This window comes from Ruegeria sp. HKCCSP351, from assembly GCF_017872535.1.
Lineage (GTDB): Bacteria > Pseudomonadota > Alphaproteobacteria > Rhodobacterales > Rhodobacteraceae > Ruegeria.
Window position 1 is genome coordinate 56418 of the sequence record NZ_JAEDOV010000011.1, and the last position, 57440, is coordinate 113857.

At 57.0% G+C, this 57440-nt stretch carries 58 protein-coding genes and 2 pseudogenes (2 of these 60 cut by a window edge); 24 read left to right on the forward strand and 36 right to left on the reverse strand.

What is annotated here, in order from left to right; translation table 11 throughout:
* Positions 1-211 carry the final stretch of a ferrochelatase gene (gene hemH / locus I9182_RS18405; protein WP_209507202.1) on the forward strand. The gene continues 839 nt to the left of window position 1, outside the view, so 211 of the gene's 1050 nt are visible here — the last part of the coding sequence; its start codon lies beyond the left edge, outside the window; its stop codon occupies positions 209-211.
* 159 nt (positions 212-370) lie between these two features.
* On the opposite strand, the gene I9182_RS18410 is transcribed toward hemH, so the two are convergent.
* Together I9182_RS18410 and I9182_RS18415 are read right to left on the reverse strand one after the other, a co-directional pair.
* Entirely contained in the window at positions 371-553 is a 183-nt protein-coding gene (locus I9182_RS18410; RefSeq protein ID WP_117870963.1) for a hypothetical protein, read from the reverse strand.
* A gap of 139 nt (positions 554-692) precedes the next feature.
* Entirely contained in the window at positions 693-1292 is a 600-nt protein-coding gene (locus I9182_RS18415) for a L,D-transpeptidase (protein ID WP_209507203.1), read from the reverse strand.
* A 169-nt stretch (positions 1293-1461) separates the two neighbouring features.
* On the opposite strand from I9182_RS18415, the gene I9182_RS18420 reads away from it, so the two are divergent.
* Positions 1462-1977, forward strand: a complete 516-nt coding sequence (locus I9182_RS18420; protein WP_209507204.1) for a CAP domain-containing protein — start codon at positions 1462-1464, stop codon at positions 1975-1977.
* A 54-nt stretch (positions 1978-2031) separates the two neighbouring features.
* Here the strand turns inward: I9182_RS18420 and I9182_RS18425 are convergent, their stop codons facing one another.
* The 7 genes from I9182_RS18425 to I9182_RS18455 all read right to left on the reverse strand — a co-directional run bounded on the left by I9182_RS18425 (position 2032) and on the right by I9182_RS18455 (position 6813).
* Positions 2032-2496, reverse strand: coding sequence for a PTS sugar transporter subunit IIA (locus tag I9182_RS18425; protein WP_209507205.1), 465 nt, complete (start codon positions 2494-2496; stop codon positions 2032-2034).
* A gap of 57 nt (positions 2497-2553) precedes the next feature.
* Positions 2554-3117 (reverse strand): ribosome-associated translation inhibitor RaiA, encoded by a 564-nt coding sequence (gene raiA / locus I9182_RS18430; protein ID WP_209507274.1) that lies wholly within the window; start codon positions 3115-3117, stop codon positions 2554-2556.
* A 252-nt stretch (positions 3118-3369) separates the two neighbouring features.
* A complete protein-coding gene (lptB, locus tag I9182_RS18435; protein ID WP_209507206.1) occupies positions 3370-4128 on the reverse strand; it encodes an LPS export ABC transporter ATP-binding protein in 759 nt (252 codons plus the stop codon).
* Complete coding sequence (locus tag I9182_RS18440) at positions 4128-4619, reverse strand: LptA/OstA family protein (protein ID WP_209507207.1); 492 nt, start codon at positions 4617-4619, stop codon at positions 4128-4130. The genes lptB and I9182_RS18440 overlap by 1 nt, the downstream gene beginning before the upstream one ends.
* Before the next feature lie 3 nt (positions 4620-4622).
* Positions 4623-5222, reverse strand: a complete 600-nt coding sequence (gene lptC / locus I9182_RS18445) for an LPS export ABC transporter periplasmic protein LptC (RefSeq protein ID WP_209599207.1) — start codon at positions 5220-5222, stop codon at positions 4623-4625.
* 11 nt (positions 5223-5233) lie between these two features.
* Complete coding sequence (locus I9182_RS18450; RefSeq protein ID WP_209507209.1) at positions 5234-6202, reverse strand: KpsF/GutQ family sugar-phosphate isomerase; 969 nt, start codon at positions 6200-6202, stop codon at positions 5234-5236.
* The gene (locus I9182_RS18455) at positions 6199-6813 is read right to left on the reverse strand and encodes a ribonuclease D (RefSeq protein ID WP_209599208.1); all 615 of its coding nucleotides are present in this window, start codon (positions 6811-6813) and stop codon (positions 6199-6201) included. Before I9182_RS18455 ends, I9182_RS18450 begins: the two co-directional genes overlap by 4 nt.
* 133 nt (positions 6814-6946) lie before the next feature.
* Here I9182_RS18455 and I9182_RS18460 point away from each other — a divergent pair, with 133 nt between their 5' ends.
* The 6 genes and pseudogenes from I9182_RS18460 to I9182_RS18485 form a co-directional block, all read left to right on the forward strand.
* The gene (locus I9182_RS18460; RefSeq protein WP_209599209.1) at positions 6947-7204 is read left to right on the forward strand and encodes a metal-sensing transcriptional repressor; all 258 of its coding nucleotides are present in this window, start codon (positions 6947-6949) and stop codon (positions 7202-7204) included.
* A 3-nt stretch (positions 7205-7207) separates the two neighbouring features.
* Positions 7208-8527, forward strand: coding sequence for an MFS transporter (locus tag I9182_RS18465; RefSeq protein WP_209599210.1), 1320 nt, complete (start codon positions 7208-7210; stop codon positions 8525-8527).
* A gap of 51 nt (positions 8528-8578) precedes the next feature.
* Positions 8579-9007, forward strand: a complete 429-nt coding sequence (locus I9182_RS18470; protein WP_209599211.1) for an Lrp/AsnC family transcriptional regulator — start codon at positions 8579-8581, stop codon at positions 9005-9007.
* Between the two features lie 141 nt (positions 9008-9148).
* Complete coding sequence (locus I9182_RS18475; protein ID WP_245222724.1) at positions 9149-9778, forward strand: transglycosylase SLT domain-containing protein; 630 nt, start codon at positions 9149-9151, stop codon at positions 9776-9778.
* 9 nt (positions 9779-9787) lie between these two features.
* Positions 9788-11206 (forward strand): annotated as a pseudogene (locus I9182_RS18480) (FHIPEP family type III secretion protein); the annotation flags it as partial.
* A 1-nt stretch (position 11207) separates the two neighbouring features.
* Positions 11208-11999, forward strand: a pseudogene (locus I9182_RS18485) (flagellar basal body P-ring protein FlgI); the annotation flags it as partial.
* Positions 12000-12052: 53 nt separating this feature from the next.
* Here I9182_RS18485 and I9182_RS18490 read toward each other — a convergent pair.
* From I9182_RS18490 to I9182_RS18520, 7 genes are all read right to left on the reverse strand, one after another.
* Positions 12053-12697: a DUF1523 family protein gene (locus tag I9182_RS18490; RefSeq protein ID WP_209599213.1), complete on the reverse strand. Its 645-nt coding sequence runs from the start codon at positions 12695-12697 to the stop codon at positions 12053-12055.
* 10 nt (positions 12698-12707) lie between these two features.
* Positions 12708-12974 carry a hypothetical protein gene (locus I9182_RS18495; RefSeq protein WP_209599214.1) on the reverse strand — a complete coding sequence of 89 codons (267 nt, stop codon included), beginning with the start codon at positions 12972-12974 and terminating at the stop codon, positions 12708-12710.
* Position 12975: 1 nt separating this feature from the next.
* Positions 12976-14313 (reverse strand): DUF6638 family protein, encoded by a 1338-nt coding sequence (locus I9182_RS18500; RefSeq protein WP_209599215.1) that lies wholly within the window; start codon positions 14311-14313, stop codon positions 12976-12978.
* Between the two features lie 393 nt (positions 14314-14706).
* Entirely contained in the window at positions 14707-15042 is a 336-nt protein-coding gene (locus tag I9182_RS18505) for a hypothetical protein (RefSeq protein ID WP_209599216.1), read from the reverse strand.
* Positions 15039-16970 carry an ATP-binding protein gene (locus I9182_RS18510; protein ID WP_209599217.1) on the reverse strand — a complete coding sequence of 644 codons (1932 nt, stop codon included), beginning with the start codon at positions 16968-16970 and terminating at the stop codon, positions 15039-15041. The genes I9182_RS18505 and I9182_RS18510 overlap by 4 nt, the downstream gene beginning before the upstream one ends.
* Positions 16971-17025: 55 nt before the next feature.
* Complete coding sequence (locus I9182_RS18515; RefSeq protein WP_209507224.1) at positions 17026-18144, reverse strand: hypothetical protein; 1119 nt, start codon at positions 18142-18144, stop codon at positions 17026-17028.
* Between the two features lie 413 nt (positions 18145-18557).
* The gene (locus I9182_RS18520) at positions 18558-19637 is read right to left on the reverse strand and encodes a hypothetical protein (RefSeq protein WP_209599218.1); all 1080 of its coding nucleotides are present in this window, start codon (positions 19635-19637) and stop codon (positions 18558-18560) included.
* Positions 19638-19923: 286 nt separating this feature from the next.
* Between I9182_RS18520 and I9182_RS18525 the strand changes: the two genes are divergently transcribed.
* Positions 19924-21399: an NAD-dependent succinate-semialdehyde dehydrogenase gene (locus tag I9182_RS18525; RefSeq protein WP_209599219.1), complete on the forward strand. Its 1476-nt coding sequence runs from the start codon at positions 19924-19926 to the stop codon at positions 21397-21399.
* 168 nt (positions 21400-21567) lie between these two features.
* Here I9182_RS18525 and I9182_RS18530 read toward each other — a convergent pair whose 3' ends face one another.
* The 7 genes from I9182_RS18530 to I9182_RS18560 all read right to left on the reverse strand — a co-directional run bounded on the left by I9182_RS18530 (position 21568) and on the right by I9182_RS18560 (position 28885).
* Positions 21568-22494, reverse strand: a complete 927-nt coding sequence (locus I9182_RS18530) for a DMT family transporter (RefSeq protein ID WP_209599220.1) — start codon at positions 22492-22494, stop codon at positions 21568-21570.
* A 170-nt stretch (positions 22495-22664) separates the two neighbouring features.
* Positions 22665-23132 (reverse strand): Hsp20 family protein, encoded by a 468-nt coding sequence (locus tag I9182_RS18535; protein WP_209599221.1) that lies wholly within the window; start codon positions 23130-23132, stop codon positions 22665-22667.
* A gap of 122 nt (positions 23133-23254) precedes the next feature.
* On the reverse strand, positions 23255-24070 hold the full coding sequence (locus I9182_RS18540; RefSeq protein ID WP_209507230.1) for a trypsin-like serine protease: 816 nt from the start codon (positions 24068-24070) through the stop codon (positions 23255-23257).
* Positions 24067-24858: a trypsin-like peptidase domain-containing protein gene (locus I9182_RS18545; protein ID WP_348540348.1), complete on the reverse strand. Its 792-nt coding sequence runs from the start codon at positions 24856-24858 to the stop codon at positions 24067-24069. The genes I9182_RS18540 and I9182_RS18545 overlap by 4 nt, the downstream gene beginning before the upstream one ends.
* A 120-nt stretch (positions 24859-24978) precedes the next feature.
* Positions 24979-26292: a glycolate oxidase subunit GlcF gene (gene glcF, locus I9182_RS18550; RefSeq protein ID WP_209507231.1), complete on the reverse strand. Its 1314-nt coding sequence runs from the start codon at positions 26290-26292 to the stop codon at positions 24979-24981.
* A gap of 4 nt (positions 26293-26296) precedes the next feature.
* Positions 26297-27397 (reverse strand): FAD-binding protein, encoded by a 1101-nt coding sequence (locus I9182_RS18555; RefSeq protein WP_209599222.1) that lies wholly within the window; start codon positions 27395-27397, stop codon positions 26297-26299.
* A gap of 48 nt (positions 27398-27445) precedes the next feature.
* A complete protein-coding gene (locus tag I9182_RS18560; protein ID WP_209599223.1) occupies positions 27446-28885 on the reverse strand; it encodes an FAD-linked oxidase C-terminal domain-containing protein in 1440 nt (479 codons plus the stop codon).
* A gap of 80 nt (positions 28886-28965) precedes the next feature.
* Between I9182_RS18560 and I9182_RS18565 the strand changes: the two genes are divergently transcribed.
* Entirely contained in the window at positions 28966-29676 is a 711-nt protein-coding gene (locus I9182_RS18565) for a DUF599 domain-containing protein (protein ID WP_209507276.1), read from the forward strand.
* A gap of 35 nt (positions 29677-29711) precedes the next feature.
* A complete protein-coding gene (locus tag I9182_RS18570; protein ID WP_209507234.1) occupies positions 29712-30059 on the forward strand; it encodes a hypothetical protein in 348 nt (115 codons plus the stop codon).
* 3 nt (positions 30060-30062) lie between these two features.
* Here the strand turns inward: I9182_RS18570 and I9182_RS18575 are convergent, their stop codons facing one another.
* The 4 genes from I9182_RS18575 to I9182_RS18590 all read right to left on the reverse strand — a co-directional run bounded on the left by I9182_RS18575 (position 30063) and on the right by I9182_RS18590 (position 32893).
* The gene (locus tag I9182_RS18575; RefSeq protein WP_209507235.1) at positions 30063-30548 is read right to left on the reverse strand and encodes an NAD(P)H-dependent oxidoreductase; all 486 of its coding nucleotides are present in this window, start codon (positions 30546-30548) and stop codon (positions 30063-30065) included.
* 1 nt (position 30549) lies between these two features.
* Positions 30550-31020 (reverse strand): 23S rRNA (pseudouridine(1915)-N(3))-methyltransferase RlmH, encoded by a 471-nt coding sequence (gene rlmH, locus I9182_RS18580; protein WP_209599224.1) that lies wholly within the window; start codon positions 31018-31020, stop codon positions 30550-30552.
* 44 nt (positions 31021-31064) lie between these two features.
* Complete coding sequence (gene rsfS, locus I9182_RS18585; protein WP_209599225.1) at positions 31065-31424, reverse strand: ribosome silencing factor; 360 nt, start codon at positions 31422-31424, stop codon at positions 31065-31067.
* Positions 31425-31588: 164 nt separating this feature from the next.
* Positions 31589-32893, reverse strand: coding sequence for a mechanosensitive ion channel domain-containing protein (locus tag I9182_RS18590; protein WP_245222728.1), 1305 nt, complete (start codon positions 32891-32893; stop codon positions 31589-31591).
* Positions 32894-33056: 163 nt separating this feature from the next.
* Between I9182_RS18590 and I9182_RS18595 the strand changes: the two genes are divergently transcribed.
* The 6 genes from I9182_RS18595 to I9182_RS18620 all read left to right on the forward strand — a co-directional run bounded on the left by I9182_RS18595 (position 33057) and on the right by I9182_RS18620 (position 38015).
* Complete coding sequence (locus tag I9182_RS18595; RefSeq protein ID WP_245220657.1) at positions 33057-33152, forward strand: isopropylmalate isomerase; 96 nt, start codon at positions 33057-33059, stop codon at positions 33150-33152.
* A gap of 43 nt (positions 33153-33195) precedes the next feature.
* On the forward strand, positions 33196-34599 hold the full coding sequence (gene leuC / locus I9182_RS18600) for a 3-isopropylmalate dehydratase large subunit (RefSeq protein WP_209599227.1): 1404 nt from the start codon (positions 33196-33198) through the stop codon (positions 34597-34599).
* Between the two features lie 37 nt (positions 34600-34636).
* Entirely contained in the window at positions 34637-35179 is a 543-nt protein-coding gene (locus I9182_RS18605) for a DUF308 domain-containing protein (RefSeq protein ID WP_209507240.1), read from the forward strand.
* A 41-nt stretch (positions 35180-35220) separates the two neighbouring features.
* The gene (gene leuD, locus I9182_RS18610; protein ID WP_209507241.1) at positions 35221-35826 is read left to right on the forward strand and encodes a 3-isopropylmalate dehydratase small subunit; all 606 of its coding nucleotides are present in this window, start codon (positions 35221-35223) and stop codon (positions 35824-35826) included.
* A 333-nt stretch (positions 35827-36159) separates the two neighbouring features.
* Positions 36160-36990 carry a hypothetical protein gene (locus tag I9182_RS18615; protein ID WP_209599228.1) on the forward strand — a complete coding sequence of 277 codons (831 nt, stop codon included), beginning with the start codon at positions 36160-36162 and terminating at the stop codon, positions 36988-36990.
* A complete protein-coding gene (locus tag I9182_RS18620; protein ID WP_209599229.1) occupies positions 36987-38015 on the forward strand; it encodes an endonuclease/exonuclease/phosphatase family protein in 1029 nt (342 codons plus the stop codon). Before I9182_RS18615 ends, I9182_RS18620 begins: the two co-directional genes overlap by 4 nt.
* Here the strand turns inward: I9182_RS18620 and I9182_RS18625 are convergent.
* Positions 38012-38914 (reverse strand): epimerase, encoded by a 903-nt coding sequence (locus tag I9182_RS18625; protein ID WP_209599230.1) that lies wholly within the window; start codon positions 38912-38914, stop codon positions 38012-38014. The genes I9182_RS18620 and I9182_RS18625 overlap by 4 nt on opposite strands.
* Positions 38915-38998: 84 nt before the next feature.
* Here I9182_RS18625 and I9182_RS18630 point away from each other — a divergent pair, with 84 nt between their 5' ends.
* Positions 38999-39892 carry a LysR family transcriptional regulator gene (locus I9182_RS18630; protein ID WP_209599231.1) on the forward strand — a complete coding sequence of 298 codons (894 nt, stop codon included), beginning with the start codon at positions 38999-39001 and terminating at the stop codon, positions 39890-39892.
* 198 nt (positions 39893-40090) lie between these two features.
* Here the strand turns inward: I9182_RS18630 and I9182_RS20500 are convergent, their stop codons facing one another.
* Entirely contained in the window at positions 40091-40423 is a 333-nt protein-coding gene (locus tag I9182_RS20500) for a redoxin domain-containing protein (RefSeq protein WP_245222725.1), read from the reverse strand.
* Positions 40424-40514: 91 nt separating this feature from the next.
* On the opposite strand from I9182_RS20500, the gene leuB reads away from it, so the two are divergent.
* Positions 40515-41618 (forward strand): 3-isopropylmalate dehydrogenase, encoded by a 1104-nt coding sequence (leuB, locus tag I9182_RS18640; protein ID WP_209507247.1) that lies wholly within the window; start codon positions 40515-40517, stop codon positions 41616-41618.
* A gap of 74 nt (positions 41619-41692) precedes the next feature.
* Here leuB and I9182_RS18645 read toward each other — a convergent pair whose 3' ends face one another.
* Positions 41693-43867, reverse strand: a complete 2175-nt coding sequence (locus I9182_RS18645; RefSeq protein ID WP_209507248.1) for a PBP1A family penicillin-binding protein — start codon at positions 43865-43867, stop codon at positions 41693-41695.
* 260 nt (positions 43868-44127) lie between these two features.
* Here I9182_RS18645 and I9182_RS18650 point away from each other — a divergent pair, with 260 nt between their 5' ends.
* Together I9182_RS18650 and I9182_RS18655 are read left to right on the forward strand one after the other, a co-directional pair.
* The gene (locus I9182_RS18650) at positions 44128-44466 is read left to right on the forward strand and encodes a P-II family nitrogen regulator (RefSeq protein ID WP_209507249.1); all 339 of its coding nucleotides are present in this window, start codon (positions 44128-44130) and stop codon (positions 44464-44466) included.
* Between the two features lie 33 nt (positions 44467-44499).
* Positions 44500-45825: an ammonium transporter gene (locus tag I9182_RS18655; RefSeq protein ID WP_209599232.1), complete on the forward strand. Its 1326-nt coding sequence runs from the start codon at positions 44500-44502 to the stop codon at positions 45823-45825.
* 71 nt (positions 45826-45896) lie between these two features.
* Here I9182_RS18655 and I9182_RS18660 read toward each other — a convergent pair whose 3' ends face one another.
* The 4 genes from I9182_RS18660 to I9182_RS18675 all read right to left on the reverse strand — a co-directional run bounded on the left by I9182_RS18660 (position 45897) and on the right by I9182_RS18675 (position 48858).
* Complete coding sequence (locus tag I9182_RS18660; protein ID WP_209599233.1) at positions 45897-47081, reverse strand: amino acid aminotransferase; 1185 nt, start codon at positions 47079-47081, stop codon at positions 45897-45899.
* On the reverse strand, positions 47081-47935 hold the full coding sequence (gene sseA / locus I9182_RS18665) for a 3-mercaptopyruvate sulfurtransferase (RefSeq protein ID WP_209507252.1): 855 nt from the start codon (positions 47933-47935) through the stop codon (positions 47081-47083). The genes I9182_RS18660 and sseA overlap by 1 nt, the downstream gene beginning before the upstream one ends.
* 93 nt (positions 47936-48028) lie before the next feature.
* Positions 48029-48298 (reverse strand): hypothetical protein, encoded by a 270-nt coding sequence (locus I9182_RS18670; RefSeq protein WP_209507253.1) that lies wholly within the window; start codon positions 48296-48298, stop codon positions 48029-48031.
* Positions 48298-48858 (reverse strand): XRE family transcriptional regulator, encoded by a 561-nt coding sequence (locus I9182_RS18675; protein ID WP_209507254.1) that lies wholly within the window; start codon positions 48856-48858, stop codon positions 48298-48300. Before I9182_RS18675 ends, I9182_RS18670 begins: the two co-directional genes overlap by 1 nt.
* Positions 48859-48966: 108 nt before the next feature.
* Between I9182_RS18675 and ilvD the strand changes: the two genes are divergently transcribed.
* Complete coding sequence (gene ilvD, locus I9182_RS18680) at positions 48967-50799, forward strand: dihydroxy-acid dehydratase (RefSeq protein ID WP_209599234.1); 1833 nt, start codon at positions 48967-48969, stop codon at positions 50797-50799.
* Between the two features lie 128 nt (positions 50800-50927).
* Here ilvD and I9182_RS18685 read toward each other — a convergent pair whose 3' ends face one another.
* On the reverse strand, positions 50928-51746 hold the full coding sequence (locus tag I9182_RS18685) for a sulfotransferase family protein (protein ID WP_209599235.1): 819 nt from the start codon (positions 51744-51746) through the stop codon (positions 50928-50930).
* Between the two features lie 143 nt (positions 51747-51889).
* Here I9182_RS18685 and I9182_RS18690 point away from each other — a divergent pair, with 143 nt between their 5' ends.
* Both I9182_RS18690 and I9182_RS18695 read left to right on the forward strand, forming a co-directional pair.
* Positions 51890-53467, forward strand: coding sequence for a DUF5928 domain-containing protein (locus tag I9182_RS18690; RefSeq protein ID WP_209599236.1), 1578 nt, complete (start codon positions 51890-51892; stop codon positions 53465-53467).
* 312 nt (positions 53468-53779) lie between these two features.
* Positions 53780-57379, forward strand: a complete 3600-nt coding sequence (locus tag I9182_RS18695; protein ID WP_209599237.1) for a flavoprotein — start codon at positions 53780-53782, stop codon at positions 57377-57379.
* Here I9182_RS18695 and I9182_RS18700 read toward each other — a convergent pair.
* A protein-coding gene (locus I9182_RS18700; RefSeq protein ID WP_209599238.1) for a hypothetical protein crosses the window boundary here: on the reverse strand, positions 57376-57440 show its 3' portion. It continues 1099 nt past the right edge of the window; 65 of the gene's 1164 nt are visible here — the last part of the coding sequence; its start codon lies beyond the right edge, outside the window — the gene reads right to left on this strand; its stop codon occupies positions 57376-57378. The two genes, I9182_RS18695 and I9182_RS18700, sit on opposite strands and share 4 nt — an antisense overlap.

Below are 57440 nucleotides of genomic sequence, written 5' to 3' on the forward strand. Positions count from 1 at the left end.
ACAAGGCAAAAAGAACATTGCTGTAATTGCCCCGGCATTTTCGGCGGACTGCATCGAAACGCTGGAAGAGATAAACGAAGAAATCAAAGAGAGCTTCGAAGAAGCAGGCGGCGAGACGTTTACTTATATTCCATGCCTTAACGATGACGATGCCCATATCGCAGCACTTGGAAAGGTGATCGAAGACAATCTGCGCGGGTGGCTGGCGTAAAGCGTTTCCAGAGCAAAATCGGTATCTCTTATGAGAACGTCAAGCTCGGCTTGATACTGGCGCGTCAGTACCCCAGGCGCGCAACAGGCTTGAAGACCTGTTGGAACAAAAAAAGGCGGTGGATTGCTCCACCGCCTTTTTCATGAATTCTGCGTCGGGTTAGCTTGCAGCAACAGCAGCAGCAACGACGACCAGCAGGATCAGCGGCAGCAGAATGCCCTGCGACGAACCCTGAGTTTCTTCAACAACAACCGGTGCTTCAACAACCGGCTCTTCCAGGTTGCCAGCATATGCGGTCGAAGCTGCTGCAGTCAGAGCTGCGGCGAGAACGAGTTTCTTCATATTAACCTCCAGAATCTGCACGGCTCCAATGTCCGGAACCGCACATCTAAGACTTACCTCGTAGTTTTTTCTAATCAGCATTAGAGCGGGAATGCAATTGCAACTTGACCTGTAAGCGGCTTCGCACACGAAAATGTCGTCATATTAGCAACACTTGCGTGCCGACTTTCGCCATCGAAAACAACTCGGCGATGTCTTCGTTGAAAAGGCCGATGCAGCCGTTCGAAGATCTGCGGCCGATTTTACGCGTATCATGCGTGCCGTGAATGCGATAATACTTCCAGCTCAGATATAAAGCGTGCGTTCCCAAAGGGTTATCCGGACCGGGAGGAATATAGTCCGGCCATTCCGGATTTCTCTTCTTCATCGAAGGCGTTGGAGACCAGCTTGGGCCTTCGACCTTGCGGATCACACTGGTCCGCCCGCGCCGGGTGAGTTCTTCGGTCAACGGAACCGACGACGGGTACAATTTGTACACTGATTGATCATCCGACCAATAATGCAGCGCTCTTGAAACGGTATCGACCAATATGGCGCCATTTCTGGTGTTCGAGAAATACGGTTGCCAATCCAATGCCCGGAACCCGGATACGTTGCGTCGAACTGCCGGTTCGATCTCGGGTGCGGGGCGCAGCGGGTCGCCCGGGATATATTGTGCCAGCGCCGGGGTAGCCAGAGTGGCAGTAGCCCCTGCCAGAAAACCCCTGCGTGTGGGCGAATGAATGCGCTTTTTGACCATGACAACGGGTCCTGTGTTTAGGTGAGGTCTGAAATCAAAGGTATTCTATTGCCAGAATGCTTCAGTCGCAAACCAAACCGGCAGAATCATGCAAGTTATGACCATTGCGCGTTTGCTCAGAACAAGCAGGCGCGCTATGCCGTGTTGTGATACAATAATCAGGTCGAACATGACGCGCATCGTTTCTTTACTATTGATTTGCTTTGTCGCGCTTGCGGCATGTACCAACACCGGCTCAACCACTCTGGGATCTGATGGTCGCCCATTGCCGACCGTGTATAAGATCCGCGGCAACCCGGAAAAGCTGCAGTTCCGCATGCTTGATTCGGTCAATGCCCTGCGTCAGGCTCAGGGATTGCAGCCCGTACAACTAAACGCACAACTGAACGCGGCAGCTGCGACTCATTCGAAAGATATGTCGCGACAGAACCGACCCTGGCACTTTGGGTCAGACGGTTCGTCGCCGATCGACCGGGCAGCACGTGTCGGCTATTTCGGTACTTTTCTGGGGGAAGCCATCTCCGAAACCTACGAGACCGAGACGGAAACGCTTGCCGCTTGGATGCAGGAACCCGGACCGAGGGCTGTCATAATGGACGCCAAAGCCACCCAAATGGGATTCGCCTGGCATCAGGAAGGTGGCGGCAAAATCTGGTGGACGTTGGAAATGGGAACCGGCGGCTGATCCGAGCCCAGGAAAAGAATAAGCCCCCGGTTCTCGGGGGCTTTTCTGGGTCAATCAGGCGGCTTGCATAGACTGCGCCTCGGTCAGGATCGCATAGAGCTTTACCGGATCGGGGTTCGCCCGAAGTTTGGTGCAAACTGAAGTATCCCGCAAAGTGCGAGACACCAGCGCCAATGCCTTGAGGTGATCGACGCCCGCCTCTTCCGGTGCAAACAGCGCAAAGGCAATGTCCACAGGCTGGCGATCAACCGATCCGAAATCGATGGGCTTTTCAAGCATTACGAAAACACCCGAAACCGCATCAAGCTCGGGCAGGCGCGCGTGCGGCAGCGCCACACCATGGCCGACTCCGGTAGGCCCAAGGCTTTCCCGTTCCAGCAGGAAATCAACCGCTTCCTGAGGATCGATACCCAGCGTCGCTGCAGCGACGTCACCGATTTCCTGAAACAACCGCTTCTTGCTGGAAGCAGCGGACAAAACACGTACCGCTTCGGGCTTCAGTATGCTCGAAAGCTCCATGATCACGCTCCATGGCACGCGCCCGCATAGGCGGGTGCGACCTCGTATCCTTGCCTGTTACGGATCAATCCAGCCGATGTTACCGTCTTCGCGACGATAAACGACATTCAACCCGTCCTTGTTTTCATTTCTGAACACCAGCACTGGCGCACCGGCAAGTTCCATTTGCATAACGGCCTCACCGACGCTCAAAGATGGGATTTTTGTTTCCATCTCGGCCACAATCATGGGCTGTAGCGATTCGGGTTCATCGGCCGACTCCGATTCGTTTGAAGCGAGGATATAAGAGGACGCCCCAAAGAGTTCAACCGGTTCGACCCGATCCTTGTGGTGGTCCTTCAGGCGGCGCTTGTAGCGACGCAACTGTTTCTCCATTTTACCGCAGCACGCCTCAAACGCCGCGTAGATTTCGGTTGCATGTGCCTTGGCCTGAGCCGTCAGGCCAGTGGAAAGGTGCACCGTTGTTTCGCATACATATTCATGCGCCGAACGGGAAAAGACGACGTTGGCATCCGTAGGCCGCTGCGCATACTTGCCCACGACCTCATTCAGTTCGGTCTGCACGTGTGTCTGCAATGCCGAACCGATGTCGATCTGTTTTCCGCTGATTTGGTAACGCATGTGATCTCCTTCACAATTCACACCCATTCTGACGCCGCGGAACGCGGCGGGCTTGTTTTTATCGGGTGGGGGGTCGAGACATTTTCCGCGGTTGCCTTGTTTCCAGCCCTTCGAAGAAGGGACATCGAGATCCAGACTGGAACCGGGTAAATGCCATAAGCCAATTGAGGCAAGAGACGAGGGAAGAGTCAATCAAAACAGATGTGTATATACGCGATTTCCACGATGCTATTGGCACAACTCCGCGCAAGGTTATGAAATGCGGAAATTCTCGCCCAGATAGACGCGGCGCACATTCTCGTTTTCGACAACCTCATCAGGTGTGCCGGACATCAAAACCTGACCGTCATGCAGGATATAGGCCCGGTCAATAATTTCCAGTGTTTCCCGGACGTTGTGATCGGTGATCAGCACACCAATACCGCGTTTTTTCAGATCCGCCACAAGGTGCCGAATATCCCCGACACTTATTGGATCGACACCCGCAAACGGTTCATCTAGCAGCAGGTACTTGGGGTCTGCGGCCAAACAGCGCGCGATCTCAACCCGGCGGCGCTCGCCGCCTGACAACGCCAATGCCGGGGCCCGGCGCAGGTGTTCGATCGAGAAGTCAGACAGCAGCTCTTCCAAACGCTCTTTGCGCTTATGTGCATGAGAAACCGTGATATCCAGAACGGCAGCAATGTTGTCCTCGACGCTCATGCCGCGGAAGATCGACATCTCCTGTGGCAAATACCCGATCCCGAGACGCGCGCGCCGATACATGGGTAACGTAGTTACATTCTGGCCGTCTATCGTGACTTTTCCCGCCTCGGGGAACACAAGCCCCGCAACTGAATAGAACGTTGTGGTCTTACCTGACCCGTTCGGCCCCAGCAGCGCCACCACTTCGGACCGGCCCAGCGTCATCGAGACATCGCGGATCACCGTCTTTTTTCGATAGGACTTCCGCAGTTTCTCGATGCGCAGCCCGGAACTGCCCTCGGTCAGTTTCAGGTCGGGAAGCGCCATCAGTTGTTTCCCTGCTGCAAGATCGTTTTGACCCGCCCGGTCATGGTCGCCGTACCGGATGTCAGGTTGGCGTTCATCTGATCGCCACTGATGATGCTTGGGCCTTGTGTCAGCAGGACGTTGCCTTTCATGACAATCTCACCCGAGCCGATCTTGTATTCAGCCCAGTCGCCTTCCGCTGCATCCGGCGGGCTGACCAGAACCACATTCTCGGTCGCTTCCATTCGCTCGATCGCCGAGCGTTCCTGATTGTAGATAACAAGCACGCGTTCGGCAGTCAGGCGCATTTCACCCTGAACGACGATGACATTTCCGATGAATTCTGCCGATCCGTCCTCTTGATTGACGTTCAGGGTTTCCGATGTCACCTCGACCGGCAGGCTCGGATCGGCATTCGCGGACCCAAAAGCCACCTGCGCCTCCTGCGCGGTCACGGGCACGGCGCCCGCGATCAAGGCGAGGCACAAAGGAACAAATCGAAAATCGAACACAAGTTATCTTTCTGCTTTTTCAGGCTCGTATACCAGCTTCACACCGTCTGTAAAAACAATATGGACCGGCCCGTCCGTTTTTTCAGTGCCAAAGGTCATGCGCCCCGCGGAAAAATTACCGATCGGACCGGTTCCGTTCACCTGCCCCGGCGTGTCGCCCCGGATTTCGTCCAACGAGGTATTGAGCAGATCCGTCGTGACCTTGAGCCCGTCCGCCGTGGTGATGACCACGTCACCAACAAAGGTTGCTGTTCCATTATCCGGACGGATCAGGCCGGAATTCGAATCCAGCGTAATTGTTCCGCCATTGAGCAGACCAAAGCGGCCGCGAAACTCGGATGCTGTCGGAACCGACGCCTCGGTGCCCTGCGTGGCTTGCACAGCCTCGATATGCACGGTCTCTCCCTTGCGGGTCGTTCCGCGGTAATCCGGTCGCGTTACTACCTGTTGCGCCAGTCTCTCATCAATGTCTTTTTGCGCGAAGGGCACGGAAACGTTTGTTTCGATGCTGCGGGACAGCAGGAATACCGTGGACAACATCACAATAGCCGCGAGCGGCAACAGAACCTTCAGGAACTGTACCATGCGGGAATATCTGTCCACCTCAGCCTCCCTCAGCCCAGACCGACACGCAGGCAGTCGTGGATATGAAGCAGCCCCAAAGCCTGACCTGACTTGGCCTCGTCAACCACGAAGAGCGAGGTGATCTTACGGTCATTCATGATCGCAACCGCTTCTTCTGCCAACGCATCCGGGGATATGGTTGTGGGGTTGGGGGTCATTACCTGCTCGGTCGTTTTGTTCAGCAGCCCATCCATATGGCGCCGCAAGTCACCGTCTGTAATGATCCCTGCCAACTGACCCTGCGGGTCCGTTACGCCAGCAACTCCAAATCCCTTCTGGCTGATTTCGATCAGCGCATCGCTCATCTGAGTATGTGCCGCAACCAGAGGCAGGGCCTCTCCGACATGCATCAGATCCTGTACTTTGCTCAGCCGAGCGCCCAGTTTGCCACCGGGATGGAAGGCACGGAAATCCTCGGGCCGGAAATCGCGGTATTTCATGAGGGCAATCGCCAATGCATCGCCCATGGCAAGGGTCAACGTCGTGGAAATCGACGGCACCATGCCAAAACCGCAGGCCTCGCCCATCGACGGGATCAGAAGATGTACGTCGGCCTGTTTCATCAATGTGCTGTCAGGTTTGCTGGACAATCCGATCAGCGGAATACCAAAGCGGCGTGTAAAGGCCAGCAGATTGGCAAGTTCCGGTGCCTCACCCGAGTTCGAAATCGCCAGAACCACATCACCCTTGGAGACCATGCCCAAATCGCCATGGCTGGCCTCCGCCGGATGCACGAAATAGGCAGGCGTTCCGGTGCTGGCCAGCGTGGCCGCGATCTTGTGACCTATGTGGCCAGACTTGCCGATGCCGCTGATGATGATGCGCCCGGTAGCCTGAAGGATCAGCTGCACGGCTTCGGCAAAATGCGCGTCCAGACTGTCGGCAAGTACGTCCAGCGCGCGGGCTTCATCAGTGACCACCTGACGGGCGGTTTTCAGGAATGCTTCGGTATCGGTCATGAGTGCGCAAAGATATCCGTTTCGGGCCAACCGGCGAGGTCCAGTTTCGCACGCATCGGCAGGAAGTCAAAACAGGCCTGCGCCATTTCAGTCCGGTCCTCGCGAGCCAGCCGGATGTTTAGCGCATCGCGCAGCTGATGCAGATAGAGAACGTCTGACGCAGCATAATCCAATTGAGCGTCCGTAAGTGAGACTGCGCCCCAGTCGCTCATCTGTTGCTGTTTGGAAATATCAACACCGATGAGTTCCTGGCACAGGTTCTTGAGCCCGTGCCGGTCGGTATAGGTCCGCACCAGGCGGCTGGCGATCTTGGTGCAATAGACCGGCGCGGCCAGAGCGCCAAATGTATGGTACATGGCGGCGATGTCGAAGCGCCCGAAATGAAACAACTTCAGTACGTCAGGGTTTTCCAGCATGGCGCACAGGTTCGGCGCCTCAGCCTGGCCTTTTTCCACCTGCACAATATGGCTGTTGCCGTCACCACCCGACATCTGAATCACGCACAAGCGGTCACGATGCGGGTTCAGGCCCATGGTTTCACAGTCAATGGCCACAACAGGGCCCAGATCTAACCCGTCCGGCAGGTCGTTTTTGTACAATTGGTTCGCCACCCGACTATTCCTTTGTGCGGTATCGCCTCCGAGATAGGCGGTTTGGTCCATAAACTCAACGCCGTCCAAAAGTCACGGGCAAATCCCCGCACCAGGATTGACAATATCCCCATGGGGGGGATAGGGATAAACCATGACAATTGTACCCCGCGAGTCGCATCCGCATATCACGGCAAGGCTGAAACGGGCCCACGGGCATCTGGCAAAGGTCATTGCCATGCTTGAAGGTCAGGCCCCCTGTTCAGACATTGCCCAACAGCTGTTTGCCGTTGAAAAAGCGGTTACCAATGCCAAGCGCGCCTTGATCCATGATCACATCGACCATTGCCTGTCTTCTGATGGCGATAGCGGCGGGATCGAGGATTTCAAAGCCATCACGAAATACCTCTGAACGATGCTGAGCATTCTAAAAAACCGGACCTACCGCCACCTGTTTGCCGCCCAGATCGTCGCCCTGACCGGAACCGGGCTGGCTACAGTCGCGCTAGGGTTGCTGGCCTTTGATCTGGCCGGAGACGCTGCTGGCCTTGTGCTGGGCACCGCGCTGACGATCAAGATGGTGGCCTATGTCACCGTGGCCCCACTGGCGGCCGCTTTTGCCGAACGGCTGGACCGTCGGAAGATGCTGGTTTTTCTGGACCTGATCCGCGCCGCAGTCGCGGTATGCCTGCCTTTCGTGACCGAGGTCTGGCAAATCTATGTGCTGATCTTCGTGCTACAATCCGCTTCGGCAGGCTTTACGCCTGCTTTTCAGGCAACGATCCCGGACGTCTTGCCGAACGAAAACGAGTATACCCGCGCTTTGTCACTGTCACGTCTTGCCTACGACATGGAAAGCCTGCTGAGCCCGATGTTTGCCGCGGCACTTCTGTTGCTGGTCAGCTTCAACAGCCTGTTCTGGGGCACAGCGCTGGGGTTTGTTGCCTCGGCATTGCTGGTAGTCTCGGCCGCCCTGCCTTCGCCCAAGCCCAGCAAACCACGCGGGATTTATGACCGCACGACACGCGGAATTCGCATCTATCTGAAAACCCCCCGGCTGCGCGGGCTGCTTGCGCTTAACTGGAGCGCCGCAGCGCTGAGTTCGATGGTGATCGTCAATACAGTGGTCATCGTGCGGGCCACCCTTGGCCTGTCAGAAAGCGCCGTGGCCATTGCACTGGCCGGATTTGGGGGTGGGTCGATGCTGGCGGCGTTCACTCTGCCCCGCGTGCTGGATCGGATCGAGGATCGCAAGGTTATGCTGTTCGGAGCTATTCTTGCGTCGGGCGCTATGGCCGTCGCCTCGGTTCTGACCGCGACGACCCCGCTCACGCTGGGTGTCCTTGCCGTTTTTTGGGCCTTTACCGGATTTGGGTATTCTACAACCCTTACGCCTTCGGGTCGTTTGTTGACCCGTTCAGCCCATCCCGAAGACCGCCCAGCTGTCTTTGCCGCACAGTTTACTCTGTCACACGGTTGCTGGTTGGTGCTGTATCCGCTGGCTGGGTGGATAATGACCGTCTATGGGCCGACTGTCGCACTCGGCAGTATGTCTGTTCTGTCCATGGCAGGCGTGATTGTGGCAGTCAGCCTTTGGCCGCGTGACGATCAGGAACCGGTTGTTCACAATCACCCCGATCTGCCAGCAGATCATCCGCATCTGGCCGGAGCGGGCCACCACGCGCATCCGATTATTATCGACGACCTGCACCCGCGCATGCCGCGTGAGCCTTGAGAAAGGGCGCCAATCTGATCTAAACCCGGACTTGCGCAAACCGGAGCCCCAATGGACCAGCTAGACCGCCGTATCATCGCCGCCCTGCAAGCCAATGCGCGTGCCTCGACCACGCAGATCGCGGCCTCGCTGGGTGTGGCCCGTACGACCGTGCATGAACGGATCAGTCGGCTGGAGCATCGCGGCGTAATCACGGGATACACCGTGCGCCTTGGGTCCACGGAAGACACGCCCAAAGTGCAGGTCATCGTCATGCTGGAAGTGCAGCAGAAGGAAACCAACCGGATCCTTAAACGGCTCGAGGCTTATCCCGAGGTCAAACTGTGTCTGTCGATCAATGGCGAATTCGATCTGATGCTGACCGCAGATGCCCCGAGGCTGGAGGATCTGGACGTTCTGGTGGACGATCTGGCGAAGATCCCCGGTGTCCTGCGCACCAATACAAGCGTTGTTTTCGGGCGCAGGATCGACCGAAACTGAGGCTACGATAACCCTCTGTAAACCGATCGGCGTCTAGCTTGGCCGGGAACACCAGAATCCCGGACCGGCAGAATGCCAATTCACAGAATACCGATTGCTTTCATAATACTGCATGTGCTGTTGGCGCAGGCGGGTTCCGCCATGCACGCATCACAAATAGGCGGGCTTTGTGATCAGGCCGCGCGCCGTGCGGCACTGTCCGAAGGTGTTCCGTTGGACGTGTTGCGCGCCATAACCCGCGTTGAAACCGGCCGACAGATAGACGGGCAGTTGCAGCCCTGGCCTTGGGCCATAAATGCCGAAGGTCAGGGGTATTGGTTCAAGTCCGAGGCCGAGGCCAAGGCCTATGTTTTCAAAATTTTCAAAGCAGGCTCTCGTAACTTTGACGTCGGGTGTTTCCAGGTCAATTATCGCTGGCATGGCAAAGCCTTCCGCTCGATCGATGCGATGTTTGATCCGGATGCGAACGCAACCTACGCCGCCCGCTTCCTGAAAGACCTTTATTTCGAGCTTGGTTCGTGGCCGGCTGCGGCCGGGGCTTATCATTCCCGTACGAATGCTCTGGCCGAGGCTTATCGTGGCCGGTTCCAGACAGTGATGGCCCAGTTGGATAACCCGTCCTCGCACGGGTTTTCTGGTATGTCACGCGATCCGTTCACAAGGGCCGGAACGCCCTTGATTCCGATGCTAGTGGCCACACCCGCCACCACTGCGCTGGGCTCTCTGGTGCCGACCAACGGCACAACTACTCCCTTCATCCCTTTCAATTAGGAAACCTGCGTGCCCCAGTTTGACATCCGGTCCCTGTTTTCACCCACTGTCCTGCTGGCGCTGGTGCTGATGACCGTCATCGTCATGATGATCCTGCCCATGCCCGCCGGGGTGCTGGACGTTGGGCTAGCCGCCTCTTTCGCGCTGGCCATCCTGATTTTCACTCTGACGCTGTTCATCGAACGTCCACTGGATTTCTCGTCCTTCCCAACGATCCTGCTGGCATCGCTGATGCTGCGCCTGTCGCTGAACGTCTCGTCGACCAAACTGATCATCGGTCAGGGGCATACCGGACCCAACGCAGCGGGTGACGTAATTGAAGGGTTCGCCAATTTCGTCATGGGTGGCAGCATCTTTCTGGGCCTTGTGGTTTTTGGCGTGCTTCTGATCGTGAACTTTATGGTCATCACCAAAGGGGCCGCCCGTATGGCCGAGGTCGGCGCGCGCTTTGCCTTGGATGGGATGCCTGGAAAGCAGCTTGCCATCGACAGCGACATGTCGGCCGGGGCCATCGACCATGAGCAGGCCAAGGAACGGCGGGACCGCGAACAGCAGGAAACAACGTTTTTCGGCTCGCTCGACGGTGCGTCGAAATTTGTAAAAGGCGATGCCGTTGCCGGTCTTCTGATCACTCTTCTGAACCTTGTTATGGGTTTGATCATGGGGGTGATCGTGCACGGAATGCCAGTGGCTTCGGCGTTCGAGACATATGCAATCCTGACGGTCGGTGATGGTCTGGTCTCGCAGATCCCCGCCGTTATCATCTCGATTGCCTCTGCATTGCTGCTGGCGCGCGGCGGAACACAGGGTGCCACCGACAATGCCATTTTCTCGCAACTCGGGCGGCATCCCGCTGCGCTGTCTACCGTGGCGGTTCTGATGGTCCTGTTTGCGCTGGTGCCCGGCCTGCCTTTCCTGCCGTTCATCCTCGGTGCAGCTGTGCTTGGATACGCGGCCTACAGAATTCGGAAGAAGCAGAAAGAAACGGACCCGTCATTGCAGTCGCAGGCGACCGAAACCGAAGTGCCGGTCTCGCAGGCTATTGGAGATATTCTGGATCTGGATGACGTGCACCTTGAATTCGCGCCCGATCTGGTAAGCTTGGTTTTGAATCCCGGAACCGGATTGGATGCCCGCATCGCCAATATGCGTACCTACGTGGCGTCCACCTTCGGATTGATCCTGCCTGAAATTCGTCTGACTGATCGAGCCGACCTGCCAACCGGAACCTATGTGATCAAGGTTCAGGGGGTCGAACAGGCGCGCGGCGTTCTGAACCCCGATCTGGTTCTGGCTCTGGTTCAGGACGGGTTCGATCTGTTGCCCGAAGGCAATGACGTGACCGAGCCGGTTTACGGCGCGCCTGCCCGCTGGATCCTGCCCAAACATCAGGAGGACGCAACGTTGAACGGGGCCACCATAGTCTCAAATCGATGTGACGGTTTCGGCGATAGGCGATTCAAACAGCTTGTTAGGTGGGACACTGGTTATGACCCCGCTGAACGCAGCAGACGGGCAAATCTATGCGGTTGCACAGGGCACAATCCTTGCAGGTGGCGTTTTGGCTGAAGGAGAGGCCGCGTCGGTCGTGCGCGGCGTGCCAACTTCGGGTGTGATCCCGTCCGGCGCGCGTGTTGAGCGTGAAATTGAGTTCGACTTGTCAACTCTGACCCAAATGCGCCTGGCATTGAGAGAGCCTGATTTCACCACGGCCGCGCGAATTGAATTTGCCATAAACACCGAGTTCAACAGAGCTGTGGCAATTATGCGCGATTCAGGCACGGTTGACCTCAACATTGCTGCAACTCAGGCAGCGTCAACGGCCCATGCCATCGGGCGTATCGAGAATATTCTGGTCGAGCCGGAAGCAAAGGCGCGTGTGGTAGTCGATCAGCGGTCTGGCACCATCGTCATGGGACAAGAGGTTCGGATATCGCGTGTGGCTGTCTCTCAGGGCAATCTGACCCTGACAGTTCAGGAAGCGCCGATTGCCGTGCAACCCAACCCGTTTGCCAGGGGCGAAACAGTGGTCGTTCCGCGCACTATTGCAGGGATCGAAGAGGAAGAAGGAACCGGCCTTGCCGAAATCCCCGAAGCTACGACCCTGTCCGAGGTTGTCGCAGGTCTGAATGCGCTGGGGGTATCGCCCCAGGATATGATCGATATTCTGAAAACCATCAAAGCGGCGGGCGCCTTGCACGCAGAATTTGTTGTCAGGTAGCCGATATCGTTAGTCCAACGGGCGTGAAGCAAACACGCCCGTGACGTTAAGGCCTATTTCGACTTCCAGCTGTCCAGCCAGCGCTGAAATCTGTTTCGGCGTTCTTCAATCGCGTCACCGGCCGCATAAAATCCGTCTTCCACATTCTCGATCATCGGATCAATTCGGGCCTTTCGGAACCTGCGCCAGCGCACCCAAACCGCCCAGACCAGCGCGGCAAAAATTATCAGGAAAATGATGTTGAACCAGGGAATGACCTGCACATCCGGCCCTTCCACATGTTTGATGAAAATGGCGTTGGGGAAGATCGACATGAACTCGTTTCGCCATCCGTAATGAGTTACGACCACCCATTTCGGGTTTTCTTTGGTCGATTTCGCATCATTGGCTTCAGTGTAAAGGTTCGCTGTGTCGAACTTGAAATAAGGTGGCCACCCCCACCCGGTGTCTTCGTTTCGGTACACGATCGGCTTGCCATTTTCGCGCACGGCCTGAATGAATTGCACATCCCGGTTGGACAGGCTGGTGGATTGGTCTTCGGGTTCAGACCAGAAAATCCGCGTCCAGTCGTTCAGATCCTGTCGCTCTTCGTAGGTGTTTACGATGCGCACAATGTCATGCTGGGGTAGAGAATATTGCAGGATCACGGCAATCGTACCCCAGAAAATGATAATGAACGCCCATTTCACATAGGCCATGCCTAAACCCTCACATGTAATTCACGATGTAGATCAGCGCGCCAATCGCCACCCACGGCACGATATAGACACCCAGGATCAGTTTACGCCGAAACGAGTTGTCATACACATGCAATCCGCGTTCGACAAAGGCGTCCTTATTGCCCGTCTTGCCCTTTTCGTCCCACCAGCTTTCCAGTTTACGACGGCGTATCCCGCGCGAGTAGAAAGACAGCGCGACATAGGCGATCGTCTGGATCACCAACAAGATCAGCAAAAGGCGCAATAACCCGAACATTTCAGCCTTTCCTTACCGAACCCCACGGACCGACCCGCGCGATTATGTCATCGGTGACCCTGTCTTCTCCGCTCATATCCGGCTCATGGCCGAACAGCGCGGCACGGGCCCCTTGCTTGTCCACCTGATACTCGCGCGCGAGGAAGTCGGCAACATAGGCTTTCTTGCTCTCGGACCATCCGGAATAGGTGCTATAGAACAGCACTTTGTGGCAGATGAACATCTGGCGTGGATCCAGCGGGGCCAATTCGGCCAGCAGCATATTCACCAGATCACGGTTCGGCGTGTCAGCGGCGCGCAAAGTGTAGAAATAAGCCGGATGATCCGACGTGATACGCGGCCACGGCCCCCCATCGCTTGCCCAGCGCAGCAGTTGCGCAAGGCCGTGATAGGCTTCGGGCAAGCGATCCGAGTGATTGCGCGCCAAGCGCCGCATATCGCTTCGGTCCAGCCCGGTCAGGTCGACATCCGCATCCGCCGCCGCATCGACAGTCAGGAAATCCATCTTCTGCTGCAGGATCGCAGCGGCGTCTACGCCGCGCGCTTTGACGATGGGTTCGACCAGATCGTTGTAATCCAGAAACTTGGCAATCTGGTTTCGCTGCGACCGGTCAAAAACATATTTGATCGGCAAATCGTCAGGCTTGTCTCCCATGCAGATCGCCGCCGGGTGGTCCAGATCCGGGAACAGGTACAGCCCGCCGAAATGCGCCGTCCAGAAGTTGCGTTGCTCAAAATCCGTGTGGCGCAGATGGACGGGGTTGCGCGTGACGTCGCCGGTTTCTTTGGCGGTCTCGATCATCCTGGCGATCAGCACATCGTCGAACCAGGCGTCCTCGGCGGTTTTGAATTGTTCGACCATGCCCGCCAATTGCTGCGCCTTACGCAAGGTGCCGCCTGCGGTGTCGGCCTCAATCTCGATCTTGCGCAGATTGAACAGATCGCGGGGACTACTGAGTTTGAAGACCGAATTCACCAGCTCTCCGGCTACCGCATCGGTTGCGGTCAGGGCGAACAGCTGCGCCTCATTCATCTCAATGAACTCGCGCAGAATATCGCGCGAGGTCGAGAACTTGACGTTCAGCAAAGGCGCGCGTTTCTGCTCGGTCGTCAGCAGGATGAACTGCCGGTTCACCCCATTGGGGTTGAGGTAGAGCGGGTCGTCCAGCTCAATCCCCACCTCTGGCGAATAGCCCGAGATATCGACATGGAAATCCGAAAGCTGAGTGGTCTTGCCCGCCAGATGCTGCAACGCACGGTTATACCGCTCGACTAAGGCCGGGCTGGAGATGTGGACGAGGTTGCCAAACATCAGGCCTTTTTTGATGAGGCGGATCATGCGCTAAACCTTTGCGATAGCTGCAAATCTATGCCTTTGAATAGCCCAACCCAGTAAGGAGCCGATAGAAGTAACAATCCAAATTGTATAACGCTTGGTTCAATTCCGTCCAAGCGACCACCTGGGGCTACTTGAACGAAAATTAGAACCCAAGCAACACTCAGAAAAAGCCCTGATCCCACTACGACACTAGCGGCCCACCAAAATAGAAACCTCATGATTAGAAAAGCTCCTTTCGGAACAGGAAGGTTGCGTTTTATTACCCAGATCGTGAAACGCGATCCAACATACGCCGCAAAAATGCACCCCGCGATATAAGCCAATTCAAGCATCTTTAGCCTTTCCCGAGAAAGGTTCGGTAATCCGTAGCACCTATCTGGGGTGTACCAATCTTCATGCTCGCCTGCCTTTAACAAATGCAAACACAATTGCAGAGCCGAGGGGCACTGCAAACAGCACTAATTGCCGATGAATATAAACCAAAGCGTGCGCTAAATTTGCCTCTTCGCCCTCTCTTGCAAACTGATCGACAAAAATTTCCGTTAAAGTGTAACTAACGATGAGAGCGATAATAGCAGCCACTGCAATGTAGCCATAGAACGGTAGAATCCATTCCTTGCCGCTTTCTTTTGTCCCCCGTGCTGTGCGAAACGCTAGTCGACCGATGAGCACTGAAATCGCGAGGCTTAGAAACAATGGAAGGCAAATTGAAATCAGAATAAATTTCACCCCTTCCCCTCCAAGTACCGCCTCTTAGCCTCTTCCATCCGGCCCATCTCGCGGACGGCGTTTTCGATGGCGACCTCGTCGCTCTTGTCGGCATAGCGGAACTCGCTGTCGGCGTAGCGGTTGATCTCCTGTATCACCATTTCCACCGTGATCGGCTGGCGTAGATCTTCGATCATCGCCTTCTTGGTGTCGTAGTCGCGAAACAGGAACAGGTCGGGGTTTTCCATCCACTCATCGGGCAGTTCGAAATCCATCGCGCGGACCTTGACCGCATCGGTGATGTTCTTGATCGCACGGCCGGTAAAGCGTTCATCCGCCTGCTGGATCGCCTTGAGGTAGGTGCCCAGCTTGGCGATTGTGTCCATTTCGCCGATCTTGCCAGACACCCGGTCATAGACCTGCAACAAGGCGTCCTCATGCGGGCGGGAATGGCTTTCGAAACTGGCGGCGACGGCCTTTTTGATCTCCTGCGCGGCATAGGCTTCGTGTTCACCCAGCGGGATGTCGTGGTTGCGGCCCATCAGCAGGTGCAGGATGTCGATGTAATCCTCGCGCGTTTGCGGCCCGTCCACCAGAAACCGCGCCCCTGCCCGCTGGCGCAGGGCGTCGTCCACATTCTCGGGGTAGTTTGAGAACATGCCAAAGGTGCAGTTGCCGCGCACGACGGTGTTGGCACCGGCAAAGCTCTCCATCAGCACAGCGGTGATTTCCAACTGCCCGGCTGACGACTGCCGGTCACCGCGCTTGCCCGCCAGCTGGTCGATATCGTCGATGGTGCCAAAGCCGATGACCGAGGGGTCGATGATCGTGTTGATAAAGGTTTTGGCGTTCTGGCCGGATTTGCCCTGATAGCTGTCGATATTGTCGGTGCTCAGATTCTGATAGCGGAACGGATAGCCCGCGTTCTGGCAATAGTCATTGATCAGCCCGGCCATCATCTGGATCAGGGTGGTCTTGCCGGTGCCCGGCTTGCCATCGCCCATGAAGGTAAAGATGAACCCGCCAAGTTCAGCAAACGGGTTCAGACGGCGGTCGAAATCATAGGCCATCACCATCTTGGCCAGCTTCATCGCCTGATATTTGGCGATATGGTTGCCCACCACTTCATTCGGCTTCTTGAAGGTCATGGTCAAGGTGGTGGATTTTGCCTTGGAGGCCGGCTCGAACCCCCGGATCGTCAGATCATCGGCCTCGATATGCCAGGCTGCGTTCTGGAACGGGGCCAGATGACCTGCGGACCCTGCGCGCAGGGTTGACTTCTCCATCAGTTGCTCGGCATAGGCACTGGCGGCGGCGATCAGATGGGCATCGTCCGAGGCGTGTTTGGCCAGCGTCTGGTCCAGCTCCCACAGCGCGCCGTGCAAGGCGAGCTGGCCATTGTCTGTCAGGACCTCTTCGATCTCACCAATATCAACCGTGGTCTCACCCAGATGCGAGGATAACAGATAAGCCAGCGCATTGCCGAACGTGTGTAACGAGATCAGCGCTTCGGCTGTCAGAACCTCTGAAAACTCGGTCTTCCGCGCGGCGGGCAGATCTCCGGCCAGGTTCGCGCGTTTCAGATCGGCAAGCGGGGTCTGTTCCGCATAAGTATCGGCCACGGCCAGAGCGATTGCGATGGCGCGGCGGATCGCCTGTTGAGCCGTCGCTTGCGGCGGTGAGACCAAAGCATCACCATCGTCCGAGGCTTCGATCCTCTCAACCAGATGCACCCCGTCTGCGCGCACGGTCCGGCGTGTCACCAACCCCGGTGTCGTCGAGCGAAACCGCCGACCAGTCGAAACACCTGGTGAGCGTTCAACGGTGGATTCCACGGCTTTGGCGATCCGCGGCGCATGTTCGAACCCGCTCAGCAAAGCGGTCGCTGCCGGATAATGCTTGCGAATGTCGTCTTCGCGCAATTCCATCTGATCTGACGTCAAACTCATCTCAAAAACCGCCCTTGCTTCATCTTTTCAAAAATACTCTCGCCGAAGGCGAATATTAGTACCTCAAAACCTGCCCCGCATTGCTGACGACGAACTTGCGCACATCGGCAAAACCCGGCGGGTTGCGTTCGGCCAGCACCTGAAACGGGCGCTGTGGCAGGATGATCGACCGTTGGGTACGGGTGGCCCCGGTCTCGGCCCCCTGCCCGCCAAAAGGATCCAGCGCAAAAACCTCACGCTCGACAGTTGAAAACCAGCCGGCGCGTTCCTCGATGACCTCTTCGCTGTGCAGCTCTTCGGTAGTCCAGGCCAGCGCCCAATCCTGACCTTGCGGGGATTGCGCATCCTCCAGCACCTGCCGCAAGGGGCCGGATTGTTCGGTAAACGCCGAAGAATACATCGGCCCCACATGGATGCGACGCAGGTGTTTGGGGTGCAGGTCATCGAAATCCTGATCAAAGCCCTTGGCTATGGTCACCAGTTTCAGCCCGCCCAAAGACTGCGCCATCAGATGCGCCTGCACTTCGGGCCAGCGGCGTTGATCCTTGGGCAGGGCGGATTTGCCTGTGTCCTCCAGCTGCATCAGATATATGACGGGCAGGTTGACCTGACTGTCATAGACCGCCCAGTGGATCATGAACTTGCGCCGCTCGCCCTCATTCCCGATCCAGTGGCATTCGGGATCGTTCCGGGCCCAGAACAGCTGACCTTTTAGCAACTCTTCGTAATAGAGCCTTTGCGACAGCGCGAATTGCAGCTTGGTGGGGATTTCCCGGTCACCAATGATCGTGCGGACCATGTCGGTTTTCAGGTCATCTTCCGAGGGCATATTCGCCAGATGCACCTGTGCCTGCTGCGCGTCATTGGCCATGGTCAGCAACTCAGCCGCCACCGGAAACCCGCTGTCGCGCTTGTCCATGGCGAGGCTGCCAAAGAACCGCCCCGTATCGCGCCCAACCAGAAGGTATTTCATGCTAAGCGCGCGAAAGGTGTAGAGCAGCCCCGAGAGGTAGCGCGACACGATCCGCACCTCTTGCTTGCTGATCGCGCCCTCGGCCTCCATCGTCGCGGCCACGCGCAGCAGGTGGACAGTGATCACCTCAAATTTGCGGAAATAGCGACGCGAGGCGAAGGTGTCGGTCAGGCCGACATGGTCTTGGGTGGGGTCAGTCATTTGCGCATATGCGAGCGGAAATTTTTGCCCTGCAATCTTCAAGTTGAGCTACAAAAATGAAGAGGTAGAGCCCAACAACGCCGCTCACGGGCAACCCCCACCGCAAAAACAGTGGAGCTCCTAGGAACATACCTGCAAAAGGCAGTGCCCACTCCTTTCTATACTTTCGCCAGAGAGCTTTTGAGAAGATTGCTTTTCCAAACGTAAACTCGCCCCCCCAACCCTCAGCAGCGTCTGATGGGGATTTCACAAGGTAAGCAATCAGAAGCTGACTGGGTAGCATGGTCCAAATCGCAACCACACTTAGAGTTGGGATATTTGCAATCAGCCCGACGCCAAACGCAATCGTCAGGGCCACCGTTGAAACTGCCAATACGGTTAGATAGATTTCTCGCGCAGAATAACACACGCCCTCACCCACCATACAAATTCTTATCATGCTTCTCGACAATCGAGGCAAATCGGCGGGCAAAGCGTTCATCCGCCTTGGCCTTTTTCTCCAACACGTCGCGAGCAAAGACCATGTGGTCCTCATGCGCCTCAAGCATGTCGGCCATTTTCTGGTTGGTCGCGGTGCCGATGGCGGCCATGGCGGTTTGCGCCTCCTGGTCGGTCTGCACGCCGATCTCGTTGATGCGGTGGGCCACGTCCTGCTGCTGTGCTGTTTTCAGCGACTTGGTCAGGGCGTCATACAGCACCACGCGTTGTTGCGTGTCTGTCTGCAGCTTGTTGATCAGCACCATCTGCGTCGCCGCCTGGTTTTGCAGTGAGTCGACCCAGGTTTTGCCCTTTTCGATATAGCGTTCCAGCGTCTGAGACTTGGCCAGCTTGACCTGCTCTTCCTGAACCTTGGCGTTGTATTGCTTGTTCAGCTCAGCCAGTTCGGTTTCCAGCTGGGTACGCGCAGCGGCGTCCTGTTCGACGGAAATTTTGTTCTCCAAAGTGATGATCGCCGGGTCCATGCCCTGAATTTCGGCGCGCAGCGCCTCCAACTCGGCCACGGTGGCCTCGCGATCGTCCAGCGTGCCGCTCAGGTTGTCTTCAACCTTTACGCGCTGTTCTTCCAGCACGGTCAGCTGCCCTTGCAGCAGCTTCACGATCACGTCCGATTTGGCGATCAGGTCTTGCAACTTGTCGTCGATATTGGCGGTGCGCATCCGCTCCTGCCGCATCGACTCGGATTTTCCTTTCGAGAAGATGCCGACAAACGACTCCCACCCGGTTTTCGAGCGCATCTCGTCGAAGTCCTTGGAAAACGCGTTGGTGACATCATCCAGACCCATGATCAGCTCGGCGATATTGGCATTCATCACCTCGGTATGGGCATGCACATCCTCGAGCGTGGCGTTTTCGATGTCGATATCGGCCTCGGCGGTGCCGATCTTGGCGCGGGCCGCTTCAATGCGCGAGGTCAGCCCCTCGATCTGCGACTGGCTTTCGCGCACTTTCGTTTGCGTTTCTTTGATAAGCGCTTCGAATTGCTGGTTCGACATCTCTACTGTCCTTTTTTTCTTTAATTACCCAATAAGATAGGAAATGTTACAGTCATTTACATCCCCTTGAGTCCAAAAATCACGCAAACTCTGGCAAACTTGGGGTGGAAAGGAAAGCCGTGTGATCGCAACCTGACGTAGAACTCAACCATGCGACTATGCTGCAACGATTGGGTCAGAAAATAATTTGATCAAAACTGGGCTGATCGGCACGCATCGGTGGACATAGACAAAGCCTTCAACACCTGATTGGGTGCGGCAACTCAATTTCTGCGCGGAGAATGACATGCTGGACGCAACGACCGATCTGAAATCAATTCTGAAGAACCCTGACTTGCTTGTAACCAAAGCCTATATCGGTGGTCAGTGGGTGGATGGTGACAACGGTACTTTCGACGTGACCAACCCGGCCCGGGGCGATGTGGTGGCCAAAGTGGCCGATGTCAGCCGGGCGCAGGTTGCCGGAGCAATTGCGCAGGCCGAGGCCGCGCAAAAGGAATGGGCCAAGCTGACCGGCAAGGAACGTGCAGCGACCCTGCGGCGCTGGTTCGACCTGATGATGGAGAACGCCGAAGATCTGGGCAAGATCCTGACCGCAGAACAGGGGAAACCACTGGCTGAGGCCATCGGCGAGATCGGCTATGGTGCGTCCTTCATCGAGTTCTTCGGTGAAGAAGCCAAGCGAGTGTATGGCGAGACCATCCCGGGGCATCAGCGCGACAAACGGATCATGGTGCTGAAACAGCCCATTGGTGTGGCGGCTTCGATCACACCCTGGAACTTTCCCAACGCCATGATCACCCGCAAGGCAGGACCGGCGCTGGCGGCCGGGTGTGCCTTTGTTGCCCGCCCGGCGGCAGAAACACCACTGTCCGCGCTGGTTCTGGCGCTTCTGGCGGAACAAGCCGGCGTGCCAGCTGGTGTGTTCAACGTGGTGCCTTCATCCCAGTCCAGCGAGATCGGCAAGGAGTTCTGCGAAAACCCCGGTGTGCGCAAGCTGACCTTTACCGGCTCGACCGAGGTGGGGCGTATCCTGCTGCGGCAAGCAGCTGATCAGGTCATGAAATGCTCGATGGAACTGGGCGGCAATGCACCCTTTATCGTGTTTGATGACGCCGATCTGGATGCTGCGGTCGAGGGCGCGATGCTGTGCAAATTCCGCAATAACGGCCAGACCTGTGTCTGCGCCAACCGCATCTATGTACAGGCCGGTGTTTATGACGCATTCGCTGCCAAACTGAAAGCGGCGGTCGAAGCCCTGAAAATCGGCGACGGTCTGGCCGAGGGCATCACAACCGGCCCGCTGATCAATGCCGATGCGGTCGCCAAGGTGGAAGAGCATATTAAGGATGTCACGGACAAGGGCGGCGCCGTTCTGACCGGTGGCTTGCCTCACGATCTGGGCGGTACGTTCTTTCAGCCGACCATCGTGACCGGCGTGACTCAGGACATGATGGTGGCGCAGGACGAAACCTTTGGCCCGCTGGCACCGCTGTTCAAGTTCGAAAATGAAGATGACGTGATCGCTATGGCGAATGACACGATCTTTGGTCTGGCCTCGTATTTCTATGCAAAGGATCTGAGCCGCGTCTACAAAGTGGCCGAGGCGCTGGAATATGGCATTGTCGGCGTGAACACCGGCATCATCTCGACCGAGTTGGGCCCGTTCGGCGGCGTCAAGCAATCCGGCCTGGGCCGCGAAGGCAGCCACCACGGCATGGAAGACTATCTTGAGATGAAATACGTCTGCATGTCGGTCTGATCTGGGGGCCATCGCCTTGGGGCGGTGGCCATTCTGCCCGCGGGCGAGGCGTTGTTCTGGTCAATCGGATCGTTGACGGCTGGGCAATGAGCTTATTTCACCAAACATGAATTCCCTGCGGGCAAGCTTCGTGGGGACTTTTTCTGTAGGCCCGATCCGACCCCAAACTTACGTCTTTTCCTCTTTGGCTATCACGGTCGTCACGGTGCGCGTCACCCGACTTTTGGTGATTGCAATTGCCCCTAAAACCAAAGCACAGGCTATGGCTTGCGCAGTAGTGATCGCTTCTCCAAACGCAAAGAACCCGACTGCAAACATCGTGGGCAATTCAATGCTTCCGACAACCGCAGTTTGAGAAGCGCCGATCAGCGGCGAACAGATCGTGTAGACAAGCTGCGGCACAAGCGCCGTGACCAATCCAATTCCAATGATCAGAACCCAATCGGACTGACCGTCAGGAAGCAGCGTGGAAACGTCTGCATTCAGCATCAAAGGCAAAAGCCCTAGAACCGATCCCAGAGACACCGAAGCAATGCGTGCAAGTGGCGCAATTCGGGACAACCTGTGGACCAGAACAGAAATCCCGAAGCCAAAACCAAATGGCGCCGCCAGCGAGATCAAAAGCGTAGGAATGTGCTCGACCGGAACGGATGCTGGCGAGCCTGCTATGATGGCAGCCAGAATGATGAGGCCAGACGCAAGAAACGCGCGCCTTGTGGGAGTATCGGCGAACAAAGCCCACGCAATGATCAACGTGAAAACCGGATATGTCATATAGAGCACGCCCACCGTAGATGCGGGCAGTGTCTTTAAGGCTGTGACATATCCGATCCAGCCAAGCCCCATCACCACTCCGACCGCAAGACCCCAACAAATCTCGCGCCAGGCTTTTCGATGTACGACGAGAACTGGCAGTAACAAAACCGCTGGAACGATGTAGCGATAGAATGCGACCGCGAAAGGTGCAACGCCCTGCTCAGTCAGCCCCCTGCTGAAATAGGGAACAAGCCCGAAACAGATTGAAGCAAAAAGAACGCCAACAACCGCAAGCGGTTGCGGAATAGCCGGTCTGGTCTGCGTGGATGTCGTCGACATCTGCAAGTTCTAGCACAGGTTCGCGATGAGTGTAGCCGAGTTTACCGGACCCACGCTTTGATGAGCACAGGCGCTGACATCAAAATACAACGCCCCGCGTCTGGAGGAACGCGGGGCGCGGGTGTTGCGGCAGTCCGGGAGGAGGAGACTGCCGCCAGGCTTTCAAAGCCTCAGTTCACGGCCTTGGCGTCAACCACATCTTTTTCGATGGCTTTAGCCGAGGTAATTTCGATCCGGCGCGGTTTCAGGGCTTCGGGCACTTCTCGCTTCAAGTCGATGTTCAGCATTCCGTTTTCATGGCTTGCGCCGGTGACACGGACATGATCGGCCAGCGCAAAGCGACGCTCGAACGCGCGGGTTGCGATGCCGCGATGCAAATAGCTGCGGCTCTTGTCCTCGGATGCCTTCTTACCGGCAACAACCAGCGAGTTTTCTTTCACTTCAACGGACAGGTCGCTTTCCGAAAAACCGGCAACGGCCACCGAGATACGGTACGTGTCGACATCGGTTTTTTCGATGTTGTAAGGCGGATAGCTTGGCTGTGCCACATCATTGGTCAGAACGCGATCCATCATGTCGGCGATCTGGTCAAAGCCAATGGTGGCGCGGTGCAGCGGTGCAAAATCAAATGTACGCATGTGTCATATCCTCAGTCTTGAGCGATTCACGATCTGGCCCTCCGGCTGGACGGACCAATGTTAATGACGGACCCCGTTGTGGCGATCCGATATCAGTGACATGGGAAGCGATTTGACCGAGTTCAACCCCCGCCGGAGCTGATGAATTTCGCGCCAGACCCGGACGCACCGGACCCAGCCTGTAACCGGCGGATCGTAGCCGTTGGTTTTGGCGCATCGCGCCGCATGATGGACTTGAGCTCGGCCACGACCTCGTCAAGCTCCATGCCGAAACCCACCTTTCTGCGACCGTTCGTGCCTACCGCTGAAACCACGGACAAAACCTGCCAGCGCGAACCGTTTTTTGCCAGAATGGCGGATCCGGAAGACCCGAAGGTGACATCGCAATCAAAAGTGATCAGGCCTTGCCTGCGATCCAAAACGCGGCACGACCTTTCCCGCGTGATCGCCTCGGATCGTCCGCGCCCATATGAGGCTATGCTGATCTCGTTTCCTGAAACTCGCCCGCTGTGCAACACGAAAGGATCGGCAATCGAATACGGGATGGGCTCATTCAACCGCATCAGGGCGACATCCATCCGAACGCCTTCGTGCGAAAGCGGGTTATTTGAAGCGTAGCCGGGCAAAACCGCAATCTGCGTGACCTGACGCTCGGCCAACGCGCTGCCGTTGCTCAGACCCGCACGAAACGTGATGTCTTCGGGCGCGTATGTTTCCCCGGTACGACGGTCCACAGCACAATGGGCAGCGGTCAGCACCATGTCCTGCGCGATCAGCGTACCTGTGCAATAGGACGCTTCGCGCACATCCAGCCGCCCGATTGCTTCCCAACCGTAAAGGTCGTCCCGGTCTGTCAGCTTGCGTTTGTTGGCTTGCGCATGGGATGCGGTCGCCAGAACACTCAGGCCCAAAAGCAGGCTTATGAAGACCTTGGTCATGGTCGGACAAACCTTGCACCGACGTTCTTGCCCGTCCCCGAACCGGAGGTCGACAATCCAAATCCGTGCCCGGCAGACAGCTCGTCGCGCAGCAATTGCAGCGAATGTTCAACCGCAGTCCCGATCGCAACGCTCTGGCCATCCATGCTGGCCTTTGCCGCCACAACCGACACGATCTGAGGGCGCGTGCCTGTAAAAGAAAAAACCGGTGCTCCTGAAGACCCGAAGTCGACGTCGCAAGACATGATCATAACGCCTGCCTGCCGGTTCATGACCGAACAAACCTGTTGCAACGAAGGCGCTTCTGACCGGTCATGTGCATATGACACCACGCCCACTTCCGCGCCCCGGCGCGGCTGATCTCCTGATTCAAACGGAATGACCGATGTGTTGCGGATCGGCTGCCAAAGCTCGATCAGGGCGACATCCGCGCCGACACGGTCCGTCGACGACTCAGCACTGAATTGATAATCCGGGTGAATTACAGCCTGCCTTGCCGTTCTATAAGCCAAAGCGCGGCCCAGCCGCCACCCGGCCAGAAATTCGATATCGGACGGGTTCACCCGCTGCCCGGACACCTTGTCGAACAGGCAGTGCGCCGCTGTCAGCACAAGGGTCGGCGATACAAGCGTTCCGGTGCAGAACCCTTTTCCGGCAATATCCAGACGCCCGACAGCCATCCATTCGCGCCCGGAATCCGAGGTCTCCAAGCTTTCCAGCCTGGTGTCCTGTGCTGTAGCCGCCATCGGCAAAGCACAAAGCACAATCGCCTTAATCCAGTTGCGCACTCGGGTCTCCGGAGACTCACTCTGAAGCTTTTGTCCTACGTGCCCCGTTGGGCGAAAATAGGGCGATCGGTGTACAGGGGTATTTCCTCAGGAAATGATGCGGGTCGGCATCAGGGCGGCTCATCGCAATATGGGAACAGCGCCCTCTGCCCGTTGCAAGGCGGGTGGCTTTGGCCCCCCTGTCGCCCAATCCAGCAGCTCGACCGTATGAACGACTGGCACTTGGGTCCCAGACCCGATCTGCATCATGCAACCGATATTGCCTGCGGCGATGATATCGGGCTTCTTCGCCTCAAGTGTTTTGATTTTGCGCTGCTTCAACTGACCCGAGATTTCCGGCTGCATCAGGTTGTAAGTCCCCGCGCTGCCGCAACACAAATGGCTGTCGGCGGGCTCGACCACTTGAAACCCGGCCCGTTTCAGCAGGTCTTTGGGATAGGTCTTGATCTTCTGCCCATGTTGCAGCGAACACGCCGCGTGATACGCAACTGTAAGGTCCTGATCACGCCCTTCGGGCAAATTCAGTTGCATAACCAGCTCACTGATATCCATCGCGATACCCGAGACCCGTGCGGCATCATCCGAGAGCGTGTCGTTCCGGAACATATGCCCGTAATCCTTGACCGTCGTCCCACAGCCCGAGGTGTTGATCACGATGGCGTCCAATCCGTCGCCGTCCATCTCGCGAACCCAGGCTCTGATATTAGCGATTGCGGCTGCATGGCTGTCTTTCACCTTTCCCATGTGATGGGTCAGTGCTCCACAACATCCAGCACCCTCAGCCACCACAACCTCACATCCCAGCCGGGTCAGCAGACGGATCGTGGCGTCATTAATGTCGGTATTCAGCGCTTTCTGCGCGCATCCCGTCATCAGGGTCACCCGCTTTTTCCGCTCGCCTTCGGGCGCAAAGCTTTGTGGATCATCATTACGGCTGACCGGTGGAATGTTCTTGGGCGCCATGTCCAGCATGGCACGCAACCGGGCATCTGGCATCAGAAACCGGAACGGGCGACCCAGTTTAGCCCCGATCAGGGCCCAGCGAAAGCGCATCGGATAGGGCAGGATCTGCGCAAGAACCCAACGCAAAATGCGATCCGTCAAAGGGCGCTTGTAATTCGCCTCGATATATTCACGCGCATGATCGACCAGATGCATGTAGTGCACACCTGATGGGCAAGTGGTCATGCAAGCTAGGCAGGACAGGCACCGGTCGATATGTTTGACCGTCTTTTCGTCGGGCTGCCGCTCGTTTTCGAGCATATCCTTGATCAGATAGATGCGCCCGCGCGGACTGTCCAACTCGTCGCCAAGAACCTGATAAGTCGGGCAAGTCGCCGTGCAGAATCCGCAATGGACGCAATTTCGCAGAATTTCGTTTGCGCGCTTGGTTGCCGGGTCTTGCAGCTGCCGTTCAGTGAATGATGTCTGCATAAACCTATCCCATCAGCCCTGGATTGAACAAACCACGTGGGTCAAACTTCGCGCGCAATCCATTTGTCAGGGTCGAGACGGCCGCGGTCTCCGGTTGAAAGCGCCCCAGTCGCGCGACTGTTTCTGCATCCGCTCGTACAACTGTCGCGTGGCCAGAAAACACACCTAGACGCGCGCGCAGATCCGTGCCCTTCGGGACGCGCAGCCAGACAAGTCCACCGCCCCAGTCAAACAGCAACTGATCCGCTTCAGCACGCGCAGAAACTTCGGCCGCATCTCCGGGTTTTACGGAAAGCCGCCAGACATCCCCGTCCTGCCCATGAAACGGATGAGCATCGCGGATAACAGCCCAAAGCGTGTCTGCACCTGCTTCCTCTGTAATCTCACCAAACCTAGACAGTTCAGCCGTCAATCTGCCTGTGCGATATGCGACCGAGCCCGCGAAACCTTCGACCCTAAGCAGGGCTTTTCCAGCGTCTGGATCATACGCAGCCCCCGTTACCTCGAACGGAGATCTCAGTGCGGTGGACAGAACCCGAACCGCAGTGCCAGCATCCCGAACCCTAACAGATAATGTTGCCACCCGTTCTGGTTTTGGAAGCACCTTCAGCGAAACTTCGGTCAAAACTCCTAAAGTACCCCAGGACCCGCCCATCAATTTGACCAGATCGTACCCGGTGACGTTCTTCATCACGCGGCCACCGTTCTTGATCACCTGCCCGCGCCCATCGACATAGCGTACCCCCAGCAGAAAATCCCGGCAGGCCCCGGCTTGTATCCGTCGCGGGCCCGAAATATTGGCCGCGACGACGCCGCCAATGGTCGGTTCACCCTGAGTCCCCAGCAATCCGCGATGATCCATCGGCTCAAACGCGAGGTGCTGACCCTCTGCTTCCAGCACTGCCGTGATCTCGGCCAAGGGCGTCCCTGCCCGTGCAACAAGGGTCAGCGCCCCGGGTTCATAAAGCGTGATACCGCGCAAAGCTCCGGTTTCGATTTCCGCATACGGGCCGGCAATTCCACGCGTCCCGCCTCCGACAATGCGTACAGGGTTTTCCAACCCGGCCACCAGCTTTGCCAGATCGGCCTCAGTCTCAGGTCTCATTGGCTTCATCTTTTCCAAAGCACTCCGGGGGCAAGGGGCAGCGCCCCCTTATTCTGCTGCCATTCGCCGCGGCTCTGACACGTCGAGCGGAAACACTTTGGCCGCGTTCAGCAGCCATTTGGGATCGAAAACGTCCTTAACCGCCATCTGCGCATCAAGGTCGGCAGGTGAGTATTGATGCGCCATCAGATCCCGTTTTTCGATCCCCACACCATGTTCCCCGGTCAGACAGCCGCCCTCGTCAACACACAGCTTCAGGATCTCCGCCCCGAAAGCTTCGCACTTTTCCAGATCGCCGGGTTTGTTGGCGTCGAACAGGATCAGCGGATGCATGTTTCCGTCGCCTGCGTGGAACACATTTCCAACCGGCAGCCCGAACTCCTCACTCAGTTCTCCGATACGACGCAGAACGGTTGGTAAGGCTGACACCGGGATCGTGCCATCCAGACACATGTAATCGTTCAATTGTCCCATGGCGCCAAATGCAGATTTCCGACCCAACCAGATCTTGGCGCTTTCCTCGGCCGACTGGCTTTCGCGCAATTCAACCGGGTCATGGCGTTTGGCTATCTCGATGATTTTCGAAAGCTGATAATCGATTTCAGCGTCAGACCCCTCAACTTCGACGATCAGCAGCGCATGGCAGTCGGGATACCCGGCATGGGCAAAGTTCTCGCAGGCCCTGATGCACAATGTATCCATGAACTCGATCGCAACCGGCAATATGCCCGATTTGATGATGTCCGAGACACACTGCCCTGCAACCTCATTGTCATTGAAACCCATCAGGACCGGTCGCGCGCCCTCGGGCTTGCGAAGAATACGCAACGTGGCCTCGGTCACCACACCCAGCTGGCCTTCAGACCCACAGATGACACCCAACAGGTCCAGACCTGGTGCATCCAGATGCGCACCACCAATTTCGACAACGCTGCCATCCATCATGACCATGGTCACGCCCAACAGGTTGTTTGTGGTCACCCCATATTTAAGGCAATGCGCACCGCCCGAATTCATCGCGATATTGCCCGCGATGGCACAAGCCAGCTGCGAAGACGGATCGGGGGCGTAGAAGAAATCCTCTTCTTCGACCGCGCCGGTAACGCTTAGATTGGTGCGACCCGTCTGTACTCTGATGAAGCGGTTGTCATAGTCGATTTCCAGCACCTCATTCATCCGTGCGACGCCCAGAATGACGCAATCCGCAGTCGGCAAGGCTCCACCGGCCAGCGAAGTACCCGCCCCGCGCGGCACCACAGGCACGTTTTCGTCATGACAAATGCGCAGAACATCCGAAACCTGCTGTGTGCTTGACGGCAGCACGGCCAGCATTGGCGGGCATCTATAAGCCGTCAAGGCGTCACACTCGTAAGCGCGGGTTTCGGCGGGGTCGTGGATGATCGCCTCTTCGGGCAGAACCCGCGACAGCCGCGCAACAAGCGCAGATTTCCGGCTCAGAACATCCGGACTTGGCTTTGGCATCTCCATGGCGCTCCTCCTTTTGGTAAAATAATATTACCAGTCTATCGCGCTGGCAAGTTCCCATGCCCGGCCTTACTGTCGCGGTCATGACCTGGATCGAACGTGCCGCTCTTTTTGCCCCTCTGGACTATGCATCGCTGCTTCTGCTGCTGGTTGCTTGGCTGTGGATCGGGAGGAAAATTGAACATCCGTCACCGCAGAGGCAATCCGTAGCCCTTATGATGGACGATTATCGGCGCGACTGGATGCGCGAGATGGTGACCCGCCAACCGCGCATGTTTGACGCACAGGTCGTGGCGGCCATGCGGCAGGGCAGTACATTTTTTGCGTCGACCACGATGATTGCCATCGGGGGTGGGCTGGCCCTGCTGGGCAACACCGAAAGACTGGCAGGCGTCGCAATCGACCTCGCCATCGGCAGTGCTCCGGCAATGGTCTGGGAGATCAAAATCCTTTTCGTCGTATTGCTGCTGGCTAACGCATTTCTGAAATATGTCTGGGCGCACCGCCTTTTCGGATATTGCGCCGTGTTGATGGCTGCAGTTCCCAATGACCCCGAAGACCCGCAAACCTATCCTCGCGCCGGTCAGGCGGCCGAGATCTGCGTTACCGCCGCGCGCAGCTTCAACCGCGGTCTGCGCGCCACCTATTTTGCACTGGCGTCGTTGGCGTGGTTTCTTGGACCTGTCGCGCTATTTTTGGGTACAGCGGTCACGTTTGGCGTCTTGTATCGGCGCGAGTTCACCTCACACTCGCGGGAAATACTGATGGCCCGAGCGGCCAGCACGGATACGTGATACCGACACACCGCCACACTGGTTACACTGGTGCGATGCGATACTTGATTCTCTGCGCCATGTTGGCGAGCCCCGCCCTTGCCGACCCACCAACAATCGAACAGGTCCGCACCAGTACGAACGGCGAAACATGGCGGTTCGATGTGACGATCCGGCATCCCGACACGGGTTGGGACCATTACGCCGACGGCTGGCGTGTTCTGGATATGGATGGAAACGAGTTGGGAATGCGCGTCCTGCTCCATCCACACGAAACCGAGCAACCCTTTACCCGCTCTCTGGGCGGGGTGGTCATTCCCGAAGGCATGACTCAGGTGCAAGTTCAGGCACGGTGCATCGTCGACGGATGGAATGAAGGCACCACAGTGGTCAAACTGGATTGACCCTCAGAAAATACCCATGGCCAGACCCGCACCCAAAGCGGCTCCTGTCTCGCGGCATTGATCCAGCTGGTCTTGCGGGATTGTCTTTTCGGCCAAAATGGCCTCGGGCGTTTGCGCATGGGTGCAGATGATCAGCGGAGACTGAACAGCTTTCAATCGCCAACCGGTGGCAATCCGTGCGATCTGACGGGCGGCATTTTCGCCATCTGATCCTGCACAAATCATCTGCGCATAGGGTCGGCCTTCTAGTTTTCCCAGCACCGGGTAGTAGCAACGGTCGAAGAATTCCTTCATCTGACCCGAAATTGCCGCCAGATTTTCTGGCGCGCAAAAGATGTAGCCATCGGCAGCCAATAGATCTTCCGGCCCGGCTTGATCGGCAGGCATAAGCTTTGTGTCAGCCTCACCTCGCGCAGCTTCGGCCGCGGCTTCGGCCATCTGCCGGGCACCGCCTGTGCGGGAGTGATAAACGATCAGAAGCTGCGCCATGTCAGACCCGGTGGTAGGGGCCACCTGACAGAATGGTCGCGGCCCGGTAAAGTTGCTCGGCCAGCATCACACGGACCAGCATATGGGGCCAGACCATCGACCCGAATGAAATGGAAAAATCCGCCTCGGTCCGCAGAACTGGGTCAATTCCGTCCGCACCACCGATCACAAACGCCAGGTCCTGCCGACCGGCATCGCGCCAATCACCCAGCTTCTTCGCGAAATCGGGCGAGGACATGACCCGCCCCCGTTCATCCAGCGTGCACAACACTGCCCCTTTGGGCAGGGCCTTGCGCAGCACCGTGGCCTCAGCTGCCATGCCTGCGTTTTTCTTGTCTTCAACCTCAATCACCTGCGCAGGCCCAAGGCCCAGCGTGCGGCCGGCCCGGTCAAATCGGGTCAGGTAATCGTCAAGCAGTGTCTTCTCGGGTCCGGCGCGCAATCGCCCGACCGCAACTATGCTGATACGCATATCTCTCTCGCCTCCGGCCTGTTAATGCAGGCCGGGATGGCCCCTCAGTTCGCTGAGGCGCTGCCGCCCTGAGGCAGCCACATCTTTTCCAGCTGATAGAATTCACGCACTTCGGGGCGGAAGATATGGACGATCACGTCGCCCGTATCGATCAGCACCCAGTCGCCGGTGTCCTTGCCTTCGACCTTCGAGGTGAAACCGAATTCCTGCTTGATGCGATCCGTCAGCTTTTCCGCCATGGCGGAAACCTGACGGGTCGACCGACCCGAGGCAATCACCATGTGATCCGCAACCGATGATTTGCCCTGCAGGTTGATCTGCACAACGTCTTCGGCCTTGTCATCGGAAAGTGAGGAAAGGATTCGTTCAAGCAGCTTGTCGCTGATTGACTGAGAGTGGGCCATTATGTTGACCCCATCATCGGCGGGCAAACCCGCCTGTGTATGTAGAGACAGGACATAGTCCTCCTTTGCTGCGCGCCGCGAAACCCCGGCGCCGGGGTACTAATAAGGTAGCAAGGGGAATGCAACATTTCAATGAATGCACGCTGCAGGGCGTCCACAGACGCTTACTCTGTGAATATCTGTTGCGCAGTTGCGCCGTCCGGTAACAGTCGGATTTCGCGCTGTGGGAAGGGGATCGAGATGCCTTCTTCCTTGAATGCGTCCCAGAGCGCCAGGTAGACATTGCCCCGGATATTGGTCAGCCCCTTTGTCGGGTCGCTGATCCAGAACCTCAGCACATAATCCACGCTGCTGTCACCAAAACCGGTGATGTGGCAAACCGGTTCATGTTTGCCGCCGCTCAGGACCCGGGCAACCGCCTTTACCGCCCTGATTGCGGTTGCGCGCACTTTATGCGGATCGTCGTCATAGCTGGTACCAAAATCCAGATCCAATCTCACGAACCGGTCGGAATGAGACCAGTTCACCACCTGGTTGGTAATCAGATCTTCGTTTGGGATCAGGTACTCGCGCCCGTCCCGTGTTACGACCGACACATATCGCGCGCCAAGCGAGTTGATCCAACCGAACGTATCCCCCAACGAGATCACGTCGCCCGGCTTGATCGAGCGGTCCATCAGGATGATGATCCCCGATATCAGGTTCGACACCACTTTTTGCAAACCGAACCCGATACCCACGCCGATGGCGCCGGACAAAAGCGCGATGCCGGTCAGATCGAACCCCAACGTGCGGATCGCAGCCATAAAGACTGCCCCGTAAAGCAAAACCTGTATGCCTTTCGACAGTAGCACCTGCATGGAAGGTGTTATGTCGTCATTGCTTTGCAATGCGCGTTCGGCTGCGCGCGTACCGATACGGGCCAGTGTCAGCAGGATGCCAATCAGCAATGTGGCCTTGAGAATCCCAAGGGCCGAAATATGCAGATCCCCGATGGAAATCGCGACTCCATCAAGAAAACCCGCGACATCATCCGTCAGATTCAGCGCGACAAGCGTTGCGTAAATCCACATTGCCCATTTGAAAATCCGGCGAAGCGTGCGGTTTTGGACCAGTCTCGCGACCAGTGCTATCGCCAGCCATGCCGCCGCCAACGTAGCTATCACCCCTATGATATAGCTGCGCGATGGCCAGGTGAGTTGCTGCATGATCAGATAAATTGCCCAGGAAAGCAGGATGAAGTAGAGCAGCGCCAACCGCCGCATCAACTGCACCAGAATTCGCAGCCGCCATTTCGGCCATCCTGTACGTGAACGGGCCCAACTATCCCATTTGGACTGAGTCAGAAACTTCAGCAGCAAAGCCAGCGCCCACAGTAACAGGATGATGAGCAGTTGATATTGTCGCCAGCCTGGCGTGACGATCAGATCAAGCAGCTTCTCGAACTGCGCGGAAAAAGCCGCAACCATGTTGTTGTAGAGGTCCGTCAGCGTACTGGGGATCAGGTCTTGGTTCATACACGTCTCCTGCGGGTCAGCTTGGACAGCAATGCGGGGCGATGCAAGCCTGACACTGGTTTTGAACCTTGATTGCCGGATGGGCGCGGTATATCTGAACCGCATGAGACTCAATGTGGCCCAACTTCAGAATCTGGAAGATCGCGCGCGCTTGCGTGAACGGTTCTTTGGCGCTGCCCGCACGGTTCTGGCGCGCCTATCCGTCGCCTGAGCCAACTCGCCAGCTATTTCTCATTACATACGGGAGAGGACCGATGTCCCCCAAGACACTCTATGACAAGATTTGGGACGCCCATGTCGCGCACGAAGCCGATGATGGAACCTGCCTGCTTTATATCGACCGCCATCTGGTGCACGAAGTTACCAGCCCGCAGGCTTTTGAAGGGCTGCGCATGGCAGGCCGTAAAGTGCGCGCGCCGGAAAAGACCATCGCTGTACCGGACCACAACGTGCCGACCACACCGGACCGCGTGAACGGGATCGAAAACCCGGAATCACGCATTCAGGTCGAGGCGCTGGACAAGAACGCCAAGGATTTCGGCATTCACTACTACCCGGTGAATGACGTGCGCCAGGGCATTGTCCACATCGTTGGCCCGGAACAGGGTTGGACCCTGCCGGGTATGACCGTTGTCTGCGGCGACAGCCACACAGCGACTCACGGTGCATTCGGCGCGCTGGCTCACGGCATCGGCACGTCTGAGGTTGAGCATGTTTTGGCCACGCAAACACTAATCCAGAAGAAGTCCAAGAACATGAAGGTGGAAATCACCGGCAAGTTGCAACCGGGCGTGACCGCCAAGGACATTACTCTGGCTGTGATCGGTGAGACCGGCACTGCTGGCGGTACCGGCTATGTCATCGAGTATTGCGGCGAAGCAATCCGTGATCTGTCAATGGAAGGTCGCATGACCGTCTGCAACATGGCGATTGAAGGCGGGGCTCGTGCCGGTCTGATCGCGCCGGATGAAACAACGTTCGAATATGTCAAAGGCCGCCCGCACGCGCCGAAAGGCGCGCAGTGGGAAGCGGCTCTGACATGGTGGAAAACGCTCTTTACTGATGAAGGCGCGCATTTCGACAAGGTCATCACCCTGCGCGGCGAAGATATCGCGCCGGTCGTGACCTGGGGCACCAGCCCCGAGGACGTTCTGCCGATCACCGCAACCGTCCCGAACCCCGAAGATTTCGAAGGTGGCAAAGTCGACGCGGCCCGCCGCTCCATCGAATACATGGGGCTGAAAGCCGGCCAGAAGCTGAGCGAAGTTGAGATCGACACCGTCTTTATCGGTTCTTGCACCAACGGCCGGATCGAAGACCTGCGGGCCGCCGCCGAGATTCTGAAAGGCAAAAAGATCAAGGATGGCATACGCGCCATGGTCGTTCCGGGCTCGGGTCTGGTCCGCGCACAGGCCGAAGAAGAAGGTCTGGCGGATATCTTCAAAGAAGCTGGTTTCGAATGGCGTCTGGCAGGATGTTCGATGTGTCTGGCGATGAATCCCGACCAGTTGCAACCGGGTGAACGCTGCGCCGCGACTTCGAACCGCAACTTCGAAGGCCGTCAGGGCCGGGGTGGGCGCACCCACCTGCTAAGCCCGGCAATGGCCGCCGCAGCAGCAATCACAGGACGGCTGACAGACGTTCGTGAAATGATGTAAGCTACCCTCATAACTGGATATTTGAGGGATTGAAGACATGAGTGACTGGACAAAATGGCTATTGCTTGGACTTCTGTCCATCGTGTTCGGCATCTTTGTGCTGGGCGCACCGGTCGTGGCATCAATTACCGTGACGGTGGTCACAGGTGTATTGCTGCTGATTTCGGGCGCATTGCAGGTTGTCGGCGGCTTCACCGTCGAGGGGACCGGCAACAAGATACTGTCACTTATCATGGGTGTCGTGATGCTGTTTCTGGGCTGGTCCTTTCTGGATCACCCACTGCAGGGAACGCTGACACTGGCGACCGTCTGCCTGATCCTGTTTATGGCTGGCGGCATTGCCCGCGTGATCCTATCGTTCCAGATGCGCGGAACACAGTATTTCTGGGCGACGCTGGTCTCGGGCATCATGTCGATTGTTCTGGCGATCCTGATCTGGCGCTTTGCCGCGATGGATCCTTCGGTGCTGCTGCAATTGCTGGGCATCCTGCTGGGGATCGAGATGATCTTTAACGGGCTCGGCCTTGTCTTCATGGCGTTCTTCGTCAAGGACGCACCAAAAGAAACGAAACAAGCTTAACGCGGGGTCTGGGCGCGGCCCTCTCCCGCAGGAGTGTGAACATGGATAAGTTTGAAAAAGTCCACGGGGTGGCCGCCCCAATGCCGCTGATCAATATCGACACCGATATGATCATCCCGAAAGTGCACCTGAAAACAATCAAACGGTCCGGCCTGGGCGTCGTTCTGTTCGACGAGATGCGCTATCACGATGACGGTCAGGAGAATGAAGAATTCATCCTGAACAAGCCTGCCTATCGCGAGGCCGAGATTCTGGTTGCAGGCGACAACTTCGGCTGTGGGTCCTCACGCGAACACGCGCCCTGGGCGATCAAGGATTTCGGCATCAAGGTCGTGATCTCGACCAGTTTTGCCGACATCTTCTTCAACAACTGTTTCAAGAACGGCATTCTGCCGATTGTTGTCGGGGCAGAACACCACGCAATCCTGATGGATGATGCGCATAAAGGCGAAAACGCCCGCATGACCGTACATCTGGAAGACCAGCAGATCACCACATCGGACGGTGTCGTGATCGATTTCGAAATCGATCCTCACCGCAAGCACTGCCTGCTGAATGGTCTGGATGATATCGGGCTGACGATGGAAAAAGATCATCACATCGACAAGTTCGAGGATCACGCCAGTCAGGCCCGTCCCTGGGTGTGATTCTGGGGACGAATCTGTGGATACTCAACCTGACGGGGTCGCCAAGGCGGCCCCGCTCGCATTCTTGGGGTTGATTTTTCGCAAACCACAACATGTGGGTATCAATTTGAGATACACGTCGGATTTGCGTCGAAAATGATGCAATACCGCACCAGTTGCGCCATCTTTTTGCCCGAAATCCCGTGTTTTCTGCACCTCGGCTTGAGCAAAATGCCGCTTATCGTTCATGTTGACGCTAAAGAGGCATCCGTCAACGTCAGACGAAGCGACGGGCACAAGTTGGAAACAAGTCGACAAAGATCGGCTGATCCGGTTTGAAAAAGGGTTCGGATAGTGATTGCGCGCACAACAGGGGCGGCGATACGCGGTATACTTGTTGCACTTTTGGTGCTGACACCTGCGTTGTACCTGCCTGTCTCATCTACGAACGGGACCGAGATACTGGTCTTTCTCGCGATCCTCGCGTTTATATTGACCTTTGCCGAATACAATTCCGCCTTTCCCAGCTTTATCGAATTCCGCGACGCGCCCCCGGTCAATCGCCTTCGGTTTGTCGGCCTGATGTCGATGGTCACCTTTCTGACGCTGATCTGCAAAAACGCTTTTGAACCATCGCAGTTGACCACGCTCTCTTATTCGGTTGGTTTGGCTGTCGCAAATGTGGTGGACTTCCCCTATTCTCCGGTGCGCCTCATCGTGTTGATGTTGCCCCCGGATGCTGGCCACGCCCTGATCGAACTGGTCCGCATCACAGCCAGCGTGGCTTATGTCGCGGCTTTGGTCACGATTGTCAGCTTTGCCTATGCGGTCAGGGTTCGGGGATGGCCAACCGGAAATGGCGCCTTCAATGTGTGGACAAACCTGCCGCTGTTTGACCCGACCAAAGGGGGCGATGTCGTTACGCGCCTTCAAAGGGATGGCCGACTTAACATCTGTATCGGCATTCTGCTGCCATTCCTCATTCCGGCGATCATCAAGTTGATGAGCAGTGTGATCGCCCCGATCTCTCTCGGGAACCCACAGACCTTGATCTGGACCATGAGCGCATGGGCTTTCCTGCCCGCCAGCATGATCATGCGCGGCATGGCGACCCTCAGGATCGCGGGCTTGATCATGGAAAAACGCCGCGCCTATTCGACCAGCGAGTCAACGCAGGCCGCATGATCCGCATCCTGTGTCTGCTATGGCTGCCCTTTGCAGCACAGGCAGAAGTCGTGCGTATCGCCACCTATAACACCGAGCTCAGCAGAAAAGGTCCCGGCCTACTGCTTCGCGACATTCAACGCGATGACGCGCAAGTTCTGGCCGTTGTCGATGTTATTGCATCGGCGCGCCCTGACATCATCGCCCTTCAGGGTATCGACTGGGACCTGAACAATACCGCTGTAACAGCCCTGACCGGGAAACTGCGCAACGCGGGGCTTGATTACGGATATTACCTTGCCACACAACCCAATGCCGGGCTGGAAACCTCGCTTGATCTGGACGGTGATGGCAAGACCCAAGGCCCCGGCGACGCCCAAAGCTGGGGGCAATTCACAGGTCAAGGTGGGCTGGCGGTGTTGTCGCGATATGAAATCATCACCGCTGAGGTTCAGGATTATTCCGAGCTGTTGTGGCGGAGTTTACCGGGCGCCACCCTGCCCGGCGTAAACGGGCACCCCTTCCCGTCTGACGCGGCACATCAGATACAACGCCTGTCTTCTACCGCACATTGGGTTGTACCGATCGAAACCCCTTATGGGCGGCTCAATCTCATGACCTTTCATGCCGCGCCACCCGTTTTCGATGGGCCCGAGGATCGAAACGGATTGCGCAACCAGGATGAGATCCGGCTCTGGTCTGTTTTACTGAACGGTGAACTGGGGCCAGTTCCCGAAGGTCCCTTCGTAATCGCCGGCGATGCCAACCTTGACCCAACGCGTGGAGAGGGCCGTAAACAGGCCATTCAGTCCCTTCTGGCCCATCCGCGTTTGCAAGACCCGCTGCCGAAAGACCCGTCAGGTTCAACCTCAACGGTCGCGTGGAAGGCCACTGGTGAAATGCGCGTGGATTATGTGCTGCCGTCGGCCGACCTGCGCATTTCGGATGCCGGTATAACGTGGCCGGAAGAAGGCACCAAGCTGTACGAATCCGCCATGCGCGCCAGCAGGCACCGATTGGTCTGGATTGACGTCACCCTGCCCTAAGGCGTGACCGACTCTCCGTTCGCATAGGGCAAAGCCACAAGGCTGGGTGAGATCGCAGAACGCAATGCATCATCCAGATCTGTCTGATGCACGGAACCCAGCAACTCGGTCAGGTACGATCCGTCCAACTGATGTGGCACCTGCCACAGGTACCGCATTTCAATCAGGTGTGAGGACATGCGCCAGAATGGTCGCGCCAGCTGCAATGGCCACCATTGCATAGGCTTCACGGATATGTCCCGCCCGGTCACTCTCGTCAAAGACTGCGCGATCTCAGCTCCGGTCAGGGTGTAGCCAGCAAAAGGAACATCGCAGAACCGCGGCAGATCCTTTCGGATTTCACACAGCGCGACGGCAGCTTGGGCCAGATCAGGCAGATAGGCCCAGGCGTGCGGGGCCTCCGGATCTCCGGGATACACGAATTGATTGCGCGACAGATGCTTGATCATGACCTGATCGAACCAGTTTCCAGATGCCTCAGTGTCAATGAAATCGCCTGCTCGCAGAAGGATCGTTCTGACGGTTGAAGCGCGATACGCCTCCTCCATTTCAATCCGGATACGGCCAAGCGGATTGGTGGCCAAGTGCGGTGTAAGGCCGGACCATGGGCCTTGCGTGTCCGCTCCAAACACATAGACGTTGCCGGGAACCAATACGGTGGATCCGGCCTCGGACGCGGCGTCTATCACGCGTCTGGTCAGGTCGGGCATTTCACGCGACCAATCAGGATAGAGCGGGTTCCACCCATTTACGATGACATCCACCCCTTTTGCCGCCTGGGAAAGAGAACCGGACCCGCGACGGAATGTCTGCACGGTCCAACCCGCATTCCGAAACGCCTTTGCAGCATTGCGCCCAAACCGGCCCGACGCGCCGAGTATCAGAGCAGTTTGTGTCATTGATGCCTCCTGTTTCAGACCAATCTATCCATTCAATGCACGTATGGAATTGCCGGGAAATGTAGAATGTGTATTCAATTATGAATGGATAAAGCACTGACACATGCGGATTGGTCTCTGATCCAAAGCTTTCTGGCCGTGGCCGAAACAGGATCCCTGTCTGCCGCTGCTCGGCACCTTGATCGCAGCCAACCCACATTGGGGCGGCAAGTACAAAGCCTTGAGACCGAACTGGGCGTATCCTTGTTCGACCGGCACGCGCGTGGCCTGAAACTGAGCGTGGCAGGTTCCCAACTCTTGCCAATGGCGCAGCAAATGCACAGCGCCATGACTGCCTTCAGCCTTGCCGCCGCAGGGCAGTCGCAGCAGCTTGAAGGCTCGGTCCGCATCACCGCTTCGGTCTTCGCTTCGCATCATCTGCTGCCGCCGATTCTGGCGAATATCCGAAGGCAGGAACCCGCCATTCAACTTGAGCTGGTCGCCACCGACACCACGGAAAACCTGTTGTACCGCGAGGCAGATATTGCCGTTCGCATGTATCGCCCCGCGCAAATGGATATCATTTCGCGTTATCTGGGTGAGGTGCCGTTATGCTTTTGCGCGGCCAGGTCCTATCTCGACCGTAAGGGACGCCCCAAGACACCCGAGGAACTTTTTTCCCACGACCTTGTGGGGTTTGACGCCAATCAGGAAATCATCAAGGCCATGCGCGAAAAAGGATGGCCCGCAAGCCGCAACAGTTTTGCGACCCGCTGCGATCTGCAAAGCGCCTATTGGGAACTGATCCGCGCGGGATGCGGCATTGGCTTCAGTCAGGTCCAGATGGCCGAAGCCGACCCGGATGTCGAAATCTTGCCGCTGGATGTTGAAATCCCGGTTCTGCCCGTGTGGTTGGCTGCGCCGCAGGCCATGCGCCAGACCCCACGTATCCGCAGGGTCTGGGATTTGCTGGCAGAAGGGCTCAAGGCCAGCCTCTGAGGATCAAAGAGGGCCCGTATACGTTCCGCGCGCCGGGTAGTTATTGCCTAAAGTGAACTTCAGACCACCTGCGATATCCGACATCGACGGACGTCCAAAAGGCGTGGTCTGCTGCCACCCAAATTAAAGCGTCCGGTCAGGTGCGATGTAAAAATGTCCGGGCTCTGCGAACAGGTCTGGTTCGGCACTGCCTTCGCGTTAGGTCGAGATGTTAAGACCCCAACCCTCCCGTGCCTCAGACAGGGGCAGGCTGTGGCCTACACGCAGGCGGGAAACATTGGCTTTTGCTGCGGTTTCAGCGGCACGTTCGGCGGTATCGGTGGTGATCATGATAACCTCGACACCCAGCGCCGTGAAATCGTCCAGCGCCGCCTCTACCTCGGCCATCTGCTTGATGCAAATCGGGCAATGCAGCCCGCGATATTGAATTACCAGCGCCCCGTTTTCGCCTTTGTCCACGTCAAGATCGAAGCTGCCATGGGCAACAGTTTCGATTTTTAGCGCAGGAACCCGATTTCCAGGTGTCAGCATGTGTTTTCCTTGTGTTCTGACAGGTCTGTCTCATTGACCCGATGCTGCGCAGACGCTAGGGCCTGTGCAACAAAACGCAAGGAGACCCTTCATGCCCAACCCCTCGCTCCTCATCCTGCCCGGAGACGGAATTGGCCCAGAAGTTATGGCCGAAGTGCGCAGAATCATCGATTGGTTCGGTGCCAATCGCGGTCTTCAATTTGACGTGAGCGAGGATCTGGTGGGCGGTGCCGCTTATGACGCCCACGGCAAGCCTCTGTCCGATGAGACCATGGCAAAGGCGCAAGAGGTTGACGCGGTTCTGCTGGGCGCTGTCGGCGGTCCTAAATACGACGATCTGGATTTCAGCCTGAAACCCGAGCGTGGTTTGCTGCGCCTGCGCAAGGAAATGGACCTGTATTCGAACCTGCGCCCGGCCCAGTGCTTTGACGCGCTTGCCGATTTCTCGTCGCTGAAGAAAGACATCGTTGCCGGTCTGGATATCATGATCGTCCGCGAACTGACGTCGGGCGTCTATTTCGGTGAGCCGCGCGGCATCTTCGAGGAAGGCAACGAACGCGTCGGCATCAACACCCAGCGTTACACCGAATCCGAGATCGAACGCGCCGCGCGCTCGGCTTTTGAACTGGCAATGCGCCGCAATAAAAAGTTGTGCTCGATGGAAAAAGCCAACGTCATGGAATCGGGCATCCTGTGGCGCGAAGTCGTCACCCGCGTCGCTGCGGACTACCCCGAAGTTGAGCTGAGCCATATGTACGCCGACAACGGCGCGATGCAGCTTGTGCGCGCACCGAAACAGTTTGATGTGATCCTGACCGACAACCTGTTCGGTGACATCCTGTCGGACTGCGCCGCGATGCTGACCGGGTCGCTGGGCATGTTGCCTTCGGCCTCTCTGGGCGCGCCGATGGCCAATGGTCGGCCCAAGGCAATGTATGAGCCCGTCCACGGCTCGGCTCCGGATATCGCGGGTCAGGGCAAAGCCAACCCGATCGCCTGTATCCTCAGCTTTGCCATGGCCCTGCGCTATAGCTTTGATCAGGGAGAAGAAGCGGATCGTCTTGAGGCCGCGATCGAGAAAGTACTGGCCGATGGTGTACGCACCGGCGACCTGCTTGCAGATGAGGGCGTTCAGCCCGTATCAACCACTGAAATGGGCGACGCGATCCTTGCGGCCTTGGACGCCAGCGTCTGAAACACGCAATCAGCGAAATGACAAAAGGCGGTGCCCAGTGCACCGCCTTTTTGGTATTCCCATCAAAGAAGATTCTAGTTGCCGCCAAATATATTCCTCAGCAGATTGTTGATGTCCTCGGCAAAACCACCGCGCTTTCGACCCGGTTGTGGCTGCGCGACCTGAACTGGCGGTGCTGGTGCGATCATCGGCAAGGGGGTGGGTGTCATCCCTTCGGTGACACGCAGCATGGTTTCTCTCCAGATTTCCGCGGGCAGACCGCCGCCGGTCACACCAGATAGGGGCGTGTTGTCGTCATAGCCCATCCAAACACCGGTTACGTAATCCGCAGTAAACCCGATGAACCATGCATCGCGCGCGGCCTGGGTCGTGCCCGTTTTGCCCGCCACCTGCCAGCCGGGCAACTTGGCCCGGCCACCTGTGCCTTCGGACACCACACGTTCCATCATCCAGGTCAACTGTTTGGCTGCCGTCTCATTAACGACCCTCTCACCAATACCGGTTGTCGTAACCATGACAGGTGCTTCATCCCCCAGCAGCTTCAGCTCGGTCAGGCCATAAGGTTCAACGGCAGAGCCGCCGTTCAGAATACCTGCATAAGCCCCCGTCATCTCAATCAGCGTGCTTTCCGACGCACCCAGCGCCAAGGCCGGACCTTGCGCCAGATCGCTGGCAATCCCAAAACCACTGGCCACGGTGCGGACGTTATCCAAGCCCGAAATCTCGGCAACTTTCACCGCCGGAATGTTCAGTGAGTTCTTCAAAGCATCCGCCAATGACACGCGCCCGTAATACTTGTTGGTATAGTTCTTGGGGCACCATTGGCCGGACCCGGGAATGTCCACGCAGTAAGGTTCATCCATCACCGTATCCAGCGGGGAATAGCCGAGTTCCAACGCGGTAGCGTAGACAAAAGGTTTGAAGGACGAACCGGTTTGACGTTTGGCGATGGTGGCCCGGTTGAACACACCGGCAACCCGTGTTTCGCGCCCCCCGACCATCGCCCTTACCGCGCCGTCCGCGGACATGACTACGATGGCCGCCTGCGCCTTGGAGCCTTCGCGCACCTTTTCTTGAAAGATGAATTGCAAAGCCTCTTCCGCCGATCGCTGAATCCGCTGATCCAAAGTCGTTTGGATCACAACATCTTCGGTTGTGTTATCGCCGAAATAACTGGGAAGTTCCGAAACAACCCAATCTGCGAAATAGCCGCCCGCTCGGGCAGCTGCCGCTTCAGACAATTGCGCCGGTCGCGCACGCGCTTCGCTGGCCTGTGCGGCGGTCAGATACCCCTGATCCTCCATCAGGCCGATCACCAGCCGTGCCCGATCCTGAGACCGTTGCAGGTTGTTGGTCGGTGCATAGCGTGTAGGCGCAACCAGCAGTCCAGCCAGCATCGCGGCCTCTGCGGGCGAAACCTCGGCGGCGGATTTTCCAAAGTAGCGCTGGCTTGCGGCTTCGAACCCACGCGCGCCTGCGCCAAGAAAAGCGCGGTTCAGGTAGATCGTCAAAACCTCGTCCTTGGAGTATTTCACCTCCATTGCGAGCGCATAGACGGCTTCCTTGGCCTTGCGCCACAAGGAACCCTGACGGCAGTCGGCCTCATATGCGGCCTCGGATTCCCAATCACTGGGATCATAGGGAACACCCAAACACAGCAATTTCGCGGTCTGTTGCGTGATGGTGGACCCGCCATGCCCTGACAAAGGCCCGCGGCCTTCGCTCAGGTTGATGCTGACCGCGCTGGCGACGCCACGCGGGCTGACCCCGAAATGCCGATAAAATCGCTTGTCTTCGGTTGCGATGACTGCGTTCTTGAGATGCGGAGACACGGTATCGGCCGTGATCACGCCACCAAACTGATCGCCACGCCAGGCAAAGACCTTGCCGTCACGATCCAGCAAAGTCACGGAACCCCGCGCGCGCCCATCCAGCAAGGCATCCACATCCGGCAAGGTTGCATAAACGATACCCACCGCCAGCGCGAGCAGCATGGCCGAAATCGCACCTACACGCCAGGTCAAGCCCCAGATCAGCCGCCAGATCCATCGGAACAAACGGCGAAAGATACCACCGCCTTTGCCCCCTGATGACGTGCGGGTTTTCCTGCGTGTGGTTTTGCGCGTGGCCGTTTTGCGCGCCGTCGATTTTTTGCCCGCCGTGCTTTTGGTCGCCGCCGGTTTTCGGCCCTTTGAAGGGTACCGTCTATCCGCGACCAATGTCGGCTTGCGGCGCTTGGACTCAGTCATGCTCAAACTCTGCCCGGTTATACTTTTTGGTCACCATACCTCGACAACCACGGTATGTAGAGGTCCGATTTTCCGGAATTTCCCCTCTCTATAGTGCTCAATTATTAGTCGTAATGGCTGTGTTGTGCAAAAATTGTGCAACTTCGCATTATTTTCCGACAGGTTTTGGCCCCGAAAGCGTTTCTTACTGCGCCGCGGCGCGCTTTTTTTCTGCAGGCGCAAACAAAACCGGTCCCACCGGACAATCAGAGGGGAAAGACGTGAAACTGATCATTGCGACAATCAAGCCGTTCAAGCTGGAGGAGGTGCGCGAAGCACTGACCGAGGCTGGCGTGCGCGGCATGATGGTGACCGAAATCAAGGGCTTCGGCTCGCAGTCCGGTCACACCGAAATCTATCGTGGGGCCGAATATGCGGTGAACTTCGTGCCCAAGATCAAGCTTGAGATCGTGGTGCCTGCGACAATGGCCGACCAGATCGTCGAGACCATCACAAAAACCGCCAAAACCGGCAAGATCGGTGACGGCAAGATTTTTGTCCTCGATGTCGAACAGGCGATGCGTGTGCGTACCGGGGAAACAAACGAGGACGCGCTGTAAGCGCGCCCACTCACAATCATTCGAGGACTGACAATGAACCTGATGAAATCTCTCATCCCTGCCGCCGCCATTGTTGCGCTGCCGCAGATGGGTCTTGCGCAAGAGGCCGCCGCAACCGGCGAAGCGGCACAGCACACCCAGTATATCTTTACCACGCTTCTGTTTCTGATGGCGGGCTTTCTTGTTTTCTTCATGGCTGCAGGTTTTGCCATGCTGGAAGGCGGTCTGGTGCGATCCAAGAACGTTGCCATGCAGATGATCAAGAACGTGGCATTGTTTTCATTTGCCGCAATCATGTACTGGCTGATCGGATTCAACCTGATGTATCCAGGCGACGGCTGGTCCATCACGGGCTGGCTTGGCCCGTTCTTTTCGACCACAACGCTTGATGCGGTTGGTGTTGCGCCGGCGGATGCGGCACTGGACTATGCTTCGGTCGGTTCAGACTTCTTCTTCCAGCTTGTGTTCGTGGCCGCGACTGCGTCCATCGTGTCGGGCGCCGTGGCGGAACGGATCAAGCTTTGGCCTTTCCTGATCTTCGTCATCGTGCTGACAGGCATCATTTACCCGATTTCCGGTTCATGGAAATGGGGCGGCGGCTGGCTGGATGCCAAGGGCTTCTCGGACTTTGCCGGTTCGACCATCGTACACTCGGTCGGTGGCTGGGCTGCGCTGGCAGGGGCCCTTATCCTAGGCCCGCGGATCGGCAAGTACAAAGATGGCAAAGTTCACCCGATGCCCGGCTCTAACCTGGCGTTGGCGACCCTGGGAACGTTCATCCTGTGGCTGGGTTGGTTCGGATTCAACGGCGGCTCGCAGCTGGCGATGGGAACCGTGGGCGATGTATCGGACGTGTCACGCATCTTTGCCAACACCAACATGGCCGCGGCTTCGGGCTCGGTTGCAGCGCTGATCCTGACCCAGGTTCTGTACAGGAAGCCTGACCTGACGATGGTGCTGAACGGCGCACTGGCCGGTCTGGTCTCGATCACGGCCGAGCCGCTGGCCCCGACCCTGTTCGGTGCCCTGTGGATCGGCGCCGTGGGTGGTATCATCGTGGTCTTCGCGGTCCCGATGCTGGACAAGTTCAAGATCGATGATGTTGTCGGTGCCATCCCGGTTCACCTGTTCTGTGGCATCTGGGGCACCATCGCCGTCATTTTCTACGGTGACGCGAGCCTGGGCTCGCAGCTTCTGGGCATCGTCGCATACGGCGTTTTCACCTTTGTCGGCGCACTGATCCTGTGGACGATCCTGAAATCCACCGTCGGCATCCGTGTCAGCGAAGAGGATGAGATCAACGGCCTCGACATGGCTGAACTGGGAATGGAAGCATACCCCGAATTCTCGAAAGGCTAAGCCTTGCCTTCACCTGACAAAAAACCCGGGCGTTCGCGCCCGGGTTTTCGTTTCAAATGTCGCGTCTGCGTCTAAACCCCGACATCCACTATTGCTTTGGCCAAAATCGGCACAGTCGCTGCGTTCAGCCCGGCAATGTTCAGGCGACTGTCGCCGACCATGTAGATACTGTGTTCAACGCGCAGTTTCTCGACCAGTTCCGGGGCCGCACCCAAGCGCGAGAACATGCCGCGGTGCTGGGCGATGAACCCAAACCGGTCGGATCCGGCCAGACGCTGCAACTCGTCAGCCAGTTGCTGGCGCAGGCCCAGCATGGACAGGCGAACCTCTTCCAGCTCAGTTGCCCAGTCTGCCCGCAACGCCTCATCCATAAGAATGGTCGTCACCACGCGCGCGCCGTGATCCGGCGGGAAGGAGTAGTTCTGGCGATTCAAAAACGCCAGAGTGGCCTGATTCAACGCCGTTTCAGCCGCGTTGTCACTGACGGCCATCAGCAACCCGGTGCGCTCACGATAGACGCCGAAGTTTTTCGAACATGACGCCGCAATCAGACATTCCTTTACCGATGAGGCCACCAGTCGCACGCCTTGCGCATCCTCTTCCAGACCGTCACCAAAGCCCTGATAAGCAATGTCGATCATCGCAACGAGGCCCAGCGCATTGATCAGGTTCACGACCTCCTGCCATTGCACCATATTCAGATTGGCACCGGTCGGATTGTGGCAGCAGCCATGCAGCAAAACCACGTCACCCGCTTTAGCAGTTTTCAGGTCTGCGATCATCCCATCGAAATCGACGCCCCGAGTGTCTTCATCGAAGTAACGATACTGAACCGTTTCCATCCCCAGATAATTCAGGATCGACAGATGGTTGGGCCAGGTCGGGTTCGACACAAACACACGTGCCGAAGGGTTCGCCATCCGGATCAACTCGAACGCCTGACGGCAGGCACCGGTGCCGCCGGGTGTCGCCACTGCGGCGATATTGCCGCGTGGCACAGAAGTACCCAAAATCAAACCGATCATCACATCCGCATAGGCCGGATCACCGGCCAGACCGGTATAGGCCTTTGTTTCCTGTTCTTCCCAGATGCGCTGTTCGGCGGCTTTCACCGCGCGCATCACGGGCGTCACGCCTTCGGCATTCTTGTAGACACCAACACCCAGATCGATCTTCTGATCGCGCGGGTCTTCGCGGTACATCTGCATCAGTGCCAGAATCTTGTCGGCGGGCTGCGGTTTCAGGTTCTCGAACATCAGTTCTCTCCGGTTGCGACGGGCAGGGTCGGGAAGGCACCCCATTCAGCCCAGGAGCCGTCATAAAGCGAGTGGTCTTTCTTGCCCATGCGTTCCAACGCAAGGCTGAGAATCGCGGCCGTGACGCCAGACCCGCAAGAGGTGATCGCCGGTTTCGACAGATCGACACCTGCAGCCTCGAATATGGCGCGGCAGTCCTCGGGCGACTTCATTGTTCCGTTGGCGTTCAACAACTGCCCAAAGGGCACATTCCGCGAGCCGGGAATATGGCCCGAACGCAGCCCTTCGCGCGGCTCGGGTGCGGTTCCGGCAAACCGGTCGGCCGAGCGGGCATCGATGATCTCGTGATCTGCCAGCTTGGCGGCGGCGGAAACTTGCGTGACGTCCCGGACAAGCTGGTTTTGCACGCGAACAGTCATGTGGCGGTCGCGAATGACCGGAGGCAGATCCTCGATCTCGCGCCCCTCGGCCTGCCATTTTGGCAACCCCCCATCCAGAACCGCGATGTTTTCCTGCCCCATAAGACGGAACAGCCACCATACGCGCGCTGCGGACATCAGCCCGGCACCATCGTAAACCACAACCTGATGACCATCACCGACACCCATGGCGCGCAGTCGTGACATGAATTTTTCGACCGGCGGCGCCATATGAGGCAGGTCGGAACGGTGATCTGATATCTCATCAATATCGAAGAACCGTGCTCCGGGGATATGCCCGGCATCATATTCGGCCTTGGCATCACGGTTTTGCGCGGGCAAATACCACGACCCGTCCAGAATCCGCAGATCCGGGTCTTTCATATGCGCGGCCAGCCATTCGGTGGATACGAGGGTTTTCGGATCGTCCAGCATCAAAGCCTCCCCTAAGCGAGCTTGGGGTTTCCCTATACCCCGTGGCATGGGCGTTCAAGGCTGGATAGCGCTAGCGCTTGTGAACGTCTGGATTTATCGCGCCTTGCGCAGGCGGAAATGCTGGATGATGCCGATGATGCTGATCACAATCCAGAAGCCTTCGATCAGCATCGAGGCCAGATTGAAATTCTCAAGCAGCGAAAAGACGATCAGGACAGACCCCAGCAGGTTGATCACCGGAAAGGCCAGATCATCGGAATTCATCATCCGCATCTGCGTCGCGAAATACGCGGCCACCACGATCAGCGCCCCGAATGAGCCGATGGCATCCACGATGGTAAGAGTGTCAAAAATGGCAGTCATTAAGGTGCCTTACCAATTTCAGGAGTTTCTGTGTGTTGGGCGTAGTGATGCATATTCAGAAACGCAGCCCCCTGCGAACCGGCGCGATATCCGTGCGGCAGGTCCGCAGCAAAGCGCAACCCCTGCCCGGCCTGCAAGGGAACCCATTCCTCGCCACGCAGGATTTCCAAAGTACCGCTGAGGACAAACACTTCCTCGGTCACCCCGGCGGCATGAGCCGGGGATTCGTGGCTTTGGTTTGCGTCAAGGTTCACGTGAAAGGTTTCGGCACCCAGTGCGGGATCGAAGGGAAAGACGATCTTGACCTCGATACTGCCGGGAAAGGTTACGGTCTGAAAGACCGATGGATCGCCCAGCGTCGTGTCGATCAGCCCGCTGAGCGGTATTTGAAAACCCTTGGCGATTTTCCAAAGCGTGGCGATCGTTGGGCTCGATTCGCCGCGCTCAATCTGACCCAGCATGGCTTTGCTGACCCCGGTCATCTCGGCGACTTTGGACAGGCTCAACCCCGAGGCTGTCCGCACATCCCGTAATTTCAGCGTAATGTCGTCCATAGCCATACCCGCGCCCTGCGATTTACCTTGTACGTTATAACGCACATGTGCTACGTGCGCTATAACGTACGAACCCCGAATTATGCAACCCGAGGCAACAGGGAAAACAGCATCATGCCATTTTACCGATCCAGAACCTCTACCCATGGCCGCAACATGGCTGGCGCACGTGGCCTTTGGCGGGCCACAGGCATGGGTGACGACGATTTCGGCAAACCGATCATCGCCATCGTCAACTCGTTCACCCAGTTTGTGCCGGGTCACGTGCATCTGAAGGACCTGGGCCAGATGGTCGCGCGCGAGGTCGAAGCAGCAGGTGGTGTGGCGAAAGAGTTCAACACGATCGCCGTGGATGACGGTATCGCGATGGGCCATGACGGAATGCTGTATTCGCTGCCCTCACGCGAAGTGATTGCGGATTCGGTTGAATATATGGTCAACGCCCATTGTGCGGACGCTATGGTCTGCATTTCGAACTGCGACAAGATCACCCCCGGCATGCTGATGGCCGCCATGCGCCTGAACATCCCGGCCATTTTCGTCTCGGGCGGTCCGATGGAAGCGGGCAAGATCGACATCGCCGATTTGGAAGCCAAGAAGATTGACCTTGTGGACGCTATGGTCGCCGCCGCAGATGACAAGTTCACTGACGAACAGGTTCAGCACATCGAAGAAAACGCCTGCCCCACCTGCGGTTCATGCTCGGGCATGTTCACTGCGAACTCGATGAACTGTCTGGCCGAAGCGTTGGGTCTGGCCCTGCCGGGTAACGGCTCGACTCTGGCGACGCACGCAGACCGCAAAGAACTGTTCCTTGAGGCTGGCCGCCGCATCGTCGAGATCACCAAGCGCCATTACGATCTGGACGAAAAAGGCTTTCTGCCCCGTGAGATTGCCACCTTTGATGCATTCGAAAATGCCATGAGCCTTGATATCGCCATGGGTGGATCAACCAACACGGTGCTGCACCTGCTGGCCATCGCACATGAGGGCGAGGTTGACTTCACCATGGCCGATATGGACCGCCTCAGCCGTCGCGTTCCCTGCCTCTGCAAAGTCGCACCGAACACCGAGAATGTGCATATGGAAGACGTCCACCGTGCCGGTGGTATCTTCTCGATCCTGGGTGAGCTCAGCCGTGCGGGCCTGCTGCACAACGAATGCAGCACCGTGCATTCGGCCACGATGGGAGAGGCGATTGCCAACTGGGACATCACCATTGCCAACAACCCCAAGGCACAGGAGCTGTTCAAGGCCGCCCCCGGCGGTGTGCGCACCACACAGGCGTTCAGCCAGTCGAACCGGTTCAAGGAACTGGACACCGATCGTAAGGGTGGCGTGATCCGGTCCAAGGAACACGCGTTCAGTCAGGACGGCGGTCTGGCGGTTCTGTTCGGCAACATCGCACGTGACGGCTGTATCGTGAAAACCGCTGGTGTGGATGCCAATATCCTGCAATTCACCGGCTCGGCTTATGTATGCGAAAGCCAGGATCAGGCGGTCAGCGACATCCTGACCGGCAAGGTGAAAGAGGGCGATGTTGTGGTGATCCGCTATGAAGGCCCGCGTGGCGGTCCGGGGATGCAGGAAATGCTGTACCCGACATCCTACCTGAAATCGAAGGGGCTTGGCAAAGCCTGCGCCTTGCTGACCGACGGGCGGTTTTCGGGCGGCACGTCCGGTCTGTCGATCGGCCATGTCTCGCCCGAGGCGGCCGAAGGCGGTGAGATTGGTTTGGTCCAGAATGGCGACACAATTGAAATCGACATCCCCAACCGCTCGATCCATCTGGCCGTCTCAGATGAAGAGCTCGCCGCCCGGCGCGAAGCACAGGACGCAAAGGGCTGGGTGCCTGCTGCGCCGCGCAAACGCAAGGTGTCTACTGCGCTTAAGGCCTATGCCAAGCTGACCACCAGCGCGGCAAAAGGAGCCGTGCGTCAGGTCTAAACCTATGCATTATCGGTCTGCTGACGTGGCGGACCGGTAAGCCGATCATCCACAGGCGCTCTCGGACCCAACCAGAGCAGGTGTTTCGCAAGAAACGTTTACGATGGATGGGGCATCCTGCCTTAAGATCAATCGCCCAGCTTGGCGTGAATTTCGTCCAGATCGATTTCGCCAATCGGCATCTTGTTTGCCGGGTTTTCGAAATCGTATTTGAACAACTCGAAATCCTGCTTGTAGATTTCATAGACCAGATGCATCGACAGGTCGTCGAAATAGTCCTCAACCGGATGTGCGCGCTTGGGTCCATGGCCTTCGGATTCGTTGAATCGGGGTATTTCGGACAGCGAAACTGAATGCTTCAGCTTGGTATTATCCAGAACCCCCTGCATCCCATCGTTGAACGCTTCGGTCCAGAAGATCCGATCATAACGACCGCCGTTCACGATGAAGGTCGACACGTGACCAGACATGGCTGACCAGTGAATATCCGGGTCCATCGGGCGTCGCCAGCGGATGGTATCACGCGCAAACAGCAGGAACCGGCGAAAGCTGGCGATCTGGTCAAACTCTCCCTTGCCATCGTCTCCGCCCACTTCGATCCCGTAATTGTAGATCAGCGTTGGCACCAGATTGCCACGATACCGTTTGCCGTTACGCTGGATCCCGCAGATCTTGTCAAAAAACGAGCTCAGAATACGCGTGTACGGGTTGCGCACACAGGTAAAGGAATACGAGGCGTGATCGCGCACATTTTTGGAAATCAGGTCCTGGCTCTGATCAAAGGCCCATTTGTGCATACCATCCTTGGCGTCATGGATATCGCCGTCAAAGAACTGGCCGTGATCCGAATAATACATGATCTGCCCAATGGTCGAGCAGGCGCATTTGGGCACGACGCGGTACACCATGCTTTCGCTCTCGGTCATCCAGGTACCGGGAAAACCCATCTGCTGTGCCTCCTACGCTGGTCTGGTCTCAAACCGATATGCCAGCTTTTGATAACAAGGAACCAAAATTATTCTGTTTATTCAATCGCTCATCCTCAGTATCACGGTTGAAACCGGGCAGAAACGGAAATTACCTAATCTCGATGGCTAAGATTGCCTATATATTGTTGTGCCATAAGGACCCTGATGCAATCATTGCACAGGCTGAACAGCTGACTGCTGCGGGCGATTGCATGGCGATCCACTTTGACGCCAGCGCCAGCCCCGAAGCTTACGGGCGCATCCGTTCCGCGCTGGATCAAAATCCGAACGTGACCTTTGCAAAAAGGCGCATCAAATGCGGCTGGGGAGAGTGGTCGCTGGTGCAGGCCACGCTGAACGCGCTGCAGGCTGCTGTCGAAACCTTCCCACGCGCCACGCATTTTTATATGCTGTCCGGTGATTGCATGGCAATCAAAACGGCAGAATACACCCATCGGTTTCTGGATAATCACGACAAGGATTTCATTGAAAGCCACGACTTTTTCGAAAGCGACTGGATCAAGACCGGCATGAAAGAAGACCGGCTAATCTATCGCCATTATTTCAATGAACGAGCCCAGCCCAAACTATTCTACACCGCCTATGAAACGCAGAAGCGTTTTGGGTTGACGCGCAAAATTCCCGAAGACCTTCAGGTGATGATTGGCAGCCAATGGTGGTGTCTTCGCCGCCGAACGGTCGAGATGATCCTGGATCTTCTGCAGCAGCGTAGGGACATAATCCGGTTTTTTTCGACCACCTGGATACCCGATGAAACCTTCTTTCAAACGCTGGTTCGTCACCTGATCCCGAAGGGCGAAATCGAAAACCGTACACCGACATTTCTGATGTTTTCGGATTATGGAATGCCCGTCACGTTCTACAACGATCACTATGACATGCTTCTGGGTCAGGACTATTTGTTTGCCCGCAAGATCAGCCCAGAGGCACATGAGCTGAAAGAGCGTCTCGGCTCACTTTACGCGAGTGAGGGCATCGACTTTCCCATCTCGAACGAGGGGCGCAGCCTGTATGCGTTTCTGGCTGGCCGGGGGCGCATCGGGCGCCGGTTCGGGCAACGTTTCTGGGAGGCCGAAAGTGTTCTGGGCCCTGACCGAGAGCTGTTCGTGATCGTCAGCAAGAAGTGGCATGTTGCCAAAAGGCTGGTCGATCAGATCGCGTCTGAAACAGATATCCCTTGCGTCGAATACTTGTTTAACGAAGAGGATACCCAACTGCCTGATCTGGGCGGTATTGAGACGACGCTGACTAAGCGCTCGCGCCATCGGCGGGCCGTTGTACGAATGCTTTTCGAAAGTTTCGGATCAGACCAGTTGGTTCTGTGCCTCGACCCGGCCAACCTGGACGTTGTTCAGGATTTCTGCGGTGATCAGGCCAAAACCCATGTGCTTGAGATCGAATGCGAATACTCGGACGAATACCTGATCGGACATGCGCGCCGCGTCGGATTGGCGGGGGAAAACAGCCCGGTTGAGACTGTTTCCCGTCTGCTGCCGACACTTCGCAACGATCTGAGTTACGAGTCCCAACAAATCCGCTCCGCCGGTTTGGACAATTACCTGCGACTGCGGGAAACCGCCCAGCGCGCCGAAAACGTAGCCGTCATTTCCGAGTTTCTAGGGGTGGACGAAGAAAAGGCCAGCGCGGTGATGCGGCTGGACTACCTGTTCGCCGACTAAACGGCAGATCAACCTGAAATCCGACAGCTTTCCGGCCCCTTCGGTGCGTAGGGTCCACCGCATATTTGCCTGTCGGAGAGGATGGCCTAAAACCCAACATCACTGCCATCGTGATTTTTATTCAAAAATCGGATACTGTGCAGCCAATTGGGCCAATTTGCTTATGCTTTTTACTTTGGCAGGCCGGCCCTGGCCAGTGACAGGCAAAACCGGGCCCGACCTAAACTCAGAATGACGGGTATACATCGAAAAACCCAAAGCCCCGGCTGGCCGCACTTAGACATTTGAAACGCAACTTCGGGGGGAACAGTTGTGCTAATAGATCAAATTGAAACGTCCAGATCATATATCCCAAACGACGCAGACTGGAACCTGATATACAAGGTTCTGCCGGGCGAGGCGAAGATTGCAGACCCATCTGTCATTAACCCTCATTTCGAATGTATCGAGGTGACCGACAACACGGTTCTGCCGGCAAGCGGCATGTATGTAGTTCTGCGCGGTGTGGTTCAGCTGCGGCAGAATGGAAACCCTTTGGCCAGCGCGGATGTCGGTGACTATTTCTATGAAGAGCACCTTCAGATATCAGACATTCCCGTCAGCCTCGAAGCGCTTGCGCTGGACGGATCGCGGCTGGCTTTTCTGTCCAGCGAGAACTGGCGTCAGATACCAGAGGAAATCCGGCAACCCTGCTTCGCCACGATGTTCGGCGATCTGGTCAGTGTTCAATTGCAGAACTTCCAGCAGCCGATCAATTGTTGCAGCGTAACGGCTGCCGCCCTCAGCATGTCCGCGTTGGGCTTCAGTTGCGAAGTGAACGACATTTTCCGTGAATGCGCGCTGCCTTCGTCTTTCGTCGTCAATGACGGTATCTCACTGGGTGAGCTGTTTGACGTCGCCTGTACCTACATTCACTCGCAGGGCTTGCGGGACAGTGTTCAGGTTCAGGCCTATTTCATGGACGAGGACACGACAAACGTGCAGCTGTTGCTGGATGCGATTGACGAATCCAACCGGCTGGGTGGTGACAACGATATTCTGGTTGCGAATTTTCAGGTCGGCGTCGCCCATGGCAAAGCGAATATGCCGGGCGGGCATTTTGCCGTCATCGCCAAGTGCAACCCAAGCACTGGGCTGGTGCACATGATGGACGTACATCCTGAGAAATACGGCAAGCTTTGGGTTACAACCGCAGACCGACTTTGGAAGGCGATGTCGGACCGTGATGGAACCTCGATGCGGTCGCGTGGTATTTTACGCTTCTCGGCGCGTGCCGCAGTCAAAACGCATCTGAAGACATTCAAGCAACGATGCAACTATGTCGACAGCACACTCTATCTGGCGAAAGACCCCAAGAAACGGCGCAACCTGTTCCGCCGCGCCACTCCGAACATGAACTCCTTGGGTGTTTTGGTGGAAAGCCTCGCCATTCACGGCGACGACAAGGTGGACGAAGACGAGCTGCTGCGGGCCACCGAAGCCTCTTTCACGGATGTTGTCTCACGGGTGGCCACGGCCGCGGACATGCACGACATGGCCCAGAAATACCTGAACGGGTCCGAAAACGTGCACCTGAGCAGTTCACTTCGCAGTTTCGGAACGCGCGAGGACACATCGATCGTTACCCCAGAAGACTGGTTCAAGATGCAACTTCAGGGCCTGGACGCCATTGCGGACCGTCACCTGATGATCAATATCGACTTTAATCGGGTAACCGGGATCGAAGCCATCCGCCCGCCGGTAAACGTTTACCGGGAAACCGCTTTGCTCGAAGAATTCTGGTGTCTGTGTATCGCATATGATGAAGCAACCGACCTTGTGACGATTGTCGATATGAGCCCCGCAACGTCACAGGTCTGGCAAGCCCCCCGCGGCAACATATTCCGCGGCCTGCGCGATCTGGAAAACCCGGCGTTGCTGGTGATCGAAACGGTTGAGCCGCCCGAAGACCCCGGAGATGTCGCCAGCATTATCAGGAACAACCCCATGGTTCTGTTTTATGAAGATGAAGACCCGTGGTCCTACATGCTCAGAAGTGTTCTTTCAAACATCGGTGCGACCAGCGTAAAGCAGGTGGATGTGGGCGGTCGCGATCCCAACGCTATTAAGATGCGGCGTCAGCTCGTGTCATTGGGTGAAAAACCCAAAGTTCCCTACCTGTTTTTCCAAGGCCAATGCGTCAGCAAAGGTGAAAAGCTGGAAGACATTGTGGACATGATCAAGGCGGGTCACCTTCAGGACCGCATGATCGAAGCAGGTCTTCCCGTTTCCAAGCTTGAAGAGACACCCAGCCTGAACAAGAACATGTTCGGCTATCCCAAAGGTGTGATGAACCAGGTAAGCAGCGGCAAACGCAACGTGCTCCTTTGTGCCTGTGGGTCTTCAGCGGCAGACAAGATACCCGAACTGGTTGAGCGCATCGTCGACGCCGGGCACAATGTCAAACTGATCCCTTCCACTTCGGCCGAAAAGTTCTTTCGGGACTTCGGCGCTGAACGGATCGACGCCAAGATCACCCATAACGACTATTACCGCGACGATGATGAATGGAACTTCCGTTACATGGAATTCGACATGCCGGTGCGGGCGTCGCATCTGGCGCTTTGCGACTGGGCCGATTGCGTGATCGTCGCACCCATCACATGCAACACCATGGGCAAAGTGGCAAACGGGATCGCCGATAATCTTCTGACCTCGGTCTTTGTCGCTTGGCAGTACCAGAAGAAGCCCGTGATCCTGTGCCCGGCCTGTAACACGAATATGTGGAACAACATCACCACCCAGAACAATGTCGCAAGGCTGAAGACACTGGGCATTGATTTCATTGGCCCACGGGAGGGCCGCTTGTCCAACGGCCGGATGGGGATTGGTATGATGGCCACTCCCGACCAGATCATGGAAGCACTGGGCGAGGCGTTCGAAGAACTGGACGACCAGAAATACCGCGTGTGCAAATGGGCCCGAGAGGCTGCCGCCGCTGACGATATCAATGAATGGAAACGTGTGTTCCGCGCCATCGATGAAGGTGTCGTGGGCATCAATATCGTGGACGAAGCCCACGGCGATTCATTGCTGCATTATGCGGCCGGTGGCGAAGGCGAATTGAACGAAGGCGGTCACGATCTGGGTAAGCCCGACTATGAAGCGGCGCAGGATTTGATCGGCCGCGACATCGACGTCAATATCGTCAACGATCACGGTTTCACCGCATTGCATGTGGCTGTGATGAACAAAGCCCCAAGGATGGTCGACATCCTGTTGCGCGCCAAAGGCATGGATGCAACCTCGTGCATTGAATTTGTTCAGGGCATGGATATCCCGCCCGAAATCCGGACCATGCTGGATGCTTGGGCGCAGGACCACAACCTTAAGATTAAAGACGCGGAACAGGGCCGTGACGAAACCTTTGTTGCCATCCAGGAACCCACCTATCTGTATTTCACATACGGCTCCCTGAAACAGGGGTTCCCGAACCATGAGGCACACAACCGGGTTTTGAATGACTTTGTCGGGCCTGCCCGCACGCGGCAACCAATGCCCCTGATCGTTCCAAATGAACCGTTCTGCGACAATCCGAATTGTGGCTTCCTGCACCGAATGGCAACCCTTGTCGATCAGCAGGGCATGGGCAAACAAGTAAGCGGAGAGGTTTACCGGGTGACGGAATCGGGCCTGCACGAACTGGACAAACTGGAAGGCTATCATGGTCCGGGCTCGTCCAAGAACGTCTATACCCGCAAAAAGATCAACGTGATCGTGGATGGGGTGATGAAACCCGCTTACGCCTATGTAATCGCCGATCCTGAAAAATACCTGCAAGACTGGCGTGACGGCAAATCCGAAGTCATCAGCGACTACACGCTGGATATGGCGCAGGGTGAACCCAAGCCCGGATTTGAGCCGGCACTCTAGTTTTCCACTGCGCTGACTTGTGGCGGTTTTGGGCTTTCCTTGGAGCTAAGGTTATAGGCCG

Coding starts and splice junctions, on each gene's coding strand:
- I9182_RS18410 (WP_117870963.1), bottom strand. CDS start 553: ATGAAGAAACTCGTTCTCGCCGCAGCTCTGACTGCAGCAGCTTCGACC.
- I9182_RS18415 (WP_209507203.1), bottom strand. CDS start 1,292: ATGGTCAAAAAGCGCATTCATTCGCCCACACGCAGGGGTTTTCTGGCA.
- I9182_RS18420 (WP_209507204.1), top strand. CDS start 1,462: ATGACGCGCATCGTTTCTTTACTATTGATTTGCTTTGTCGCGCTTGCG.
- I9182_RS18425 (WP_209507205.1), bottom strand. CDS start 2,496: ATGGAGCTTTCGAGCATACTGAAGCCCGAAGCGGTACGTGTTTTGTCC.
- raiA (WP_209507274.1), bottom strand. CDS start 3,117: ATGCGTTACCAAATCAGCGGAAAACAGATCGACATCGGTTCGGCATTG.
- lptB (WP_209507206.1), bottom strand. CDS start 4,128: ATGGCGCTTCCCGACCTGAAACTGACCGAGGGCAGTTCCGGGCTGCGC.
- I9182_RS18450 (WP_209507209.1), bottom strand. CDS start 6,202: ATGACCGATACCGAAGCATTCCTGAAAACCGCCCGTCAGGTGGTCACT.
- I9182_RS18460 (WP_209599209.1), top strand. CDS start 6,947: ATGACAATTGTACCCCGCGAGTCGCATCCGCATATCACGGCAAGGCTG.
- I9182_RS18465 (WP_209599210.1), top strand. CDS start 7,208: ATGCTGAGCATTCTAAAAAACCGGACCTACCGCCACCTGTTTGCCGCC.
- I9182_RS18470 (WP_209599211.1), top strand. CDS start 8,579: ATGGACCAGCTAGACCGCCGTATCATCGCCGCCCTGCAAGCCAATGCG.
- I9182_RS18475 (WP_245222724.1), top strand. CDS start 9,149: ATGCACGCATCACAAATAGGCGGGCTTTGTGATCAGGCCGCGCGCCGT.
- I9182_RS18490 (WP_209599213.1), bottom strand. CDS start 12,697: ATGGCCTATGTGAAATGGGCGTTCATTATCATTTTCTGGGGTACGATT.
- I9182_RS18495 (WP_209599214.1), bottom strand. CDS start 12,974: ATGTTCGGGTTATTGCGCCTTTTGCTGATCTTGTTGGTGATCCAGACG.
- I9182_RS18500 (WP_209599215.1), bottom strand. CDS start 14,313: ATGATCCGCCTCATCAAAAAAGGCCTGATGTTTGGCAACCTCGTCCAC.
- I9182_RS18510 (WP_209599217.1), bottom strand. CDS start 16,970: ATGAGTTTGACGTCAGATCAGATGGAATTGCGCGAAGACGACATTCGC.
- I9182_RS18515 (WP_209507224.1), bottom strand. CDS start 18,144: ATGACTGACCCCACCCAAGACCATGTCGGCCTGACCGACACCTTCGCC.
- I9182_RS18520 (WP_209599218.1), bottom strand. CDS start 19,637: ATGTCGAACCAGCAATTCGAAGCGCTTATCAAAGAAACGCAAACGAAA.
- I9182_RS18525 (WP_209599219.1), top strand. CDS start 19,924: ATGCTGGACGCAACGACCGATCTGAAATCAATTCTGAAGAACCCTGAC.
- I9182_RS18530 (WP_209599220.1), bottom strand. CDS start 22,494: ATGTCGACGACATCCACGCAGACCAGACCGGCTATTCCGCAACCGCTT.
- I9182_RS18535 (WP_209599221.1), bottom strand. CDS start 23,132: ATGCGTACATTTGATTTTGCACCGCTGCACCGCGCCACCATTGGCTTT.
- I9182_RS18540 (WP_209507230.1), bottom strand. CDS start 24,070: ATGACCAAGGTCTTCATAAGCCTGCTTTTGGGCCTGAGTGTTCTGGCG.
- glcF (WP_209507231.1), bottom strand. CDS start 26,292: ATGCAGACATCATTCACTGAACGGCAGCTGCAAGACCCGGCAACCAAG.
- I9182_RS18555 (WP_209599222.1), bottom strand. CDS start 27,397: ATGAGACCTGAGACTGAGGCCGATCTGGCAAAGCTGGTGGCCGGGTTG.
- I9182_RS18560 (WP_209599223.1), bottom strand. CDS start 28,885: ATGGAGATGCCAAAGCCAAGTCCGGATGTTCTGAGCCGGAAATCTGCG.
- I9182_RS18565 (WP_209507276.1), top strand. CDS start 28,966: ATGACCTGGATCGAACGTGCCGCTCTTTTTGCCCCTCTGGACTATGCA.
- I9182_RS18570 (WP_209507234.1), top strand. CDS start 29,712: ATGCGATACTTGATTCTCTGCGCCATGTTGGCGAGCCCCGCCCTTGCC.
- I9182_RS18575 (WP_209507235.1), bottom strand. CDS start 30,548: ATGGCGCAGCTTCTGATCGTTTATCACTCCCGCACAGGCGGTGCCCGG.
- rlmH (WP_209599224.1), bottom strand. CDS start 31,020: ATGCGTATCAGCATAGTTGCGGTCGGGCGATTGCGCGCCGGACCCGAG.
- rsfS (WP_209599225.1), bottom strand. CDS start 31,424: ATGGCCCACTCTCAGTCAATCAGCGACAAGCTGCTTGAACGAATCCTT.
- I9182_RS18590 (WP_245222728.1), bottom strand. CDS start 32,893: ATGGTTGCGGCTTTTTCCGCGCAGTTCGAGAAGCTGCTTGATCTGATC.
- leuC (WP_209599227.1), top strand. CDS start 33,196: ATGTCCCCCAAGACACTCTATGACAAGATTTGGGACGCCCATGTCGCG.
- I9182_RS18605 (WP_209507240.1), top strand. CDS start 34,637: ATGAGTGACTGGACAAAATGGCTATTGCTTGGACTTCTGTCCATCGTG.
- leuD (WP_209507241.1), top strand. CDS start 35,221: ATGGATAAGTTTGAAAAAGTCCACGGGGTGGCCGCCCCAATGCCGCTG.
- I9182_RS18620 (WP_209599229.1), top strand. CDS start 36,987: ATGATCCGCATCCTGTGTCTGCTATGGCTGCCCTTTGCAGCACAGGCA.
- I9182_RS18625 (WP_209599230.1), bottom strand. CDS start 38,914: ATGACACAAACTGCTCTGATACTCGGCGCGTCGGGCCGGTTTGGGCGC.
- I9182_RS18630 (WP_209599231.1), top strand. CDS start 38,999: ATGGATAAAGCACTGACACATGCGGATTGGTCTCTGATCCAAAGCTTT.
- I9182_RS20500 (WP_245222725.1), bottom strand. CDS start 40,423: ATGCTGACACCTGGAAATCGGGTTCCTGCGCTAAAAATCGAAACTGTT.
- leuB (WP_209507247.1), top strand. CDS start 40,515: ATGCCCAACCCCTCGCTCCTCATCCTGCCCGGAGACGGAATTGGCCCA.
- I9182_RS18645 (WP_209507248.1), bottom strand. CDS start 43,867: ATGACTGAGTCCAAGCGCCGCAAGCCGACATTGGTCGCGGATAGACGG.
- I9182_RS18655 (WP_209599232.1), top strand. CDS start 44,500: ATGAACCTGATGAAATCTCTCATCCCTGCCGCCGCCATTGTTGCGCTG.
- I9182_RS18660 (WP_209599233.1), bottom strand. CDS start 47,081: ATGTTCGAGAACCTGAAACCGCAGCCCGCCGACAAGATTCTGGCACTG.
- sseA (WP_209507252.1), bottom strand. CDS start 47,935: ATGCTGGACGATCCGAAAACCCTCGTATCCACCGAATGGCTGGCCGCG.
- I9182_RS18670 (WP_209507253.1), bottom strand. CDS start 48,298: ATGACTGCCATTTTTGACACTCTTACCATCGTGGATGCCATCGGCTCA.
- I9182_RS18675 (WP_209507254.1), bottom strand. CDS start 48,858: ATGGCTATGGACGACATTACGCTGAAATTACGGGATGTGCGGACAGCC.
- ilvD (WP_209599234.1), top strand. CDS start 48,967: ATGCCATTTTACCGATCCAGAACCTCTACCCATGGCCGCAACATGGCT.
- I9182_RS18685 (WP_209599235.1), bottom strand. CDS start 51,746: ATGGGTTTTCCCGGTACCTGGATGACCGAGAGCGAAAGCATGGTGTAC.
- I9182_RS18690 (WP_209599236.1), top strand. CDS start 51,890: ATGGCTAAGATTGCCTATATATTGTTGTGCCATAAGGACCCTGATGCA.